This is a genomic window from Paenibacillus sp. LHD-38, assembly GCF_031157315.1.
Lineage (GTDB): Bacteria > Bacillota > Bacilli > Paenibacillales > Paenibacillaceae > Pristimantibacillus.
Genome location: NZ_JAVIFU010000055.1, coordinates 1 through 45,269, shown reverse-complemented (window position 1 = coordinate 45,269; position 45,269 = coordinate 1). Strand labels below are relative to the sequence as shown.

Sequence of the window (45,269 nt, the reverse complement as noted above, 5' to 3'; positions counted from 1 at the left end):
TTCGCATCCTCCGCACCTATCCTCACGGACTAGCACTATGCGTCAGCTATGTACTTCCGCCACCTCGCAGTGTACTGGAGACTTTCACTCCCTAGTCGATTGCGCTGCCAAGCGCACAAGAGGCTGTTCAACAGCATTCGCTTTTGAACAGCCTCTTTATTCGAGTTTATGTTATTTCATTATGATTTAATCGCATTGACATGATGCGGACGGCCAACCGGCTCGCTGTAAGATTTATTTGCCTCGTCGACTACATTCGCTTCGCCGTTCAATTTAATTTGAACCGTCGATGCGCCAGTATTTTCTGTCACGGACAAAACAAGCGCCTGCAGCATTTCAGTCGGGAGCTTCTGTCCTTCCTGGTAAGCCTCATCCTGCAAATCTACCGTGACGACATCGCCATCCTGCACGATGTTCTTCACCTGTACATCCGGAAGAATAACGCTGGTCAGCTCTTTTTTGTTAAGCGGACCTGAAATCAGTTGTTCAAGCGCTGCTTGTGCCGGAGATGACGAACGCGCCACAAGTCTTGTAACGGGTACGTAATATTGTTCATCGTTTAATGTTACTGCAGAGAAATAAAGGGTAACCGGCGTCGATTGCGCATAATTGACGCCTTCTGCCGCCTCAATATTGATGCCTACAGCCCGTGTCAGCGTTTCGTCTAACGGATAACCGTCAACTGGCATTTCCGGCAGCTTGGCGCCTTCATACCAGATTTCAACGCCTTCAATGCCTGTCATAGCCGTCAGCGTCCAAGTGATGGCTTCTACGATTGTACGCTCATCCTGCACGTTGTAATCATTAAACGGCTCGGAAAATTCAACCGTCGCAATCTTTTGCTCCTTATCGACTTTATACGATTTAATTTGTGTGCCTTGCGGGATCACCGCGCGGAAATCCTCAGGTAGTTGACTGGCATAAGCTCCGTTTTCCACCATCATTTCAAGCGCCTTCTGCCCGGCTTGCTCATTAGCGCCCAGCGTGGTTTGAAGAGAGATCGGCGCCAAGTAGCCATTGCGATCTTCCAGATACACGGTCATTTGGTTTTCTTCGCCAACGACGGCCTGTCCGGTTTCAGCACCTTCCGTGCCATCCTTTACCTCAATCTGAGGCGGATCAATATTTTGGCTTGTCTCCTGCGAGAACAATACGCAACCTGACGTTAGAATCGGCAAAACGAGAACCCCTGAAAGTACTGCACCCCTAATCCATCTTTTTTGAATCATATTGACCTTTCCTCCCTAATCGAGTTTTGCCTGGCGGCTTTGTACAACTCCTTATTTGTAGTACTATGTATACGAGCCCTTCCCTTTTTTAGACCAGTTTTGTCCATAAAATCCTAAGGGGGAACAAAAACATGTCCAATCCCGAAATTTACAGCCTCAACAGCCGCAAAGTGGCCGAGGCAACAGACGAATGGCTCATCAAACGCGGAGTAACGAAAATGGCTATCGCCGAGCTCGTGCATTTTTTGCAAAAGGATTATTTTCCTGACCTGACGCCTGAGGATTGTATTGTTCATGTGAATGCCGTCCTATCCAAGCGCGAGGTTCAAAATGCTGTTCTGACTGGGATTCAGCTCGATATTCTCGCCGAGGAAGGCAAATTGATGGCTCCTCTGCAGGATATGATCAAGTATGATGAGAGTCTTTACGGATGCGACGAAATTTTGGCCCTATCCATTGTGAATGTCTATGGAAGCATCGGCTTTACGAATTTCGGTTATGTCGACAAGCTGAAGCCGGGCATTCTGGTCAAGCTGAACGATAAAAGCGACGGGGAAATCCATACGTTTCTGGACGATATTGTCGGAGCGATCGCAGCATCGGCAGCAAGCCGAATCGCTCACCGCAGACAAGCAGAGCGGGAAGGCGTTACGCAGCCTCCCCTTGATTAATCGGGGCTTACGAAGCAGGATTTTGCATTCGCAAAACCTTAAAGCCTACCCTTACGAAGCAGGATTTTGCATTCGCAAAACCTTAGGCTCATCCTTACGAAGTAGGATTTTGCATTCGCAAAACCTTGAGGAGGTACATTCATGAATTACGATATTTTTTATAAAGGCGCTTTTGCCATGTTGAAAGTGAAGCTGAATCCGGGGGAAAGCGTTAAAGCCGAAATGGGCGCCATGGTCTCCATGTCGCCGAGCATCGACCTGAAGGGCACAGCCGACGGCGGAATTATGCGCGGACTAGGAAGAATGCTGAGCGGAGAAACGTTCTTTTTTCAAGAGATGAAAGCGGTTCGGGGTCAAGGTGAGGTTCACCTTGCTCCCCCCTCTCTCGGGGATATCGAGGCCATAGAGCTGGACGGCTCGTACAAGCTTTACGTCCAAAAGGACGGTTTCTTGGCAGGCACTAGCGGCATAGAAGTCAATACCAAAATGCAAAACCTCGGCAGGGGACTCCTGTCCGGCGAAGGCTTCTTTATTGTGGAAATCAGCGGACGGGGCACCGTATTCCTCTCCTCCTATGGCGCGATTCATGCGCTGAACCTGAGCGCCGGCGAAGAAGTCATCATCGATAACGGGCATTTGGTTGCATGGCCGGGTTATATGAATTATACAATCGAGAAAGCCTCCAAGGGCTGGCTGTCCAGCATCACGAGCGGTGAAGGCCTTGTCTGCCGCTTCCGCGGCGAAGGCGTCGTTCTAATCCAAAGCCGCAATCCCGCAAGCTTTGGAACTTGGTTGAAAAAGTTCATCCCTGGCGGTAATTAGCTAACAACAGCAGGATAGTGATTCAGCTTCTTTACTCCCAGAACTCATTACATAGGATCAGCTCGTCTAATGACGGGCTGGTCCTTTTTTCTATTCGCTACCATGGAGGTAGAACCATCCGCCCAGGCGCTTGCACAACCGGCACAAGAGCTTCAGGCGACCGCACAAATAAATTCACCGTGTAATAAAGGGGGCTGCCTCTAAACGGTCATTGTGACCTTTAGGAGCAGCCCTGATTATTATTGATTGCCGTTTAGAAACGTCTTGTTCGGCAAATAGTGCAAAGCGCGCACGAACCGCACGGTTTTGGTCTTGGCCCGCATCACGATGGAATGCGTCTCTGCCCGTTGGTCCGGGAAGTATTGCACCCCGCCCAAAAACTCGCCTGGCGTAACACCCGTTGCCGCAAAATATACATCGCCCGTCCCGATCATGTCCTCCATCGTAAGCACGCGGTAAGGATCTTCGATCCCCATTTGAACGCAGCGATTATACTCGTTGCCGTCGGCCGGCATTAAGCGCGCCTGCAGCTCGCCTCCCAAGCATTTAAGCGCTGCGGCGGCGATTACTCCTTCCGGCGCTCCGCCGGAGCCCACATACAAGTCGATTCCCGCTTCAGGGAAAGCCGGAGCCATCGCACCGGCAACGTCGCCATCCGACAAAAACTTGATGCGAACGCCTACCTTGCGAAGCACTTTAACGATGGATTCATGACGCGTACGGTCCAGAATCATTACCGTCAGATCCGATACTTTCTTGTTAAGAGCATCCGCTGCTTTACGCAGCGTCACATCCATCGGATCCGTTATGGACAGCTTGCCTACAAGAGCAGGACCGAATGCAAGCTTCTCCATGTACATATCCGGCGCATGCAGCAGCTGTCCTTTGCCAGCGACTGCAAGAACGGACATCGCATTATTTAACCCTTTCGCTACGATTTCCGTGCCTTCAAGCGGATCGACCGCGACGTCAACCTCCGGTCCGTTCAGACTGCCTACCTCCTCGCCTATGTACAGCATAGGCGCTTCATCCATTTCCCCCTCGCCTATGACGACCGTTCCGCGAATGGATACAGAATCAAACATCGAACGCATCGCGGATGTAGCCGCTCCGTCAGCGCTATTCTTATCGCCTCTCCCCATCCACGGCGCGGATGCGAGTGCTGCTAATTCCGTTACCCTTACAAGTTCTAATGCCAATTCTCTCTCCATAATCCAGTCTCCTCTGCTCTCTTATGACGGAATAGATCATTAGCACACATGTTGAAGTCATTTCCGTTATTTAATATGTATCATATATTTATATATGTCGCAATATATATTTGTCGTCTTCATTAAATCATCATAATTAAAATGTAAACTTCCTAATGCTCAAAAACTACGCGATATATAACAACAAAAGAGCATATCCTCGCAGGAAACGACCTGCTCAGAAATGCTCTCTTGTTTATTTTGAGATATCAAACAATAAAATCCGGCTATTCGTAAATCTCAATTTCAAAAAGCGAAGGGCCGTATGGCGGCAATCCCTTATCCGTAATCAAAACGCGCACATATCTTGCGTCCACGCTGTTATCGAGTGTTATGGATTCCGTAAATTGGGCCGGCTCCAAGCTTCTGTTCAGTGAATGCACGATATGCCAATCCGCGCTGCCCGAAGATAAATCACTGTCCGCTGCAGCCACTTGAATATCCAAAGCTTTTCCATAGGCAGCTTCCCATGTTAGAACGATTTTGCCAATAGATTGTTCGCTGTTCAAGTCAATGAAGAACCATTCCGACTTGTAAGGAGCCCATCGTAAAAAGCCAAAATCTATTTTACGGCTCCGTAGGTTTGCTGCTTATTATGAGTTTACACGCAGGTTATTTGCTGTACCGGAACGTACAACGGCCGATCGGCTTGCTGATCCGAAGCGTTAAGCGTCTTCAAGAGGGCAATTATTCTACCCGAATAACCGTGAATCCCAAAAATGAATTCACCTATTTGTTTCAGCGGTTTAATGACATGGCTGCTAATACCGAGCAGCTCATTCAGAAGGTTTATGTCGAGGAGCTGCGCAGGCGCGAAGCCAATGTAAAGCAGCTGCAATCCCAAATCAATCCGCATTTTTTATACAATTGCTTTGCGCTTATCCGCAGTCTAGCAAGACTTGATAAGAAGGAATCCGTCATGAAGCTGGCCATGCATCTCTCCACCTACTACCGTTATACGACGAGGGTCGAGAAGATGACGGCTTCCTTGAAGGAGGAGCTACAGCTGGTTGAAAGCTATTTGGAGATCCAGCAGTTCCATATCCAGCATCTTTCCTATCGCATCCAAGTGCGCGAGTCGATGCTGGAGACCGAACTGCCGAGGCTGCTGCTTCAGCCCATTGTAGAAAATGTGGTGCTGCATGGGATTGAAAGATTTGACGGGGACGGTGTCATTACCATTTCCGGTGAGAGCGATGACCGTTACCATACGCTTATCGTGGAGGATAACGGTATTGGGATGACCGAGGAAACGCTGCGTAAGCTGGAGAAAAAAATTATGAATCCGCCTGATGATTCGAGCGGCTGCGCACTGTGGAACATTAGGCAGCGCATGCTCTTCCAATTCGGCCAGGAGGCTTCCATTACCTTCCGGATTCGCGAAGAGGGCGGCGTAGCCGTATACCTGACTTGGCCGCACGAAAACTATTCCATCTAGATTGAACCATAGGATCTGTTGACCTTGTACCAATTATTAATCGTTGACGATCAACCTGATCTTGTTGAGGATCTAGCCAGCAATTTGCCCTGGCAAACCGTAGGTATCGATTCCGTTTATCAAGCACATTCCGGCGCTGAGGCACTTGAAATTATGAATGCTACGCCCATCGATATCGTCATCACGGATATTCATATGCCCGGCCTCTCCGGTCTCGATTTAATTGAACAGATCCGGGCATCATGGAGCAATGTGAAATGTATATTGTTATCCGGCTACAATGATTTTGAATATGCCAAAAAAGCGCTGCAGCATCAAGCAAGCGACTATTTGTTAAAGCCCGCCGAGGACGATGAGCTGCTTCATGCGGTTAAGAAGGCCGTGCTGCAGCTGGAGGAGCATTGGAAGGCGATCAGCTCGCATCAGAGCGCTCTATCCTCCCTGAAAGATAATTTACCTATATTGCGTAACCATCTGCTGCTCTCTCTTCTTCAGGGCCAAGCCTATAGTGAAGAGAAGCTGACGGAGAAGCTTGATATGCTGGACCTTTCCTTTAAGCTGCATGCCCCGCATTGCCTGATGCTGCTGCGGGTGGAAGACTATTTTTACGAACAAACCGAGCGTGACAGCTCTTTGCTTGAGTATGCGGTTTGCAATATCGCGGAAGAGATCTTTTCCGATGAATATAAGCTGTGGCATACGAAGGATGAGCACGGATATTTTGTATTTGCTATCATGAGCAAAACACATAACCGTCTGGATCAAGCCCCGCTGCTTCATTTGATCGAGCAAAAGGCGGCGCAGCTCCAGCACTATGTGAAGCTCTACTTAAAGGGCACCATATCGCTTGTGCTTACGAAACAGGATGCATTTCCGCATGAAATGCGCGAAACCTATGACTTTTCGCTCATCAATTTTAGGCAGCGCATCGGAAGTGAACGAGGTTTTTTATTGACGCTGACAGAGGAAGCGCAGCATGGAGAGGCAAACTCCCTTTCTCATTTGTATAACCCGCCGCTGCTGATCCATTTGCTGGAGGCCGGTCAATGGGAGACGATTGAGGGGAAGCTGAAGCTGGTGTTCGAGGAGCTGGTACATAAATGGGGCGAATCGCATGAGCATATCTTGGAAACGTATTTTATGGTTGTCAGCTCACTTAGCTTCTCGATTCACAAAAACAAGCTTTGGATGGCCGACATCATGGGTCCGGAGTTCAACCAGCTGCTAAGCGGCCCCAACTTTCATACCATAAAGCAGCTTCGTACGTGGACAGCTTCGGTGCTTGATGCTTATAGAAGCCATATGAGCAGCAGAGTTCAGCACTCCCGTTCCAGTACCGTACAGAAGGTACAAGAATACGTATCCAGCCATCTGGAGGAAGCATCGCTGCAGACGATTGCCTCTCACGTCTTCTTGAATCCTTCCTACTTGTCGAAAATTTACAAGCTGGAAACGGGCGAGGGCATAAGCGAATACATTTCCAGATTGAAAATGGAAACCGCAGCGCATATGCTCCGCACCACCCCTGATAAAATTTACGAAATAGCTGCTAAGCTCGGCTACTTGAAAACGAGCTATTTTATCAAAGTGTCTAAAGACCGCTACGGCATAACGCCGCAGGAATTCCGTGACCGTTAGCCTTTGACCGCAGAGAAATAACAGATGCCAGAAACGGCAGACGAAGCAATACGAGCCTTTCGCTCCAAATGAACCAAATGCGCCAGCGTCTCCGACATGGCAAATCTTAATTGATGGGCATTGCCGTTTAAACGGCTTCCGAATAGAGCCTCGCACATGCCATAGGCGGTGCGGGGCTCTTTTGCGAGCATCGCTGCCATTTTGTCGAGTCTGCGGCTATGATGCTGTTGAAGCTCCGTAATTCTGTCATTAAAACCGGCGAAGGGATCACGATGTCCAGGAAACGCCAGCGAAACCTCGAACTGCTTAAGCGCCTGCAGGCTTTGGAGAAATTCCTCAAGCGGGTCGCCGTCTTCTCCAGGTACGATACTTACATTTGGCGTAATATGGGGCAGCACCTGGTCACCGCACAGCATCCATTTCCGTTCCTGCTGATAGAAGCAGAGCTGACCGCTCGCATGGCCTGGCGCATCAATTAACAGCCAGCTTAGTCCCCCCATCATGAGTTGTTCACCCGCTTCGAAATAGGTGACCGCAGGCTGCGGAGAAACCATGCTTACAAACGTCTCCAGATTCTCCGCGATGGCCTCTCTTTCCTTAATCGGCATGCCATGTTTCTCATACAGCGATTGCAGCTGCTGGGAGAAATCGCTTCCTTCTCCCCAGAGCCTTACCGCATAAGCATGCGCCTTGCGTGTCATATAGACGGGTGCACCGCTTTTCTCCTGCACATATCCCGCCAGTCCGTAATGATCGGGATGCTGGTGCGTCAGAACGATCCGTGAAATTTTCTTCCACTGCAAGCCCTGCCGCTGCATGACTGCATCCCATACTTTTATGGCTTCGTCCGTCCGCAGTCCAGGATCAACAAGCGTAAACCCGTCGGCCTCCGGGATCAGATAGCTGTTTACCCATTTCAGCGAAAAAGGCACAGGGACCTTTACCTGCAGCCACTCCTCCTGCAAGGCAGTGGCGTATAAAGAAGCATCCGCTTCTAATTCCGGAAAATGCGTGTCATTCCTTTGCTCTGTCATCTTTATTTAGCCCTTCCTGCCATAATCATGCGTGGAGATTTTGAAGACTCATAAGGGGAACCGTCGTAATTGCCATACAGCTGCTCCAAGACCAGCCCGCAGCCTGCAAGTTGGGTTTTGAACCAGTCCAGCTTGTACAATTTTACCCGTTCCAAATACTCCCTTGGCGCTTCTTTGCTCTGCGGATGGAACACGGTAATTTCCTTTTGCACCCAGCCGTCTTCAATAGACCGAAGCTCTTGGATCACTAGCCCGGTATCTTCATCCCTTCGTTCCGATCGGGGCACTAGGGTATGTTCCACATAAACGGGATTAAGGAAATCGATAAGAAACGAACCATTCGGCCGCAGCACTTTGCGAATATTACGGAGTACCTTCACATTGTCATCTTCATACGAGAAATAGCCGAACGAAGTAAAAAAGTTTACGGTCGCATCGAAGGTGCCTGCTTCCAACGGCAGCTCGCGCATATCCCCTTGCTCCCATTTTACGGCGCCCTCTATATCATGACGGCGGGCTTCCTCCAGTAAGCTCGGTGATAAATCGATGCCGGTTACTGAATAGCCGAAGCTTGCGAGCGCTAGGGCATGCCGTCCCATTCCACAGCCGATATCAACCACCTGCGCTCCTTCGGAGAGTCCCAGCCAAGAGATCATTTGGCATACCTCTTTAGCGGCGTTTTCCCAGTTGCGATGTTTATAGACAAGCATATAGTCGGAGCCGAAGCTCTGTTCGTACCATGGTTTCATTTTCGTGCTCTCCTTCATTATGAACCTAAGCCAAGAAAATCAATTTGATTGCTTAATTGTACTTGAATTCCAACTTACTCGCAAAACAGTTTCCACCAGGCATAATTTTTGGGTTTTGACACAAACTATGGAAGCTTATCCAATAAGTCCATTGTATGATTCGCAAATGAATGAAAGGGGGAAACCGGAATGAATGAGCGTATTCGCTTGTTGTTTGCAGAAGCCGTCGATATTAAATTGGAAATTTTGCATAACAGCGAAATGACGATCGAAGTTGCCTATATCGCACCTCTATGCGAAGAAAATAAAATAAACGATTTCATTATCGTCCCGTTTACGAAAGATTTCTACCCTTTTGAAAGCCAGCTGAAAACGAATCCTGAATATCGCGTAGTCGATGATGTCGCCAAATGGCAGGAACTAATGCTAAGAGGCAATGTGCTGATTGAATCAAATGAAATCATTTATTCCTTCGATGCCTCTCGTATCATAAGCATTGAGAATCCGCAAACGCAGGTAGAGAGCGCCATTCAGGGGCCTCAGCTTGCTTTAAGCGAAGATCTAAACATCTCTCTAAACCTGATTCGCAGCATGTATCCCTCTCCGGACCTGTCTGTTGAAGAGCATACCATCGGTTCATTATCCAAAACGCCTGTATTCGCATTGTTTGATCAGCGCCGCGTTGATCCTTCCGTACTCGATAACGTACGTACGAAATTAACGACAATCAATGTAGAAATGCTGCATGCCGCAGGCGAGCTTGAGAAACTGCTCGTCGGGAAACGCAAGCATTTGTTTCCGACGGTCTTAATTACAGAGCGGCCCGATCGAATAACCAAAGCGATTTCCCAAGGTAAAATTATCGTTCTCTTGAAAGGCAATATGTTTGCTATTATTTTGCCTGCTACCTTCTTCGATTTCATGCATGCGGTGGAGGATGATTATGAAGCGTATTGGATGACCCGTTTTCTCATCTTTCTCCGGTACACATCCATCGTGCTCACGATTACCCTGCCTGCTCTCTATATTTCAGTCGTCTCCTATAACCCAGAGCTGTTCCGCGTGCAGCTGGCCTTCTCGATTGCGGGAAGCCGCTCCGCTGTTCCTTATCCGTCGTTCATCGAAGTATTTATTATGCTCTTTATGATCGAGACGCTAATTGAAGCGAGCATTCGCTTGCCCCGTTACATTGGATCTACAGCAACAACCGTAGGGGGGCTTATCCTCGGACAAGCTGCCCAGCAAGCAGGGCTTGTGAGCAGCATTATGATCATCGTTACTTCCGTTGTGGCGATATCGAATTTTGTTATTCCTGTTAACTCGCTTTCCTTTGCGGTCCGTTTTTTAAAATATCCGCTTATCGGCATTTCGATTTTCTTCGGCATCTCCGGTGTCGCGGTTGGCATGTTTATTTACATCACCTATCTTTGCAACCTTAGAAGCTTTGGTAAACCGTATATGCGGATTTTCGGAAAATTAAGGCCGTTAGAAGGCGATGTAGGGCAGGTGAAAATCAAGTGAACCGCTATGTTTTCTATAACTTCATACTCGTTAGCTTCATCAACCTCATGCTTTATGTTCCGCATATTTTAATCAATTTTCGATATACGGGTGCTGTATCTTCCATGCTTATCGGCATTGTCGTAGGCACGGTACTCGTGTACATGTATACAAGCGCAATGGCTCGTTTTCCCGGCAAAGGTCTGCCTGAAATTTTAAAGTTCTATTGTCCGAAATGGCTGGTAACGGTCAATATGATTTTTTTTGGAATTATGTGGTGGTTCGCGACGACGATTGTTGTGGTTGCCTATGCCGTGCTCATCAATCGTTTCTTTAATCCCGATGCAAACTCGATCATCATCTTATTGATGCTTGTCCTCGCCTGCGGTTATGCAGCCACACGCTCAACGCTAACGGTCATGTTCGTCGTAGAGATCGGCCTGATCGTCAATGCGCCGGTCATTTTGTTTGTATTGTTTAAAGCGACGCGAAGTACGCAGCTCAATTGGGATGCCATTCATGTCGTAGCCAATTATGTAACAGCGATGCCCACTCTAACCTGCATTGCGGCAGCATCCTTTATTTTCACAGGTTATATCAATCTCTCGTTATTCAATCGGCTGTTCCCGCCGAACTTTCGTTTCAAATTCCGTTTTATATACCCGTTTTTTGGGGCGATGATTATGCTGATTACTTTTTTTGTCCCCATCGGTTTCCATGGGACAGAAGGCGTCAATCAATACATATACATATGGAGTTTAACTGCTGATTCCTTGCTCATGCAGTACGGGTTTATTGAACGCGTATTATTTCTTTTTCTAATCGTTTATTTGAATTTAACACTCGTCTATACGATGTCCGGATGGCATCAGGCGATGGAGTTTATCAAGAGCTGTTTTCCCAGCAGCAAGCCAGAAATCGACAGCCCAAAAACACCGGTATCCAACTATGTCATTGTCGGCATTTTTGCATTGCTGACGTTGATCTACCTCGTCATGACCAATGAGAAAATGAACATGCTCTTTACTTCTTATTGGCTTGTTGTTCGGTTATTCGTTGAGTTATACGTTGTCATATGGGTTTTTGTGTTAAGCAGGAGGAGGTCGAAAGCCGCATGAGACTCATCATCCGAATCTTTCTGACGATCACGGCCATTTGCATGCTGGGCGGGTGCGGCTTCAAGGATATCGATAAGCGATTCTTTGTCGTTGCATTAGGGATAGACTTGTCGGATAACGAGAAAAAACCTTATCGGCTTACGCTCCAGCTTGCCGTTCCTTCTCCAAAGATCGAGCCGGGCGCATCCAAAGTGCAAATTGAAACGATTGATACCGCAAGCGTTGCTGAGGGTGTCCGCATGCTGAAGGCCTATGTCGACAAAGAGCTTGATTTCGGGCATTGCAAGGTTTTTATAATCGGAGAGAAGCTGGCGCGCCAAGACTATCAAAATTTACTGCAATGGATGTCAAGAAGAAGAGATATTCAAAGCGTAGCCGACATCGCAATTGGGAAGCCCGATGCCGAGACTCTGCTTCAGGTTAAGCCCGTCTCTGAGCGTTACCCAGGCAATACGCTGTTTCTAAGCTTTGGAGCAGATGGTACAGAATCTTCCTATACCTATGTGGAATCCGTGTCCGACTTTGCAAGGCGAGCTTCAGAACATGGACTTGATCCCTTGATGCCCGTTATTCAAAGGGACAGCAAGGAGAGTTACATCATCAATCGAACGGCTCTACTCAATAAAAAACGAGTGAAGCTCGTTTTATCCCCTTCGGAATCCCAGCTGTACAACCAGCTTGCCAAGGATTTCACTAAATCCTCCATGCATGGAATGTTCGAAGGAATGGATCTTGTCGTCGCGATTACTGAATTGCATTCTAAATTCCAAATTGACAAGGTCGACGGAGAAGATACGATTACAATGCATGTCATGATGAAGGTTGTTTTTGAGGAAGCGCCTAGAGGGCTGTACGAGACAAACTGGGCTACCATTGAACGAGATTTAAATCAGGAATATGCTAAAACCTGCGTTGCCCTGCTAAAGAAAATTCAGAAGGCCAAAGTTGATCCAATCGGTTTTGGGCTGCGTTATCGCGCTACCCATCCGGGAAATGGCGCTTGGAAGCAGTGGCAGTCTATTTATCCCGCAATTAAATTTAAAGTCCTTGCCGACATCAAAATTGAAGGTACCGGGCTTATCAAATAAACCGCTCAGCAAAAAGAGGTGCAGCAGCAGATTTATTGCTTCTGATACACCTCTTTTTTTTGCCTTGCCGGCTCTTATTTAAGCAGCAGCCGATTCGTTTGTCTTAGTTCGCTTACGGAGCCCGCTCCAATTCCGAACATCGCTGTGCGCAGCTCGAATTCAATCCGTTCGAATTGCTGCAGCAATTGCTCTTGCGATGCGACATTGCTGCCTTTCGCTGCCTGCGGAAGCAGAACGCGTCCGAAACCAGCCAAGTTCGCGCCGAGCGCAATGGCTTTCGCAGCATCGACGCCTGTACGCAAGCCTCCGCTCGCAATAATATTCGCTTGCGGAAGCCGCTCCCGAATCTCCACTACGCTCTCTGCAGTCGGTATTCCCCAATCTGCGAATGATTCAGCAGCCTGTCGCCGCATTTCGTCGCTGGATCGGAATTTCTCTACTTGGCTCCAAGAGGTTCCGCCTGCACCAGCCGCATCAATAAAGGACACGCCAACACCGGTAAGCGCTGCAGCTGTATCCGCATCGATACCCCAGCCCACCTCTTTTACGCCAACGGGTACGTTTAATGCCTTGCAAACTTGTTCAATCGCGGAAAGCAGGTGACGGAAATCTGTGTCCCCCTCTGGCTGGAATACCTCCTGCATACTGTTCAAATGCAGGACGAGCGCATCCGCTTCCGCAATTTCCACCGCTCTGCGGCAGGATTCTATCCCAAAGCCGTAGTTAAATTGAACCGCACCGATATTGGCAATGACAGGAACTGTCGGCGCATCGCTGCGGATGGAGAAAGAGCTGGCCAGGTCTTCGTTCTCTATTGCGGCCCGCATCGAGCCGAGCCCAATCGCCCAGCCCCGCTCCTGCGCGACAACGGCCAAGCGGCGATTGATAGCGCCCGCTTCATCCGTTCCTCCAGTCATGGAGCTCACGAGCAGCGGAGCGCCAAGATTTTTGCCAAACCATTCCGTATCCAGTCTAACTTCGCTAAAGGAAAGCTCAGGAAGCGCATTATGCTTAAAGCGATACCTCTCCAGCCCCGTTTCGATGCCCACGCTGTTCACTTGCTCCTGCAGGCAAATGCGAATATGCTCTCCCTTGCGCTTCGCGGTTGCTGCTTGCTGATCTACTGACATGCTCGTACCTCCCAAGCCAAAACGGGCAGCGTCTTCTATGGCGGCGCAGCTCACGTTTCGCTTCTCTATCAATTTATATCTTATACTGTTTGATAAGCTCCTCAACTACAAGCTGACCACAAAGCGCAACGATTGGCGTTCCGCCTGTAAACCACAGTCCCTGAATATCGTTTGAACGATTGCCAGGGCGAAAAAAAGTTAGCCTAGCTCCATTTGATGATATGCCGTAAATAGAACCGCGATCGCTGACATGTCCCGCTCCAGCTGCTCCGGCGTATATGTAATGGTTACGTCTGCTTGTTCCAAGTAATCTATACCAAATCCGGCAAGACGACTACGTACTAGCATAGCATAATTTTCTGTTTCTCGCTCCCAGCTCCATGATTTCATTGAGCTCCTTATAGAGCCTAATCAATGTTTTGCCGTGAAAACAACAGCTTCCTTACGAATAAAGAAATGATCAATCATTTATAATAGTGTAATTAAATTCTTTGTCAAACCCCTCAATCCACTGGTTTTATTAGAATTAAAATAGGAAAATATTCATTTGACAAGCGATAAGATAAAACGTATATTCTTGATATGTTATATCGTCGATTCATATTATCGACATTATAATCATAACCATACACTTGAAGGAGATAAAAAACATGGAACGTATTCTTATCATTAACGCTCATCCAAAAGTTGATTCGCCCACCTCATATAGCCTGCAAGTTTTAAAACATTTTTTGGAGGCAAATAAGGAGCAAAACCCGTCAGCTGCCATCGAACAAATCAATCTTTATGAAGACCATGTTCCGGCAATTGATCAAACTGTCCTAACTGCCTGGGAGAAGCTGGCTAAAGAAAAAGAACTAACCGAGGAGGAGAATAAGGTTACAAATCGCATGTCTGAGATCCTCCAGCAATTCAAAAAAGCGACCAAATATGTCATCGCTCTGCCCATGCATAACTTCAACGTACCGTCAAAGCTGAAGGATTACGTAGATAATGTGTTAATCGCCAAGGAAACTTTTAAATATACGGAGAACGGCTCAGTCGGATTATTAAAAGATGGGCGAAGCTTGCTAGTCATACAAGGAAGCGGCAGCGTATATACCAATAACGATTGGTATACGGAGGTCGAATATTCTCATAAGTACTTGAAATCCATATTTCATTTTATCGGCATCGAAGACTACCAGATTATAAGAGCCCAAGGGACTGCTTTCTTAAATCGGGATGACGTGCTGAGCGATGCCTACAAACAAGCGGAAAAAGCCGCTGCTCATTTTGCAAAAGGCAATGAAATAGCTGGTGCAAGCAGAGCGTAAAGCATTCTGAATAACGCATACGCATGACTAAGAGGGGGCCGAAGACCCCCTCTTAGTCATGCGTATGCTCCTTTTAGGCAAGAAATCAGCAGCTCAATTCCCGCTACCCTCAAATGGGCTAGCCTTTAGCAAGCTCCTTAAATTGAGCTTCCATATATTCTGTCATCCAATGGTTCACTTCCCATAGATCTGCAACCGGCTTCTTGGTGAATGGTTCGGTAGGCATATAGGACGGGGGTCCGAACTCAGCGGTAAAGGTCGCCCATTCTTTCCCTGTATCCGCTTGCTTGGTAAATATCCGCTTCCACCAGTTCATGAACAACGCCAGCTCGGTCCCATATTCCGGAGCAGCCGGATGTGGCACCTGAGGCCCTTCTGGGAAACCAACACGACCATGGATATGGATCGTCCGCTCGATTGCAATAGCTAACTCAGCTTCGTGATTTTCCAAATGCGATTCGCACACGTTGACCCAATGACTGAAGTCCGCAGTGATACGCAAAACCGGAAATTTCTTAAGCAGCCTAGCCGTTGTCCATGGCGTAAACATCGCACGGCTTCGATGCGTTTCATGGCCCACTGCGAGGCCAGACAGCCGTTCAATGACAAGAGCTTTCTCATAGAATCGGTCTTGCTCTGTTTCCGTCATGCTGTCCCTTGCGCTTTGCGAGACGACAAACAGCGGCTTAAAGTGAGCATGGAGACGTACCGTATTTGTAAGGGAAGGACAACTTTTTGAAATATTACGCCAAATGAAATAATTTCAACACCACTACCTGATGTGCTTACAAAGTCATGAAGCGAGCGTCCTGCCGCATGGAATAGTTCCTCCAGTAAATGAGGCATCATAAGGAAGGTCGATCCTCGATCAAATGTATAATAACCCAGTTTCAAAGCATAAGATCTTCCGCCGGACATAAGACTGCTTCTTTTTCTCCTGTCCAAAGCTTCATCTCATAATATACAAATGTTATACATACACAAATAAAAACTGTAAATAAAAAGACAAGCCTATTCATTAAATGTTCTAATCTTTTATCCTATTAACGATATGGCAGGAAGTTGTTGATCGAATAAATGATTGTAAAAATCATATATATGATTTTTACAATCATTTTATATTGATAATCTGTCGAAACTCATATAAAATAAAGCTAACAAATTCATCAAGGGGGCATACGCATGGAAATGATCATGTTTGATACGCAGCAGGAATTGGACACATATGCAGCACAACTTTTTATAAATATCGTAAATGAAAAACCAAACGCCGTGCTTGGTCTTGCAACAGGATCGACACCTATTGGGATTTATGACAAAATAGTAGAGTCGTACAAGGAAAAAAAGGTTAACTTCAAAGAGGTTACGACGTTTAATCTGGATGAGTATGTCGGCATCACGCCTGAAAATGACCAAAGCTACGCTTATTATATGAACAAGCATTTGTTTTCACATATTGATATCACGGCAAAGCAAACGCATCTGCCTAACGGAATGGCTCCCGACATGGAAGAGGAGTCCGCCCGCTATGATGCCATGCTTGAGGCTCAACCTGTCGATATCCAACTGCTTGGTCTAGGCCACAACGGCCATATCGGCTTTAATGAACCGGATGTCAACCTATCCGGCGGTACTCATGCCGTTAAGCTAAAAGAGGAAACGCGCGAAGCTAATGCACGATTCTTCGCTTCTATGGACGAGGTTCCTGAATATGCGATTACAATGGGCGTCGGGTCGATTTTGAAAGCAAACACAATCTTATTAGTCGTCCGCGGTTCAGACAAAGCGGAGATTGTAAAGGAAGCATTGACGGGTCCGATCACGACAAGCGTGCCTGCTTCATTGCTTCAAACACATGCCCGCGTTATCGTTCTCCTTGATCGCGAGGCTGGAAGGATGTTAGTTTAAATGACTTTAAGCTATGCTAATTGGATCATTCATAACGTCAATATTGTCCTTGAAGACCGGGTCGAAACCGGCAGTGTCATCGTTCAAAACGGTAAAATATCGCAAATTATTACTGGAGATGCTGCTGAATCAGCTGCTTCAGCAGCAGAGGATCTTCCTCTCATTGACGGTCAAGGTGGCTACCTGCTTCCCGGCTTTATTGATGTGCATGTGCACGGCGGCTTCGGTGCTGATTTTATGGATGCCAGCAGAGAAAGCTTTAATACCATTACTAAATTTCATGCTTCGCAAGGCACGACAGGAATGCTGGCTACAACGATGACCGCCTCTAAGGAAGCTATCGAAGCTGTACTGCAGGCCGTTTCCGAGTACCGCAGCAGCGAGATGCCTTTTGCAGCTTTGTACGGCGTACATTTGGAAGGTCCTTTCATAAGCGAGAAATGGCCCGGCGCTCAAAATCCCGCTCATATCCAAACACCGCAGCTGGAATGGATGCAGCTTTGGCATTCGAAATGGCCTGATCTCATTCGGCAGCTTACGCTAGCACCCGAGAAAAAGGGCTCTATCGAAACCATTTCTTGGCTGGCTGAGCAAGGCATCAACACGGCTTGTGGGCATACGGATGCCGTTTATAATGAAGTCATCGCCGCCGCTGATGCAGGTTTGTCGCAAGCGGTTCATACGTATAACGCGATGCGGGGACTCCATCACCGCGAGCCGGGAACGCTCGGCGCAGTGCTGACTGATGACCGTATTGCCGCAGAGCTTATTGCGGACGGCATCCATGTTCATCCTGCCGCGATCCGGCTGGTGCTTGCCGCGAAGCCATCGGACAAAGTCATTCTGATTACAGATGCGATGGCGGCTGCCGGCATGCCTGATGGTGAATACAGCCTGGGCGGCTTAGCCGTTATCGTTAAAGAAGGTGAAGCTCGTCTGCGCGAGGGAAATGCCTTGGCAGGCAGCTGCTTAACGATGATCAACGCGATTCGATTCATGCTTGAGCACACCAACCTGCCCCTGGAGCAGCTTAGCCGATTAGCAAGCGGCAATGCAGCGAAACAGCTCGGCATTAGCGACCGTACAGGGTCCATTGCAAGCGGCAAGCAAGCCGATCTGGTTTGGACCGATGCACAGCTCCGGATCAAGCAAACTTGGGTCCAAGGGCGTTCCGTTTTTGAAGCTCGCTAAGGATAATATAAGATCGAAAAAAAAGAAAGCACGGACGCTAATCATGCCTCCAGTGCTTTCTTTTTATGAACGGCTATGTAAATAGAAATACATTGTTGTCTTAGCATACCGATGAAACAAAAAATTCCAACCTAACGTCTTAAAGATATAGATTCATTATTTAGGCGGGATTTGATGTGAGAATAGGATCTTCTTTTACCCTCTTGCTGTTAGGCATGCTGCTTCTTACAGGCTGCTCAAACACGCAAGCCGAGCATCAACCTTTAAACGCTGTCCGTGAAGCGGCTTGGAACAGTCTTTCCTCGGATGAAAGAAGGTTAACTCTCGCGGATTGGCAAAAGCAGAAGTAGAAAAGATCAATTTTGATGATATGATAAATCAATTCTCTATTCCTAAGGGCGGGGAACCAAAAAGTAAAATTGAACATTTGTACAAAGTGACCTTTGATCCAAAACTTACCATCTATGTGAACGGTGATACGAATAAGGTCGTCGGAACGCTGAACAAGATTTAGTCGTCCCGCATGGGCAGCGATAGCATCCGCTTCAACACATGAAATATTCACAAAACCGCTCATGCTTTGACTTTAGCGGTACAGAAAAAAGACGTCAAATCCAGTCATCAGGATTTGACGTCTTCCCAAACAAGTGGTTAACCCGTTACATGTACAGAAATACCTTGCTGCTTCATCACTTCCGCCAGCTCCTCTGTGAGCGGGAGATCTGTAATAACACCGCGCAGTTCCGCCAGAGCAGCGATAGAGAATAACGAGGTACGATCTGTTTTGGTATGGTCGAACACGGCGTAGGCCGCTTGCGAACGTTTAATAAGTGCTTTGGCAATTTGCGCTTCTTGCTCTGAATAAGTCGTAATACCGCCAGCAGCAGAAATACCGTCGACGCCAATAAACATTTTTCCGATATGCAGATGGGCTACCATGCCCTCCCCGAGCGGACCGCACAGCTCGAAGCTGTTGTGTCGCATGATGCCGCCGGTTACGACAACTTGAATATCGCTGCCTGCAAGCTCCATGGCGATGTTAACGGCATTCGTTACGACCGTAATTCCCTTCCGGGACTTTAAGGTCTTCGCAATAAGAAAATTGGTTGTGCCTCCCGACAAACCAATCACGTCGCCTTCCATGATTAAAGAGGCAGCAAGCTCGGCTATGTGCTCCTTCTCCAGAATCGAAAGGCCTTCCTTCTCCGCAAACGGCATATCCCTTACCGAATTCATGCCATCGTACATCGCCCCGCCAATGGTGCGGATCACGGGATATTCGGCTTCCATCTGCTCCAAATCCCGGCGAGCCGTCGCTTCCGAACAGCCAAAGCGTTCAACCATTTCCGGTATCGTAACTCTTCCTTGCTGTTTTAGCAGCTGCAGAACGGCCTCACGGCGCCGCTGCCCCTTGTTGCCGTTTGCTTCAGCCATTGTCAGCGCTCCACCCAGGCTTTGGCGGACATCCGCTGCTCAACGACGCTCCACTCCGGCAAAGCTTCCCAGTCCCCGCGCATCTGCACGACTAATGAACCGTTAATGCTCGCAAGGCGTACCGCTTCTACTGGAGACAAGCCTTTCATAATGCCTGCCAAGAAGCCCGCACAGAAGCCGTCTCCCGCACCGACCGTATCAATGACTTGCTCGGCTGGATAAAATGGCAAGCTCTCCTCTTGCCCATTATTCAATACGACCGTTGTATCGCCTCTGCCCTTAATAATGGACACTGCTTTCAGCTCGGTCAGTTGACCTTTGATATGCTCATAGTCATCTGTGTCATACAATAGTTTCAGCTCGTCCCATCCAGGCAAAAAGTAATCCGCCTCTGCGGCAAGCGGCAAAAGAATCTCTCTGGCCTGCTCAATCGACCACAGCTTAAGACGCAGGTTCGGATCAAAGCTGACCAGAACGCCCGCTTCCTTCGCGATATCAACCGCACGGCGGAGGGTTCTTCGGCAATCCTCGCTCAGCGCGGCCGTGATACCGGTTACATGAAGCAGCTTAGCGCCACGAATATAATTCTCGTCCAAGTGCTCAGGCAGCATCCGACTGGCAGCCGAATGCTTTCTGAAATAGTGGACAGCCATTCTGCCGGCTACATGCTCGCGGAACATCATCCCTGTCGGTGCTTCGGTGCTGACCTGCGCGCGCGATACGTCAACGCCTTCACCTCTCAGCGTTTTTAATATTATCTTGCCGAACGGATCATCGCCCAGCGCGCCGAACCATCCGACGGAGGTACCTAGACGTGCAAGCCCGATTGCGACATTGCTTTCCGCTCCGCCGAAGCTTTGTTCAAGCGTCGCGGCACGTTCAATCGACTTATGCTCCTGCGGCATAAATAGAGCCATGGATTCGCCAAACGTTACAATTTGCGGTGATGATTCATGCACGTTAAAATCCCCCTACCACGTTTTATAATTAAGCATAAAGAATTAAACTTCCAGCATTGGAAACTTCATAAAGTAAATGATCGCGATGTACAGCACCAACACGATGATACTCATAACACGTGCTTTGCTAATATGCGCTGTTGCGCTCTTGCCTTCTTGAATGGAAGCTACGACCAGCTTAAGCGGCTTGGAAATGATACCGCCCAGCGCGGCTACTCCAAGGAAAAGCACGACTACGATTATCATCCAAGCTACCGTGTAATCAGCCTGGGACATCAAATAACCGCCAGTAAGCAGCTGCAAAATAAGAAAGTACTGAGCGATGCGATTCGCCGAAAGCAAACCCTCCGCCAGACCTCCTTGTCCAACGCCGGCTAGCTTGGACGCTCTGCCTATCATGATTGGCAGCACGATATAAAACCCCATTCCGACTGCACCTAATACATGCAAAAACAACATTGCCTTATCCATTTTTACTCCTCCTGTTTTGGTAAAGCGTAATCAACGACCCACTCCTGCCAAAATTGTGTATATCGAATAGTTTATCAGAAACGAGATTTTTTTCAAATGACTACGCTCCCAATCCGGGCCTTTATACATGCATTTAGGATACAAATCCTGAATCGTTCCCGAAATTTTCACACCTGGGCGCCAATGTCTTCAAATGAATAAATGATATCCCTCTTTATCCTTTAAAACCATATTTACTCATAACCCCATGAATTGCAAAATAAGTAACCTCCTCGGGCAATGCCTCCTTAATCGGCCGCAGCTTCTCCGTACCTTGCTCGCCTATGGCATCCACGATCAATTGCTCGTATTCTGCGGGAATTATTCGGCTCCAGTCTACTTCCTCGCCTTCATCCGCACAGCGGATAATATGGCCTTCTATCGTCACTTTGCTTAAACCGCGATCCTTCGCTATCTCGTCCGGTTCTTGTCCCGCTGAAAAAAGCGCAAGCGTCGTCAGATGGCTTGGCTGCTCATCGTCGCCCGTACTTTTACCAAACTCTCTTGGGACGGCCGAAATTTTCACAGCTGTCCTGTCTTCACCATCAAAAGCTTGAATAATGGCGAGCAAATCCTCACCGTATTTTTCCGCTTTCGCCGCGCCGATCCCTTTCACGCCTAACAGCTGGTCAACCGACTGCGGCTGCGCATTGGCAATTTCCCGGAGCGTTGCGTCGAAGAAAAGCATAAACGGCGGTACCCCTTCCACAGCGGCTTTTTCTTTGCGCCACTGCTTTAGCGCATCGAACAAAGGCGATGCATTGGCGCTATCGGCAGATGCGGCTTGCCTTACGGTGGCTCTTACTCTTTGCATGATCGATTCGCGGCCTTCCAACACCGGAAGCGCGTTCGCCGTTAAAGAGACGACCGGGTATTGCCCATCGCTGAGCTTTAAATAGCCTTCTGAAACGAGCCAATAAAGCCAATCCGCAATTTCCTTCTCGGGCAAATGACGCATCAAGCCGTAGGTGGACAAGCGATCAAGACCGAACTCAAGCAGCCGCTTATCCCTTGATCCCTTCAGTACTTTAGCGGCCATCGTCACTCCAAAGCGACCTTTCATCCGGCCAACGCAAGAGAGCGCCATCTTTGCTTCCTCTGTCCGATTGACTGGCTCGCTCTTATCCAGGCAGCTGCTGCATTTGCCGCAAGCTTCGACACCGGTCTCACCAAAATAATCGACGATAAATTGCTGTAGGCAGCGCTGAGTACGACTGAAATTCATCATCGTATTAAGCTTGGACAATTGAATAGACTTACGGTCAGAATCTCCGGTGCCCTGTTCGATCAGGAAGCGCTGTACTTGCATATCGGCAGGTTCGAATAAAAGAATACATTCACTCTCTTCGCCGTCACGTCCCGCACGGCCAGCTTCTTGGTAATAGGATTCGATGTCACTGGTCATCTGCCAATGAAGCACGTAACGTACATTGGGCTTGTCGATCCCCATGCCAAACGCATTCGTCGCGACCATTACGCGAATATCATCAAATCGGAATTTCTCCTGCGTATCGGCCCGTTCCGCATCCGATAAGCCGCCATGGTATTTACCAGCTTGAATGCCTCGGCGTGTCAGCTGCTCATAAACATTCTCGACTTCTTTGCGGGTTGCCGCATAGATGATGCCGGACTGTTCCTTGCGCCCGGACACAAAACTCTCAAGAAACTTCTTCTTATCCACTCCCGTAATGACGGATAGCGACAGATTGGGTCTGGCAAACCCGGTAACAAATACGCTCGGGTCACGAAGCTTCAGCATTTCCGAAATGTCTGCCGCAACCTCGGTCGTTGCCGTCGCAGTAAATGCAGCTACGAGCGGCCGATCCTTCATACGGGCAATCCAGCCTGCAAGCTGGCGGTAGCTTGGACGGAAATCATGTCCCCATTGCGATACGCAGTGCGCCTCGTCAATCGCGATGAGCGGAATGGACAGCTGCTCCGACAACGACTGGAACATCGGCGCGTCAAGTCGTTCAGGCGCAACGTACAGCAGCTTATATTCGCCCTGCATGGCATTCCGCATGACTTCACGATACTCAGCAGCTCCTAATGAGCTGTTAAGAAACGCCGCGGACACGCCTACCCGACGCAGTGCATCCACCTGATCCTTCATTAATGAAATAAGTGGCGATATAACAAGTGACGTACCCGGCATAAGCATCGATGGAATTTGGTAGCATATCGATTTCCCGCCTCCGGTAGGCAATATTGCCAATGTATCGCGCCCCTGCAATATTCCCGAAATAATATCCTCTTGTCCCTTTCGGAAAGAATCGTAACCGTATACCCGTTTCAGCGCTTCTCTGGCTTGTTCGATCAACCTGACCCCTCCTCCTCAACCAAAACTTTTACGCTCTAAAAAATAAACAGGGAGGACCCTGGCAGCATTCTGTCAGGGTCCTCCCAAACGCATTCATTTATTTCATCTGCGAGCAGTTCGTAAATTAGCCAGTTACGACTTGAATAACATTGCGAACGGATTGAGCAGATTTATCAAGCGCGGCTTTTTCTTCAACAGTCAAATCAAGCACAAGCACTTTCTCGATGCCGTCGCCACCAATGATTGTCGGAACGCCCATGAACAGATTATCGTAGCCGTATTCGCCTTCTAGCAAGGCGATTACCGGAATAATGCGTTTTTTATCTTTAAGAATGGCTTCTGTCATTTGCACTAGGGACGCTGCAGGTGCGTAGTACGCACTGCCGTTGCCAAGCAAGTTAACGATTTCGCCGCCGCCGACGCGAGCGCGTTGCACGATTGCTTCAATACGTTCTGCTGGAATCAATTTTTCGATTGGAATACCGCCAACGTTCGAATAACGAACAAGTGGAACCATATCATCGCCGTGTCCGCCAAGCACGAAGCCGCGAACGTCTTCAACGGATACATTCAATTCTTGGGCGATAAATGTGCAGTAACGAGCAGTATCAAGTACGCCGGATTGACCGATTACGCGGTTCTTCGGGAAACCAAGGGTTTGGAATGCCGCATAAGTCATCGCATCAACCGGGTTACTTAGGATGATCACGTAAGCGTTAGGACTAGTAGCTTTGATGTTTTCGCATACCGATTTCACAATGCCTGCGTTTGTGCTTACAAGATCATCGCGGCTCATGCCTGGTTTGCGAGCGATACCCGCAGTAATGATTACAACATCAGAATCTTTCGTGTCATCATAGCTTGCAGTACCAATGATGTTAGCGTCTACGCCTAGTACCGGAGTAGCTTCAAGCATGTCAAGCGCTTTACCCTTAGTTGGGTTTTCAAGCGGTGCGATATCGACCAGAACAATATCGCCTAGTTCTTTTTGAGCAAGCATAAGTGCTGTAGTCGCGCCTGTGAAGCCAGCTCCTACAACTGTAATTTTTTTACGTTTTATCGCCATCTTGTGTAAATCCTCCCGTAACATAGCTTATTTTGAAGGGGAGAGGGGAGACCCCTTTGACTCCCATTTTTTCATTTACGATCCTTAATGCTTTTCGAACCCACCTAAATCCTCCCTTCCAAGGGAGGACTCCGAGGCGCTGCGCCCTCTGGACACCTGCCAATTGGACGAACGCGGGAGTTTGACCTGCGCGCATTTGCAACTGTTGAGCTTGGCTCGCTTTCATCCCTGCGGGACACGCTTTACGCTTCTGGAGGAATGTGTCCCTTGCGGGACGCCATTCCTAGAGCGAAGAGCGGGAATTGTCCCTGCGGGACGCCATTCCTAGAGCGAAAAGCGGGAATGTGTCCCTAGCGGGACGTCATTCTTAGAGCGAAGAGATTAGGGATGCAATTGAAAAGATATGGGGGATTCCCCTTATTATTTAAGCTAAAGAATGGACTACATGTTTTTGATGATTTCGTCTGCGAATGCGGAACATTTTACTTCTGTTGCGCCTTCCATCAAACGTGCGAAGTCGTAAGTTACTGTTTTGTTGTTGATTGATGCTTCCATACCTTTATAGATAAGGTCAGCCGCTTCCTGCCAGCCTAGGTGCTCAAGAAGCATTACGCCGGAAAGGATTACTGAACCTGGGTTTACTACGTCAAGGTCAGCATATTTAGGTGCTGTGCCGTGAGTTGCTTCGAAGATTGCGTGTCCAGTCAAGTAGTTGATGTTCGCGCCTGGAGCAATACCGATACCGCCAACTTGAGCAGCAAGAGCATCGGACAGGTAGTCACCATTAAGGTTCAATGTTGCAATAACATCGAAATCAGTTGGACGAGTTAGAACTTGTTGCAAAGCAATGTCCGCGATAGCGTCTTTAACGATTAGCTTGCCAGCAGCTTCTGCTTCTTTTTGTGCTTTGTTAGCAGCGTCAGTGCCTTCTGCTTCTTTAATGCGGTCGTATTGACCCCATGTGAAAGTTTCGTTAGCGAATTCTTGCTCAGCCACTTCGTAGCCCCAATTTTTGAACGCGCCTTCTGTATATTTCATGATGTTGCCTTTGTGTACGAGCGTTACGGATTTTTTGCCGTGTTTGATTGCATACTCGATCGCTGCGCGAACAAGACGTTGTGAACCTTCTTTCGATACTGGCTTGATGCCGATACCGGAAGTTTCAGGGAAGCGGATTTTGTTAGCTCCCATTTCGTTTTGCAAGAACGCGATTACTTTTTTCACTTCTGCGGAACCTTCTTGGTACTCGATACCCGCGTAGATGTCCTCTGTGTTTTCACGGAAGATAACCATGTCAACGAGCTCAGGACGTTTTACTGGGGATGGTACGCCAGTGAAGTAACGAACCGGACGCAAGCAAGTGTAAAGATCAAGTTCTTGACGAAGAGCAACGTTCAAAGAACGGATACCGCCGCCGATAGGCGTTGTCAAAGGTCCTTTAATCGCTACGATATATTCGCGGATTGCAGTAAGCGTATCAGCCGGCAACCACTCGCCGTACTCGTTGAATGCTTTTTCGCCTGCAAAAACTTCGTACCAAGCGATTTTTTTCTCGCCGTTATAAGCTTTTTCTACCGCTGCATCAAGAGCGCGTTTCGAAGCCTTCCAAATGTCGCGGCCTGTGCCGTCGCCTTCGATGAAAGGAATAATCGGGTTGTTAGGAACTTGAAGAATACCGTTGTCAATTGTAATTTGCTCGCCTTCTGTTGGAAGTGCGAATTTTTCGAACTGGGCCATGAATGAAATCCTCCTTAGAATGGTACCTGCCGCTGAGGCAGGTAAAAGTTAATATTATTTCATGTAGGTATATAATCTTTTATATGTATAGCCTTATAAAGGATTATATTTTGAATGAGAGAACGAACGGCTTGTTCGCCCTCCAATTCAATTATATCCTACATTTGCGATTAGCGCTTCTCGATCGGGATGTACTTAGCATTAACAGGTCCAACGTAATCTGCACGAGGACGGATCAAACGGTTATCTTGGTATTGCTCAAGAATATGAGCGCTCCAACCGGATACGCGGCTGATCGCGAAAATTGGCGTGAACAGGTCGCGCGGAATTTCAAGCGTGGTGTAAACGGAAGCGGAGTAGAAGTCAACATTCGGCTTCAAGCCCTTTTGTCCTGTTACAAGCTCTTCAATTTTAACAGACATTTCGTAAAGCTCCATGTTGCCTGTCAGTTTGCCAAGCTCGCGCGACATTTTTTGCAAATGCTTCGCGCGCGGATCACCGTTTTTGTATACGCGGTGACCAAAGCCCATGATTTTGTGCTTATTCGCAAGCGCGTTGTTAATAAAGCTCTCAACGTTAGCTGCAGAACCGATTTCTTCAAGCATTACCATAACAGCTTCGTTCGCACCGCCGTGAAGAGGACCCTTCAAAGCGCCGATTGCGGATGTTACGCCCGAATAAATGTCAGACAAAGTAGCAACCGTAACGCGAGCCGCGAATGTCGAAGCGTTCAATTCGTGGTCAGCATGAAGAACGAGTGCTTGATCAAGTGCCTTAACAGCAACTTCAGCTGGCTCGTTTCCAGTTAGCATATATAGGAAGTTATATGCGATTGACACGCCTTGCTTTGGAGCTACCGGCTCTAGTCCTTGACGGATGCGCGCAAATGCAGCAATAATCGTTGGCAGCTGTGCCTGCAATTTAATTGCTTTCAGTTGGTTCGCTTTTGGGGACATGTCGTTAGCGGAAGCATCATACAATGCTAGACTGGATACCGCTGTCCGAAGAGCAGCCATCGAGTTTGTATCTTTTGGATATAGCTTGATTTGATCGATAACGCCTTGCGGAACTGCTGCATATTGATCCAGTTGCTTTTGCAGCCCGTCAAGTTCAGAACGGGTAGGTAATTTTCCGTACCAAAGCAAATATGCGACCTCTTCAAATGATGCATTTTCCGCGAGATCATCAATATCGATACCACGGTAAGTCAGTACGCCATCAATAATCGAGCTGATGGAGGACGCCGCGGCTACAATGCCTTCCAAACCTTTAGTTGCTGTCATCGTTCTCTCTCCTTTAACATGGGTATCGTTAACAATAAAAGGGATTCATTTTTGTACCGTCGCCTTTAATCATAAATGATTTCGGCACTGAAGTGAACAAATACGGACATAAAAATGCTTTATCAGCATCATTAATATTTTTTTCGCTTATTATTTCACCACAACGTGTCGTATGCTCCAGCAGCATTTTTCCCTATTCGCACCATTTTTAGCCGCATTATAAACTATTTTTACAGAATCGAATATAGTGGTAAAATGTCAGATAGATAACATAACGAGCAAAATTCGCTGTATTGGAGGCGCTATATGACAGGACAACGTATCGGAATTATTGACATAGGCTCCAACTCAGTCCGTCTCGTCGTATATGAGAGGACAGCAAATGGTGCTCATCGTGTGGCGGATAGCAGCAAACGGCCTGCCAGATTAAGCGAACGTATTGATGATGACGGCTGTCTTCCAGGTACAGCGATCGACGAGCTTGTCGACACGCTGACTCATTTTACCATGATTTGCACACATAATCATACAAGCAATATTCGAGCTGTCGCTACGGCGGCCATTCGTAATGCCAATAATCGATCTGAAATCCTTGGGCGGATAAAAGCCGAAACCGGCTTGACGATTGAATTGCTTTCCGGCGAGGATGAAGCCTCCTACGGTTTTCTAGGGATGATCAACTCGCTGAATATCCGGGATGGCCTTCTGATTGATATCGGAGGCGGAAGCACCGAGCTTTCTTTGTTTCGTAACCGCTCCCTCGTTCGCTCCGTTTCTTTTCCGTTTGGCTGCGTCAGCCTCAATAAACGTTTCGGAACGAAAGGCATGTTGGGCGACGACGAGCTCAAGGCGCTTGAAGCACTTGTCCAAGAAGCAGTACGTAACGAGAGTTGGATCGGTGAGACACCGGGATTGCCGCTTGTAGGAGTAGGAGGCACCGTTCGTGCATTAGGTAAAATGCATCAAGCCGCATATAAATATCCCTTCCCGCAAACGCATAACTATCCGGTTACCAGCGAGCAGGTCGATGTGCTGTTCCATCAAATGCGCAAGCTCCCTCTCGACAAAAGACGCAAGCTGCCGGGCTTGTCCAAAGATCGCACCGATGTCGTCGTGCCAGGCGTCGCCATTCTGAGGGCTTTGTTCCGGGCAACCAAAACTTCCTATTACCGTATATGCGGAGCTGGGCTTCGTGATGGCTTGTTCCATGCGACACGGTTTCCCAATCGTCCCAAGCTGGACGACGTGCTGAAATACAGCCTAACGAATTTGAGCGCCTTGCATCCGGAAGCGCCGAAGCAGCATGTGCTTCAGGTCAATCGCATCTCGCTTGAGATTTATGATGTGCTCAATTATAACCATCCGCTGCCGATGCAAACTCGAGTACTGCTTGATACAGCATCGCAACTGTTTCGAATAGGCGCATCTATCGATTATTACGAATATGCGAGACATTCCTTCTACCTCATCATCAACTCTCAGTTAAATGGGATTACCCATCGGGAGATGATCATGACAGCAGCAATCGCCTCGTACAAAAGCAAGGGCCGGGCCCGCCAGCACATTTCCGAATATAAAGAACTGCTGAACGAATCCGACCTTGATGTGATTTATAAGCTTGGCACGCTGCTGCAGCTGTCAGCTGCTCTTGACCGCGGGGAAACGCAGGCCATCGCGCAGCTCAATGTCCACTTGTCAGGCAATCAACTGCTGCTGCGACCGATTCAGCCGCGCGGGACGCTGGCCGTTGAGCGACGCGAGGTTGAAGAGTTGGGAACCGAATTCAAAAAGCTGTGGGGGGTAACGCCGAGCCTCGACTATTCGGCTACGCACGTCCCTTCCACGACGATATAATCTTCGCTTCGAACTGACTGCGGAACGGCTGCTTATCAGCATTAACTATGTGTTCATAAGTACCGTTCGACTGCAGCTCGCGAGCCTTCACATTGTCATTGATATTAAGATGAAGCATTTTGATCAAAATTTGTCTGAGCGTGGAGTCGAACACCGGACACATAAGCTCGATCCGTCTAGTCAGGTTTCGCGTCATCCAATCCGCGCTCGACAAATAAACCTCTTCTTCCCCGCCATTATAGAAATACATTATTCTTGCATGCTCCAGGAAACGGTCAACGATGCTGATGACCTGAATGTTCTCGCTTCGTCCTGGCACGCCCGGCCGCAAGCAGCAAACCCCGCGGACAATAAGCACTATTTTCACACCGGCTTGAGAAGCCTCGTAAAGTTTATCGATCATTTCCTGATTGGACAGCGAGTTCATCTTCGCGATAATACGCGCCGGTTTCCCAGCAATTGCGTTCAATCTTTCCCGATCTATTAGCCGGTATAGCTTTTCCTTCAAATCCGACGGCGCAACACCGAAGGCTTTCCACTCATATGGAGAAGAGTAGCCGGTTACCTCATTAAATAAAGCCGATGCGTCTCCGCCGATAATCGGGTGCGAAGTAAACAGCCCGATGTCCGTATACAAGGTAGCCGTACTATCATTGTAGTTGCCGGTGCCTACATGGACATAACGGCGCAGAGTGCCATGCTCCCGTCTAACGACAAGCAATATTTTTGCATGCGTCTTTAACCCAACTAGACCATATACGACGTGGCAGCCCGCCTTCTCCAGCTGACGCGCCCAGGCAATGTTCCGTTCCTCGTCAAACCTCGCCTTTAGCTCTACAACAACCGTCACCTGCTTCCCAGCTTCACCAGCCTTCGCAAGCGCTTGAACGAGCGCAGACTGGCCGCTGACGCGGTATAAGGTCATTTTGATCGCCAATACGTTCGGATCATAAGCGGCTTGCATAACAAAATCATTTACGGCTTCAAACGACTCGTAAGGATGGTACATGAGCACATCACGTTGACGAATGACTTCAAACATGTCGTCGGTATCATCGAATTCCCGCGGGTAGACCGGCTCCAGCTTCTCATAACGTAAATTATCATTGCCCGGAACAGCACTAGCGAACTTCATTAAGAAGCTTAAATCAAGCGGTCCGTCGATTTCGAATAAATTATCTTCGATTTCCAGCTCTTCCGTAAGCATTTCGAGTGCATAGGGATGCATGCCCTTAGCAACCTCAAGCCTTACCGGAATTCCCCAGCGGCGACGGCGAAGCTCCTTCTCGATTTCCTCGAGCAGATCCTCCGCATCTTCTTCGTTCAGCGTAATGTCAGCATCCCTTGTGAGGCGGAACGGATTTACGGAGAAAGGAATGTAACCGTTGAATAACGTATCAATGAATTGTTCGATTAAATCCTCTAGCAGCACAAATTCAGTCTTCTTGCTGTTGATTCTTCCGGGAACGGGAACGAACCTTGGCAGGATAGACGGTACCTGTACAATCGCAAACAAAGGCTCCTCCTCAGAAGCATCTCCCTCTTGTCTTAAAAGCACTGCCAAATATAACTCTTTGGTATGAACGAGCGGAAACGGTCTGCTCTGATCGACAGCCATAGGCGTGAGTACAGGAAATACAATTTCATGAAAATAGTCCGAGACCGCCTTCGTCTGCGAAATGTTGAGCTCCTCGAGCGAACGAATAAATATTCCTTCACGGCTGAGGCCCCGAAATACTTCTCTATATGTACGGTATTGATCGTTAACCATTTGCGTTGCGCGTTTAATGAGCCTTTTCCAGAGACCGGACGGCGTATATCCGGTAAAATCCATTTTCGACAATCCGGCTCTCATCTGCATTTGTATGCCTGCGACTCTTACGCTCATGAATTCATCCAAGTTGCTTGTCACTATGGCCAAAAACTTAGCTCTCTCCAGCAGCGGATTGCTGGGATCCTGAGCCTCTTGGAGAACTCTTCGGTTGAATTCAATCCAACTTAGGTCACGATTTACATAGTTGGACAAAAGCTTGGTCATTTCTCACGCCTCCTGAGTAATTTTGCGAAATTAACCTGCTTCTTAAGCATACGCTTCAAAATGCATTTCAAGAATGCTGCAGGAAACGACTTCTACCCCTATCATTATGAAGGATAACTTTTATTCCCATGTTAACCTTTTGTAAATGTGACGTAAACATTAGAACCTTCCGATCTTAAAATTACCGTTTCTCATCCTATTCTCGATCCACTGCAACATCAGCTGCCTATAGAAAGTTCGCGTCACAGGGAAAAGAAGTGTTATTCCCAAGATATCGGACAAAAATCCTGGCATCAACAGAAAAATGCCTCCTACAAGCACGCAAAGCCCATCCAGCATGGTTTGTCCGGGAATTTGCCCAGCTTGCATTTGACGCTGCGCCTCTCCCCAAACTTTGCGCCCCTCTGCCCGCGCTAAATAGGCTCCGGCCAATCCCATTACGATTAGAATAAAAAATGTATTCCAACCGCCGATCCAACTGCCCATTTGTAAAATACCCCACAGCTCGATTACGGGTACTATTATAAAAACTCCCAACAGCCATTTGTACATGGTTGGACCTCCTCAAAAGTTTGCGAAGCAAACTTACTTCGTAAGCATAAGCTTGGTTTGCGAAGCAAACTTACTTCGTAAGCATAATCTTGGTTTGCGAAGCAAACTTACTTCGTAAGCATAAGCTTGGTTTGCGAAGCAAACTTACTTCGTAAGCATAATCTTGGTTTGCGAAGCAAACTTACTTCGTAAGCAGAAGATTGTATAAATTGGGCATTACTTTGTTTAAGCGTGCCGGCTGCCATTCGGTATTTACCCACACATGCTTAGTACCGCCCTCGACTAGCAGCTCACCAGGCAACTGCTCGTCAGCCGCGATTTCTGATGCATGAAAATCTGAAGCATCAACCCTTCTGACCTGCGATTCAAAGGTAACACGTACGGGCGTGCACGCCGCTATACGCGTGCAAACAAGAATCGTATCATCATATCGTGCAGGAAGAACGTAGCTGCACTGCAAATCTACAACAGGAAGCAGCAGGCCTTGCTCCTCGATTGCTTTATAGGTATAGCCCGCATTTCTTATCCATTCTGTACGTCCAATTTCGAACCAAGTTACATAATTTCCATGAAAGACAACACCCATTTGATCGGTTTCTTGATATCGGACACGAATCGGATGCGTAAACCACCTGGCAGCTGTCTGCATAAATGATCCTCCCCCAAGAGCTTTTTTATAGAAAACTTATTTACCATATGACTGATTAACAAAAAGCGACGGTGAGATCACCATCGCTTTCGTTTTGTGCTTATATGGTTGTTATATAAGTACCTCTGTAATTAAAGTACTTTCGATTGGCCGTGATAGATAACGCCTGTTTCGCCGTAAATGGTTACTTCCATACCATCTTGAAGCACTTCGGTTGCATTTGCAATGCCGAGAATAACAGGGATTCCAAGGTTAAGACCGACTACTGCGGCATGGCTCGTAATTCCGCCTTGCTCTGTAATAACCGCTCCAGCTTTCTCAAACGCAGGCATATATTCTTTGTCCGTCGAGATCGTAACCAAGATAGAGCCTTGAGTCGTTTTGGCGATCGCTTCCTCCGGTGTACGGGCTACAACGATTTTACCGATTGCCGTTTGGCTTCCGATACCTTGTCCTTGTGCCAAAAGCTCACCAATGTGGTGAATTTTGATAAGGTTTGTAGTACCAGCGCGGCCAACAGGAACGCCAGCTGTAATTACAACAGTATCGCCAAGGTTAAGGAAACCTGTGCTCATGCCGCCTTTTACTGCATTTTCAAACATTTCGTCTGTTGTATCAGCATCTGGACCAAGTACTGCGAATACGCCCCAAATGAGAGATAGACGACGCAATACCTTCTCATCTGTTGTTACTGCAATGATCGGAGCCTTAGGCTTGTACTTCGACACCATGCGGGCAGTAAAGCCGCTTTTCGTCGATGTAATGATCGCTTTTGCTCTTAGGTCAAGAGCAGAGTTAGCAACAGCCTGCGAAATAGCCTCAGTAACCGATGTTTGTTGTGCATTGGCTTGTTTTGTAAACATTTCACGGTATTCCAAAGCTGCTTCAGCGCGCTCGGCAATACGTGCCATTGTTTGTACGGATTCTGTCGGGTAACGTCCAGCAGCTGTTTCGCCGGACAACATAATCGCATCTGTACCGTCAAAAATCGCATTTGCAACGTCACTCGCTTCAGCGCGAGTAGGACGAGGGTTACGCTGCATGGAATCCAGCATTTGTGTAGCTGTGATAACCGGTTTACCTACGCGGTTACCTTTTTTGATCATGTTTTTTTGCACGAGCGGCACTTCTTCTGCCGGTATTTCAACGCCGAGGTCGCCACGCGCTACCATCAAGCCGTCAGAAACCTCAAGAATCTCATCAAGATTGTCTACGCCTTCTTGGTTTTCGATTTTGGAGATAATTTGAATATGTCCTGCATTATGACGCTCAAGAAGCTCGCGGATTTCAAGCACGTCGCTTGCTTTACGCACGAAAGAAGCTGCAATGAAATCTACGCCTTGCTCGATTCCGAATACGATATCATTCGCATCCTTCTCGGTAATACCAGGCAAAGAGATCTTCACTCCAGGTACGTTAACGCCTTTTTTACTTTTAATTGGACCGCTGTTAACGATACGGCATACGATTTCAGTTCCTTGAACCTCTTCTACCGTCAAGCCGATCAAGCCGTCGTCAATCAAAATAGTAGAGCCGATGGTTACATCGTTAGGCAGGTTGTTGTAAGTAATAGGCACACGATTGCGATCACCCAGAATTTCTTCTGTAGTAAGCGTAACGGTTTCACCTTGGTTCAATTCAATAGGCTCTTCCTTTAGTTTGCCGAGACGGATCTCAGGACCTTTAGTATCAAGCAAAACCGCTACCGAAGTACCAAGCTCAGCGTTTGCAATGCGGATATTTTTGATACGGTTGCCGTGCTCTTCGAAATCTCCGTGGGAGAAGTTAAGACGGGCAACGTTCATGCCTGCTTTGATTAGTTTCTTTGTGTTTTCCAGTGATTCGCTGGATGGACCGATTGTACAAACGATTTTCGTTTTGCGCATGTTATGTTTCCTCCGTAAATTGCCTGATATTCTTTTTTTATACTGACATGACATCCCGCTGCTTGTACAGTGAAATAATCAATTTTACATATAATTTACTGAACGGACGGTGTTGCTTCTTCCGTCTGTTCGGATGGTCGTACCGTCCCGTTAGCTTCTTGAACGCTATTCGCGTCAGCCGCATGCGTGCTTGGCACTTCAATCGGCTTCTCCACAATTTTGAATTGGCCGACCTTCCGGAACTTCTTATAACGGTCCTCGATCAACTGCTCCGCACTCATAGGAAGAAGCTCCTGCAAATGCTTCCACAGCATGTCTTTTATTTGCTCCGCTTGAAAATCTAAATCCTTATGTGCTCCGCCCTGCGGCTCCATAACGATATCTTCTATAATGCCAAATTCAAGCAAATCCTTGGCCGTAATTTTCATCGCTTCAGCTGCTTGATCCGCTTTGGAAGCATCCTTCCACAAAATAGATGCGGCTCCATTCGGGGAGATCGCGCTGTAGATCGCATTTTCCAGCATTAACACACGATTTCCTACGCCTAAAGCAAGCGCTCCGCCGCTGCCGCCTTCACCGATAACGATACAAATGATAGGCACGCCGAAGCCGGCCATTTCTCTCAGGTTGCGCGCAATCGCTTCTGATTGTCCGCGTTCCTCAGCAGTTTTGCCCGGATAAGCACCCTTCGTATCGATAAAGGTAATGATTGGTCGATTGAACTTATTCGCTTGCTCCATAAGCCTAAGCGCTTTACGGAAGCCCTCGGGATGAGGACTTCCGAAAAAGCGCGCAATATTCTCGCGGGTATCCTTGCCGCGCTGATGTCCGATTACCGTAACCGGTACTCCGTTCAGCTTGGCAAGGCCGCCGACGATCGCAAGATCGTCGGCGAATAAACGATCCCCGTGCAGCTCCATATAATCCGTGAACACCGTTTGAATATAGTCAAGCGACGTAGGACGCTGATGATGGCGCGCCATATGCATTTTTTGAGCCGGAGACAGCTCGTTGTACAATTCTTCTTCCAGCTGTTTGCACTTTTGCTCAAGACCCAAAATTTCCTCCGTGAAGTCGATTCCCTTCTCCACGCTTAGGGTCTTCAGCTCCGTAACCTTCTGCCGCAAATCCATTAACGGTTTTTCAAAAGGCAGCTCACCCGCCATAGGATGTTTCCCCCCTTACGCAATGCATATCAAGCAGCTTAGCTAACGTCGGCTTCATATCTTTGCGGTGTACGACTTTATCCAATTGGCCGTGCTGCAAATTAAACTCGGCCGTCTGAAAGTCGTCAGGCAGCTTTTGGCGAATCGTTTGTTCGATAACGATTCGTCCGGCAAAACCGATCAATGCGCCAGGCTCGGCCAAATTGTAATCGCCCAAGCTCGCAAAGCTTGCCGAAACCCCGCCCGTAGTAGGATCGGTAAAAATTGAAATAAACAAACCGCCTGCGCCTTGAAATTTCGAAAGCGCTGCGCTTGTTTTGGCCATTTGCATCAAGCTAAGTATACTTTCCTGCATCCGAGCGCCGCCCGAGGTCGAGAAAATAAGAAGCGGCAGCTGTTTGGCATGAGCCGCTTCAATCGCTCTCGTTATCTTCTCACCAACGACCGATCCCATACTGCCGGTAAAGAAATCAAAGCTCATAACGGCTACGACAACCGGAAAACCGCCGATCGTACCTTCTCCTGTAATGACAGCATCGCGAAGATTAGACTTATTCTTCTGCTGTTCAAGCTTACTTGCGTACCCAGGGAAGTTTAGAGGATCGACGGATTCCATATCCGCATCGTATTCTAGCAAATGTCCTTCATCGAGCGTTAATGCTATACGCTCCCAAGCGCTAAGGCGATAATGATGGCCGCAAGAGGAGCATACCTTCAAGTTTTTTTCTAATTCTTTGCTATACTGAATGGTGCCGCATTTCGAGCACTTATTCATCAAGCCCTCAGGAACCTCACGTTTGCGTGGCTCCGATGGTATTGTCGCATATTTCTTCTTCGTAAATAGATCCTTTATTTGCACGTGTGACACCTCTCAAGGGCGCAATAGTATAGAGCTATCCATCATAGTGGACGCATAATGGAGTTAAATACTTCTTGTACTTCCTCCAACTCGCCAGATGGGACTAGTATCTCGTATTGCTGTTTGGACAGATTGACAGAGCGGATTTTCACCAAAAATCCTTCCTCCGTTAGCCGCTTCTTGATGTTATCTGCGATTTTTGCTGTTGGTGCGATATAAATGACCGTCCACATCATGGTACCTCCTGAAAACTTTGCTTCCGCAAAGCTCACTTACTAAGCATAGCTATCCCGGTAACAGGCCATATGATCTCATAATGATACCATAGTCATGGCGAATCCGGCAAATCATATCGGATCGCTTTCGGGTCTTGATGCGCAATTCTTGCCGATGCAGCGGCGGCCAATCCAGCAACCAAGTCGTCCAGAAACACATGAATGCGTTCGCCTTTCACATTCAATTGACGAATAATACCGGGTTTTACTTTATCTAAATATCCGAAGCTCGTCAATCCAATCATGCCATAAACATTCGTTATGCCGAGCGCAAGCGTCTCATCGACACCAAAAAGCGATTCATCGGTTTCCATGATCGATTGCAAGGGCTCAGGCAGTAATTTACGCTCCGCTAATTCATCTAAAGCAATGCCTGTGTACATGACATATTGAACCTCGCGCTTATCGAGTACCGCCCTTACGCTTTCCTCGCAATCTTCCATCGTCAAATCACCATTGTAGGGACGCTGCAGCGTATATACGATTTCGGTTACGTCGTCGATCGATACCCCTCGTTTTAAGAGCCATTTCTCGATTCCTGTCATCGGACTCATCCCTCCCGTAACTGCTTGTACGTCTATCTTGGAAACAATAGCGTGGGCAGATGACATTGTCCTTAACATGATGCTCCCCGATCGGAAGCAACATTGCCATCGTCGCTTGTATCTCTAAACATATGCGCGTACAAGCCCTGACGTGCATACGAAATACTTTTGTTTACAGGATATTTAGGAAGGGTACGAATGTCCTTGCTTATTTGACCACGATCGCGCCTTCGCCGAGCAGCTGCTCGACTGCGGCAAGCAGCTGCGCGGACGGTTTAACGCGATAACTATCGCTAAGCGCGATCGACTTTTGTCCTTGTACATAAAACAAAACGGTAGCAAGCTGACCGGAATGTTCCGAGAGGATGGCTTTAAGCTGCTCAAGTATAACGGGTTGTTCATTTTCTGAAATAATTTTGATATACACCCGCTGTGGCTTACGCTCAGCCGAAGGTAATCGCCCTTGCTCATTGCCGCTTTTTCTATCTGCCTGTGAGTTGTTTTTGAAGGCTCCTTGATTCCCAGCAGCAGGCCGATCAGCTTGAGTGGCTAGTGCGGCAGGTCCCGGAGTGGCAGCTCTACTTGGAGCGGAAGTGCCGCCGACCGTGCGTGCCGCACGCGATTTTGCCTGTTTTTGGAGCCGTCCTACATGAACAGTAAGATCCATATTCTCATGCTCAATCGGGACGCAATCCTCAACGATCAGCTTATAATCATCATCCTGCTGTTGAACCGTAGCTTGGATGATTGCGAGTCCGCCCTTCTCAAGCTTGCTGCCTATCCGCTTCCAGATTGTTGGGAAAACGACCGCTTCTACTCTCATAATGCGATCCTCCAGCTCGATGAAGCCCATGGAGAGACCTTTTTTATTCGTGTAAGGCTTAACCGACACAACCATAACACCCACGATGGCGATCGCGCCGTCCTTTGCATCACTTAGTTCGAGCAGCCGGTCAAGGCCTAACGGCGCAAGCTGCTGCTCGGCTGCATCCAGCGGATGCCCCGATAAGTAAAGACCTAGCAGCTCTCGCTCAAAATCCAACTGCTGCCCCGTCGTATAGGGACGAATATCCGGAAGCTCGACATCCCAATTCTGAATTTCGTCGAGACCGAACATTTCGATTTGCAGCTCTTCGCGCTCCTTACGCCATTTCACTGCGGTTTCTACCGTTTCCTCTAGAGCGGCAAGCAGCTGGGCGCGATGCCCCGGCAGCGAATCGAACGCTCCCGCTTGAATGAGAGACTCCAGCACCCGTTTGTTCACAACCCGCAAATCCACTCGCTTGCAAAGATCTAGAAGGCTTTCAAAAGGCCGCTCGCCGCGCTCCTTCAAGAGCGCTTCGATAGCCTGCGTTCCAACGTTTTTGATTGCCGCAAGACCGAAGCGCACGGCTTGATTCGTCGGTGTAAAGGAAACGCTGCTTTCGTTTACATCCGGCGGCAAAACTGCAATGCCCATCCGACGGCATTCATCCACGTATTCTGCCGTCTTCCGCTGATTCCCGGTTACAGAGGCCAGCATCGAAGCCATAAAGGGAACGGGATAATTGGCTTTGAGCCAAGCCGTCTGGAAGGCAAGCACGCCGTAAGCCGCAGCATGCGCGCGCGGAAAGCCATAATCGGCAAACCGTACGATCATATCGTAGACATGATTGGCATCGGAATCGGAATAACCCTCGGCCAAGCTGCCTTTTACAAAATGCGCCCGCTCCTCATCAAGCACTTCGCGCTTCTTCTTGGAGACGGCGCGTCGCAGTAAATCCGCTTCACCCAGCGAGAAACCTGCCATTAAGGAAGCAATTTGCATAATTTGCTCCTGGTATACGATGATACCGTAGGTATCCGCAAGAATTGGTTCAAGTGAAGGATGCGGATATTCAACATTGACAAGCCCGTGTTTGCCTTGAATGTATTTCGGAATAAACTCCATCGGTCCTGGACGATACAAAGCGAGAACAGAGACGATATCCTCGAACTCCGTCGGTTTCATTTCCTTCAGAACACGCCGGACACCTGCGGACTCGAGCTGGAAAATACCTGTTGTATCCCCGCGGCTGAGCATCGCATACGTTGCCGGATCATCGTCGCTGATCGTATGGAAATCGATCACTTTGCCGTGCTGCTCCTTTACGGCCTGAAGCGCGCGCTCAAGGATCGAGAGCGTGCGCAAGCCGAGAAAGTCCATTTTGAGAAGGCCGATTGCTTCTAAATGCTCCATCGAATATTGCGTAAGAGGAATCTGCTCGCTACCTGCCTGCACAGGGGTATAGTGCGTCAGAGGTTCTTGAGAGATGACGACGCCCGCAGCATGCGTAGAGGCATGGCGCGGCATCCCCTCAACCTTCAATGCCATCTTCAGCATGCTTGCCGTCTTCGGCTGACGCTCGCTCGCTTCGCGAAGCTCGGTGCTCATTCTCAGCGCCTCATCCAGCGTGATGCCAAGCTGATTTGGAATGAGCTTAGCCGCGCGGTCCACCTCTTGAAACGGCACGTTCATCGCCCGCCCTACATCCCGAACAGCAGCCTTTGCGGCCATCGTTCCGAACGTTATAATCTGCGCAACATGCTCATCCCCGTATTTGGCTGCCACGTAAGCAATAACCTCATCACGGCGCTCATCATTGAAATCAATATCGATGTCGGGCATGGAGATCCGTTCCGGATTCAAAAACCGTTCGAACAACAGCTTATATTTCAGCGGATCCACGTCGGTTATCCGCAGCGTATATGCAACCAGGCTTCCCGCGGACGAGCCGCGTCCCGGACCGGTTCTTATGCCTCTTTCATGGGCGAACCGAACGAAATCCCATACGATAAGAAAATAGTCGCTGAATCCCATTTTATCGATGACGGAAAGCTCATACTCCAACCGCTGCTCTGCCTTTTGCCTAAAATCAACGTCAGCCGCCCACTCGGGCATTCCCGCATATCGGGCCATCAAGCCGTCACGGCATAACGTAATTAAATATTCAGAGGAGCTCATCCCTGCCGGTACTGGCCGAAATATAGGAAGTGCAGCCCGGCCAAGCGTCAGTTCCAGCTCGCATTTATTCGCAATTTCTATCGTATTCGCAAGCGCTTCCGGCACATGCCGGTACATAAGCGCCATTTCTTCCGCGGTTTTCAAATACATCTGATCGGTCAGCATGCGCAAGCGATCGGCGTCCTCAATCGTTTTACCCGTTCCGATACAAATCAGTACATCCTGCATAGCAGCATCCTCTGCGCGCAGATAATGCACATCATTTGTTGCCGCAAGTTTAATGCCCGTATCGGCAGCGAGCTTGATCATTTCGGCGACTACCTTTTTCTGCTCCAAGAGGCCGTGATCCTGAAGCTCCAAATAAAAATCTTCCCCAAAAATATCTTTGTAACGCATTGCGCTGCTGCGCGCTTCTTCAAACCGATCATGCAGCAAATGCTGCGATACTTCTCCTCCGAGACATGCGCTCAGGCAAATGAGTCCATCCGAATGCTTTCGCAGCATCTCTAGATCCACGCGTGGCTTGTAGTGGAAGCCTTCCAAATGCCCGATCGAGCTAAGCTTCATCAGATTCCGGTAACCTGCTTCGTTTTTGGCAAGCACGATCAAATGATAAGTCGGATTATCCTTGCGCGAACCTTTCTCAAATCGAGATCCGGTCGTCATATAAAGCTCGCAGCCGATAATCGGTTTAATTCCTTGAGCCCGGCATGCCCGGTAAAATGGAATCGCTCCGTACATCACCCCGTGATCGGTCAGCGCCAGCGCCTTCATTCCAAGCTCTGCTGCTCTTGCAGTAAGGTCACGGATTCTGGCTGCGCCGTCAAGCAGGCTGTATTCGCTGTGAACGTGCAAATGCACGAAAGATTGTTCGTTCTGGCCGCTCATCGCATCCGATCCTTTCTGCTTCGTCCAAATAAGTTAACTCTATTTTATCATAATCGCAGTGGACACGCCCATAGAATGGTAGAAGAGCATACGGCATGGAGCGTTGTGATGCATCACTATTTTTTTGGAGGGATATCGATGAGCTACTTTTTGTCCAAAGCGGGACTTGATTTCTTTATTGCGTTCGGCGTTGTCTTAGGGGGCTCTACACTTGCGGGGATCGGGTCGGTGTTTATGCTGCTGCCGCCTGCGACGACTATGCTTGACACAGCCGCAAGGCTAAAAATATGGGCGATCGTAGCAGCGATTGGAGGCTCCATCGATCCTGTTCGCGTCATTGAAAGCAATATCATGCAGGGGCAATTATCGCCTGCCGCGCAGCAGATTTGTTTTATTATCATCGCGTTTCTTGGCGCACATTTAGGTACGGAACTGGTACGTCTCATCTGCAAGGGAGCCGCATAAGCGATGCGTCTGCCGCCGTTTGACCGTTTCGTGAGAGGACTACAAATGGTAGGGGTATTAACGCTCGGGATGATCATTGGGGCAATTGTGTACAATTCTATTTTTTTGGCGCGTTTCGAGGCTTTAATTACATTGAAGAGCGAGCTTGAGGTACAACTCGAGCAGTACGAGCAGGATATAAAGAACTTAAATCAATTCAAAAATCAGCATACGGTTATAAAAAGCGTGCTCCCTCGCATCGAGAAGGAAGCCGGGCAAGATACCAAACGGCCTCGATTAGATCAAGTCACCGAAGCCGAGCTGATCAAGCGTATCAAAGAGGATCTCAAGAGCTTCCTAGGAAGGAGCATTTACGAAATCGATTCCGACGCCCGTTTCGCAAGGAAGCTGCTTGAAAGAAAAGTTTATATGGATGTGCACAACAAAGACTATACGATTGAAGTGAACACGATTCTAGTCGTCGATAATATCCTTCAAGTATGGGTGGAGGTCCGGGACTACGTGAAGCCTCCCTCCTAAGCACGCGCCTGTGATTCGTGATACAATAGAGCCTGTCTATTCGCGGGTTGCTGCTGTACCTACATAACTTAAAGGAGCTGCTTATTCTTGGATCAACTTCTGCAATGGCTGCTCGTTCCGGGCATCCTTATTTCACTCGTATTATCTGCCGTATTCAGCTTTAAATCGCGCCGTTCCGCCGATGCGAGAACCAAAGCCGTATTCGCAGCCAGAATGAACATTAGCATGGGCGTCATGATGCTGTTTATTGCTCTGGTACAGCTGTTTTTGTCTGGGGAATCTACCCTTCGCATCGTCATTGGCGCAATTTTTTTAGTCATCGGCGTATTCAACCTTTTTGCCGGACTTCGTAACCTCAGCCTATACAGCACGCCTAAAAATTAACCTGCGATTAGTAGGGATCAATCATTTGGGCCGTCATCATCGCTTTGGCGGCCAAGCCCTGCGCATCCTTAACCTCGATTTCAAGCTTCGTAAACTTCCGGCTGAGCTCCAGTGCCCTTGGTATAATCGTCACTTCGCTATCGATCTGAACGGGTCGTACAAAATAAGTCGTCATGCTCTCCAGCAGATAATCACGCTTGGCGGTCTCTCGAATCATTCTGCGCGCAGCTTGCGTCATTAACGTAGCCAGCAAACCCTCCGACACCATCCCAAGCGCTCCGGACATTTGTGGTGTAATCGTCCCTTTATAAGCTAAGCCGAGCTCGTCCTGCCCGACGGCACTGACATTTGCCGTTGCCATAAAACCTGCCCACATCAGATCCTCAAAAGTCTCTCCAGATTCCGGCTGCTTGCCTGCAAATCGCATGGCATCAAGAACCTCTTGCCTTGTTACAACCCCAAGCAGCTTGCGGTGCCTGTCTACGATCGGCAGCAAATCAATGCCTTCTGCGGCCATGGTATGGGCAGCAGACGTAACGGTAATGTTCGGTGCAGCCGTAATCGGATGTTTTGTCATCACCCGATCGACCGTCCCCTCTTCCTGCGAACCAACCGCATCCTTGGCCGTCATCATTCCAACAACCTTGCTTCTCTCGTCTACCACGGGAAAACGGGAATAGCCGGTTTCGCGGGAAAGCTTATGGAAGTCTTGAACAGACTGTCCGATTCGAAGCACATCCGCAGGTTTGCTGAAGGTTACGATATCTTCAATCAACATGATTTTACGTTTAATCAGACGATCGTACATCGCTCTATTGATCATAGAGGCAACCGTGAAGGTGTCATGCCTGGACGAGAGAATCGGCAGTGCCCGCTCGTCAGCCAGCTTGATCACTTCCGCGCTTGGCTCGAAGCCGCCGGTAATCAGTACGCCTGCTCCTTCCTCCAGCGCGCAGCGATGCGCACCGGTCCGGTTACCGACGATTAAAAGACTGCCTTCGTCAATGTACCGCAGCATCGCATCCAGCTCCATTGCTCCGATAACGAACTTATGCAGCGTTTTATCGAGTCCGGCCGCGCTGCCGAACAGTCTTCCTTCCACGATTTCAGCCACTTCTCCAAAGGTCAACTGATCGAGTGCCTCACGGCGCTTACGGTCGATTCGTACCGTTCCGATCCGTTCCTTCGTACTGACGAGCCCTGAGCTCTCCGCTTCTTTAAATGCCTTATAAGCCGTGCCTTCGCTAACACTAAGCGCCTTGGCTATTGCCCGAACTGAAATTTTCGTTCCGATCTTGAGGCTTTGGATATAATTCAAAATCTGTTCATGCTTCGTGCTGGTCTCGTTACCCGGTCCGATTGGTGCCACTTCGTGTCCTCCGTCCAACTTGCAAACCTATTCATTTATTATAAGTGAAAGAGAAGGACAAGTCATGCCCGCCCCGTTTATGTCCTGTCTAAAGCTGCCACTGCAGCAGCACCTGCTCGACCTTTAGTTTTCCGTCTACCAGCTGTTCATCCGTACTCTTGAATCTCCATTTTTTGAATAGCTGCTGAATCGATTGCATATGGATTGCATCCTCCGCGCCGGACATCACAAAGGCCTGCCAGTCGTATTCAATCGGAAGCGGGTAACGCAGCGATTGAATGGGATATTGATTCATTTCAATAAATTGCGCCGGAATTTCTTCATATATACTCGAGAACAAAAAAGAGCTATGTTCGCTATATGGTCTGGAAATAGAATCTGATTTCAGATCAAGCACATATTTAACGATTTGGGTATGCGGATTAACGCGACAGCTAAACGTACCTCTTGCCGTAACAGCCTTATCAACACGATGAGACAAGCGGTAGGTGAACTGTACAAGGAAGGGAACATTGTTATAATATGCACGAACTTTTCTGAAGAAATCGAATTCGTCAACCACTTTGCCATCCTCCTCGCGTCAATATTTTTGACCTCTATTATCCTACCATCAATCGTTCAATTGGTAAATTGATCCTTTATAGGTAATCATAATATTAGAATGATACTTTTTTACACAATTATAGTAAAAAGCCCAGCTCTTAGTCAATGACTATAGTCATTTTTTTTAATATGCTCTATAGGACGTTGTTGACGGAATGCTAAAGTTTTATCGTTAGGCTGAGGTGACAAAATGAGTGAAATTGCGGGGCTTGTTGGTGAAAACATCCGTCAGCTGCGAAAAAAAAGAGGGCTAAGCCAGGAGCAGCTTGCTTTGCGCGCTGACATAAACGCATCCTATATGGGACAGGTTGAGCGCGGGGAAAAAAATCCCACAATTGATGTGCTCAGCAAAATCGCGCATGCGCTTCAAACGCCGCTGGAGAAAATCGTGAACGTCATATCCATAGCAGATGCCGCAGATTCACCTGAGGAAGAAGGCTACGCGACCAAGGTTGTTCATCAAATGAACGGCTTAAGCTTGAAGGAGCAGGAAGCCGTTTATCGATTCGTCAAACAGCTCGTTCAATTTAAAGAAATTCAATAAACGAACCTCAGATCGATAAGTTCATATACATGCGTAAACGACTGACGCCGTCCTTGGCGGCGAAAGCTCGTTTCGCGGTAAAATCTAAGCATTGTATAAGGTTAAAATTCCAAAAAAAAGAAGACCCGCTGTTTAAACTGGTACCCATACACTGGACACTTAGAAAAAAGTGTTTAGCGTATGAGAGCCCTGCAAAAGCCTTGCTTTTGAGTAAAAGTAAGCTTCAAATTGGAAATGTTATCGCGGAAACTAAAAAAGCAGCTCGTCCCTCATCCGAGGGCGGGCTGCTTTTGCTCTAT

At 48.2% G+C, this 45,269-nt stretch carries 44 protein-coding genes; 18 read left to right on the top strand and 26 right to left on the bottom strand.

The features are described 5' to 3' along the window. Nucleotides 1–179 precede the first annotated feature (179 nt). Nucleotides 180–1,229, bottom strand: a complete 1,050-nt coding sequence (locus tag RCO25_RS29450) for a GerMN domain-containing protein (protein ID WP_308999646.1) — start codon at nt 1,227–1,229, stop codon at nt 180–182. Nucleotides 1,230–1,360: 131 nt separating this feature from the next. Between RCO25_RS29450 and RCO25_RS29445 the strand changes: the two genes are divergently transcribed. Both RCO25_RS29445 and RCO25_RS29440 read left to right on the top strand, forming a co-directional pair. Further along, complete coding sequence (locus RCO25_RS29445) at nt 1,361–1,900, top strand: phosphatidylglycerophosphatase A family protein (protein WP_308999645.1); 540 nt, start codon at nt 1,361–1,363, stop codon at nt 1,898–1,900. Nucleotides 1,901–2,041: 141 nt separating this feature from the next. Continuing rightward, complete coding sequence (locus RCO25_RS29440; RefSeq protein ID WP_308999644.1) at nt 2,042–2,722, top strand: TIGR00266 family protein; 681 nt, start codon at nt 2,042–2,044, stop codon at nt 2,720–2,722. Nucleotides 2,723–2,961: 239 nt separating this feature from the next. Here the strand turns inward: RCO25_RS29440 and glpX are convergent, their stop codons facing one another. After that, nucleotides 2,962–3,933 carry a class II fructose-bisphosphatase gene (glpX, locus tag RCO25_RS29435; RefSeq protein ID WP_308999643.1) on the bottom strand — a complete coding sequence of 324 codons (972 nt, stop codon included), beginning with the start codon at nt 3,931–3,933 and terminating at the stop codon, nt 2,962–2,964. 266 nt (nt 3,934–4,199) lie between these two features. Then, nucleotides 4,200–4,538, bottom strand: coding sequence for a discoidin domain-containing protein (locus RCO25_RS29430; protein WP_308999647.1), 339 nt, complete (start codon nt 4,536–4,538; stop codon nt 4,200–4,202). Between the two features lie 29 nt (nt 4,539–4,567). Between RCO25_RS29430 and RCO25_RS29425 the strand changes: the two genes are divergently transcribed. Then, nucleotides 4,568–5,410 (top strand): sensor histidine kinase, encoded by an 843-nt coding sequence (locus tag RCO25_RS29425; protein ID WP_308999642.1) that lies wholly within the window; start codon nt 4,568–4,570, stop codon nt 5,408–5,410. Between the two features lie 24 nt (nt 5,411–5,434). Further along, nucleotides 5,435–7,048 (top strand): response regulator, encoded by a 1,614-nt coding sequence (locus RCO25_RS29420; RefSeq protein WP_308999641.1) that lies wholly within the window; start codon nt 5,435–5,437, stop codon nt 7,046–7,048. Here the strand turns inward: RCO25_RS29420 and RCO25_RS29415 are convergent. Further along, the gene (locus tag RCO25_RS29415) at nt 7,045–8,082 is read right to left on the bottom strand and encodes an MBL fold metallo-hydrolase (protein ID WP_308999640.1); all 1,038 of its coding nucleotides are present in this window, start codon (nt 8,080–8,082) and stop codon (nt 7,045–7,047) included. The genes RCO25_RS29420 and RCO25_RS29415 overlap by 4 nt on opposite strands. A gap of 2 nt (nt 8,083–8,084) precedes the next feature. Then, on the bottom strand, nt 8,085–8,831 hold the full coding sequence (locus tag RCO25_RS29410; protein ID WP_308999639.1) for a class I SAM-dependent methyltransferase: 747 nt from the start codon (nt 8,829–8,831) through the stop codon (nt 8,085–8,087). A gap of 189 nt (nt 8,832–9,020) precedes the next feature. On the opposite strand from RCO25_RS29410, the gene RCO25_RS29405 reads away from it, so the two are divergent. Genes RCO25_RS29405 through RCO25_RS29395 form a run of 3 tightly spaced genes read left to right on the top strand, consistent with a single transcriptional unit; the run spans nt 9,021 to nt 12,537 of the window. Further along, nucleotides 9,021–10,352, top strand: a complete 1,332-nt coding sequence (locus RCO25_RS29405; RefSeq protein ID WP_308999638.1) for a spore germination protein — start codon at nt 9,021–9,023, stop codon at nt 10,350–10,352. After that, nucleotides 10,349–11,449, top strand: a complete 1,101-nt coding sequence (locus tag RCO25_RS29400; protein WP_308999637.1) for a GerAB/ArcD/ProY family transporter — start codon at nt 10,349–10,351, stop codon at nt 11,447–11,449. Before RCO25_RS29405 ends, RCO25_RS29400 begins: the two co-directional genes overlap by 4 nt. Continuing rightward, nucleotides 11,446–12,537: a Ger(x)C family spore germination protein gene (locus RCO25_RS29395; RefSeq protein ID WP_308999636.1), complete on the top strand. Its 1,092-nt coding sequence runs from the start codon at nt 11,446–11,448 to the stop codon at nt 12,535–12,537. The genes RCO25_RS29400 and RCO25_RS29395 overlap by 4 nt, the downstream gene beginning before the upstream one ends. A gap of 74 nt (nt 12,538–12,611) precedes the next feature. On the opposite strand, the gene fni is transcribed toward RCO25_RS29395, so the two are convergent. Both fni and RCO25_RS29385 read right to left on the bottom strand, forming a co-directional pair. Then, a complete protein-coding gene (gene fni, locus RCO25_RS29390; RefSeq protein WP_308999635.1) occupies nt 12,612–13,667 on the bottom strand; it encodes a type 2 isopentenyl-diphosphate Delta-isomerase in 1,056 nt (351 codons plus the stop codon). 198 nt (nt 13,668–13,865) lie between these two features. After that, on the bottom strand, nt 13,866–14,057 hold the full coding sequence (locus RCO25_RS29385; protein WP_308999634.1) for a hypothetical protein: 192 nt from the start codon (nt 14,055–14,057) through the stop codon (nt 13,866–13,868). A gap of 260 nt (nt 14,058–14,317) precedes the next feature. Between RCO25_RS29385 and RCO25_RS29380 the strand changes: the two genes are divergently transcribed. Continuing rightward, entirely contained in the window at nt 14,318–14,983 is a 666-nt protein-coding gene (locus RCO25_RS29380; protein ID WP_308999633.1) for an FMN-dependent NADH-azoreductase, read from the top strand. A 118-nt stretch (nt 14,984–15,101) separates the two neighbouring features. On the opposite strand, the gene RCO25_RS29375 is transcribed toward RCO25_RS29380, so the two are convergent. After that, nucleotides 15,102–15,632 (bottom strand): hypothetical protein, encoded by a 531-nt coding sequence (locus tag RCO25_RS29375; protein ID WP_308999632.1) that lies wholly within the window; start codon nt 15,630–15,632, stop codon nt 15,102–15,104. 533 nt (nt 15,633–16,165) lie between these two features. On the opposite strand from RCO25_RS29375, the gene nagB reads away from it, so the two are divergent. The 4 genes from nagB to RCO25_RS29355 all read left to right on the top strand — a co-directional run bounded on the left by nagB (nt 16,166) and on the right by RCO25_RS29355 (nt 18,596). After that, the gene (gene nagB / locus RCO25_RS29370; protein WP_308999631.1) at nt 16,166–16,891 is read left to right on the top strand and encodes a glucosamine-6-phosphate deaminase; all 726 of its coding nucleotides are present in this window, start codon (nt 16,166–16,168) and stop codon (nt 16,889–16,891) included. Continuing rightward, nucleotides 16,892–18,082, top strand: coding sequence for an N-acetylglucosamine-6-phosphate deacetylase (nagA, locus tag RCO25_RS29365; protein WP_308999630.1), 1,191 nt, complete (start codon nt 16,892–16,894; stop codon nt 18,080–18,082). Nucleotides 18,083–18,258: 176 nt separating this feature from the next. Continuing rightward, entirely contained in the window at nt 18,259–18,432 is a 174-nt protein-coding gene (locus RCO25_RS29360) for a hypothetical protein (protein ID WP_308999629.1), read from the top strand. Further along, the gene (locus tag RCO25_RS29355) at nt 18,414–18,596 is read left to right on the top strand and encodes a hypothetical protein (RefSeq protein ID WP_308999628.1); all 183 of its coding nucleotides are present in this window, start codon (nt 18,414–18,416) and stop codon (nt 18,594–18,596) included. The genes RCO25_RS29360 and RCO25_RS29355 overlap by 19 nt, the downstream gene beginning before the upstream one ends. Before the next feature lie 137 nt (nt 18,597–18,733). On the opposite strand, the gene RCO25_RS29350 is transcribed toward RCO25_RS29355, so the two are convergent. The 7 genes from RCO25_RS29350 to citZ all read right to left on the bottom strand — a co-directional run bounded on the left by RCO25_RS29350 (nt 18,734) and on the right by citZ (nt 27,391). After that, on the bottom strand, nt 18,734–19,516 hold the full coding sequence (locus tag RCO25_RS29350; RefSeq protein ID WP_308999627.1) for a DeoR/GlpR family DNA-binding transcription regulator: 783 nt from the start codon (nt 19,514–19,516) through the stop codon (nt 18,734–18,736). 2 nt (nt 19,517–19,518) lie between these two features. Next, nucleotides 19,519–20,475, bottom strand: coding sequence for a sugar kinase (locus RCO25_RS29345; RefSeq protein WP_308999626.1), 957 nt, complete (start codon nt 20,473–20,475; stop codon nt 19,519–19,521). 42 nt (nt 20,476–20,517) lie between these two features. Next, entirely contained in the window at nt 20,518–20,946 is a 429-nt protein-coding gene (locus RCO25_RS29340; protein WP_308999625.1) for a hypothetical protein, read from the bottom strand. Nucleotides 20,947–21,160: 214 nt separating this feature from the next. Further along, on the bottom strand, nt 21,161–23,305 hold the full coding sequence (recQ, locus tag RCO25_RS29335; protein ID WP_308999624.1) for a DNA helicase RecQ: 2,145 nt from the start codon (nt 23,303–23,305) through the stop codon (nt 21,161–21,163). A 124-nt stretch (nt 23,306–23,429) separates the two neighbouring features. After that, a complete protein-coding gene (gene mdh, locus RCO25_RS29330) occupies nt 23,430–24,371 on the bottom strand; it encodes a malate dehydrogenase (RefSeq protein ID WP_308999623.1) in 942 nt (313 codons plus the stop codon). A gap of 441 nt (nt 24,372–24,812) precedes the next feature. Beyond that, nucleotides 24,813–26,108, bottom strand: a complete 1,296-nt coding sequence (gene icd / locus RCO25_RS29325; RefSeq protein ID WP_308999622.1) for an NADP-dependent isocitrate dehydrogenase — start codon at nt 26,106–26,108, stop codon at nt 24,813–24,815. Between the two features lie 170 nt (nt 26,109–26,278). Further along, nucleotides 26,279–27,391 (bottom strand): citrate synthase, encoded by a 1,113-nt coding sequence (gene citZ / locus RCO25_RS29320; protein WP_308999621.1) that lies wholly within the window; start codon nt 27,389–27,391, stop codon nt 26,279–26,281. 306 nt (nt 27,392–27,697) lie between these two features. Between citZ and RCO25_RS29315 the strand changes: the two genes are divergently transcribed. Further along, the gene (locus tag RCO25_RS29315) at nt 27,698–29,245 is read left to right on the top strand and encodes a Ppx/GppA phosphatase family protein (RefSeq protein WP_308999620.1); all 1,548 of its coding nucleotides are present in this window, start codon (nt 27,698–27,700) and stop codon (nt 29,243–29,245) included. Here the strand turns inward: RCO25_RS29315 and ppk1 are convergent. From ppk1 to RCO25_RS29270, 9 genes are all read right to left on the bottom strand, one after another. After that, nucleotides 29,217–31,283, bottom strand: coding sequence for a polyphosphate kinase 1 (ppk1, locus tag RCO25_RS29310; protein WP_308999619.1), 2,067 nt, complete (start codon nt 31,281–31,283; stop codon nt 29,217–29,219). The two genes, RCO25_RS29315 and ppk1, sit on opposite strands and share 29 nt — an antisense overlap. Nucleotides 31,284–31,442: 159 nt before the next feature. Then, entirely contained in the window at nt 31,443–31,835 is a 393-nt protein-coding gene (locus RCO25_RS29305; RefSeq protein ID WP_308999618.1) for an FxsA family protein, read from the bottom strand. Nucleotides 31,836–32,016: 181 nt separating this feature from the next. Next, nucleotides 32,017–32,484: an acyl-CoA thioesterase gene (locus RCO25_RS29300; RefSeq protein WP_308999617.1), complete on the bottom strand. Its 468-nt coding sequence runs from the start codon at nt 32,482–32,484 to the stop codon at nt 32,017–32,019. Nucleotides 32,485–32,615: 131 nt separating this feature from the next. After that, nucleotides 32,616–34,370 carry a pyruvate kinase gene (pyk, locus tag RCO25_RS29295; protein WP_308999616.1) on the bottom strand — a complete coding sequence of 585 codons (1,755 nt, stop codon included), beginning with the start codon at nt 34,368–34,370 and terminating at the stop codon, nt 32,616–32,618. Nucleotides 34,371–34,465: 95 nt separating this feature from the next. Then, the gene (locus RCO25_RS29290) at nt 34,466–35,536 is read right to left on the bottom strand and encodes an acetyl-CoA carboxylase carboxyltransferase subunit alpha (RefSeq protein ID WP_308999615.1); all 1,071 of its coding nucleotides are present in this window, start codon (nt 35,534–35,536) and stop codon (nt 34,466–34,468) included. Further along, nucleotides 35,526–36,395: an acetyl-CoA carboxylase, carboxyltransferase subunit beta gene (accD, locus tag RCO25_RS29285; RefSeq protein WP_308999614.1), complete on the bottom strand. Its 870-nt coding sequence runs from the start codon at nt 36,393–36,395 to the stop codon at nt 35,526–35,528. The genes RCO25_RS29290 and accD overlap by 11 nt, the downstream gene beginning before the upstream one ends. Before the next feature lie 41 nt (nt 36,396–36,436). Then, on the bottom strand, nt 36,437–36,628 hold the full coding sequence (locus RCO25_RS29280; protein WP_053374720.1) for a hypothetical protein: 192 nt from the start codon (nt 36,626–36,628) through the stop codon (nt 36,437–36,439). Between the two features lie 95 nt (nt 36,629–36,723). Further along, on the bottom strand, nt 36,724–37,215 hold the full coding sequence (locus tag RCO25_RS29275) for a phosphatidylglycerophosphatase A family protein (RefSeq protein WP_308999613.1): 492 nt from the start codon (nt 37,213–37,215) through the stop codon (nt 36,724–36,726). 208 nt (nt 37,216–37,423) lie between these two features. Further along, nucleotides 37,424–41,086, bottom strand: a complete 3,663-nt coding sequence (locus RCO25_RS29270) for a DNA polymerase III subunit alpha (RefSeq protein ID WP_308999612.1) — start codon at nt 41,084–41,086, stop codon at nt 37,424–37,426. A 138-nt stretch (nt 41,087–41,224) separates the two neighbouring features. Between RCO25_RS29270 and RCO25_RS29265 the strand changes: the two genes are divergently transcribed. The 3 genes from RCO25_RS29265 (at nt 41,225) to RCO25_RS29255 (ending at nt 42,454) form a co-directional block, all read left to right on the top strand. Further along, nucleotides 41,225–41,551 carry a YtrH family sporulation protein gene (locus tag RCO25_RS29265; RefSeq protein WP_308999611.1) on the top strand — a complete coding sequence of 109 codons (327 nt, stop codon included), beginning with the start codon at nt 41,225–41,227 and terminating at the stop codon, nt 41,549–41,551. Nucleotides 41,552–41,554: 3 nt separating this feature from the next. Next, nucleotides 41,555–42,070, top strand: a complete 516-nt coding sequence (locus tag RCO25_RS29260) for a sporulation membrane protein YtrI (protein ID WP_308999610.1) — start codon at nt 41,555–41,557, stop codon at nt 42,068–42,070. A gap of 87 nt (nt 42,071–42,157) precedes the next feature. Beyond that, nucleotides 42,158–42,454 carry a YtpI family protein gene (locus RCO25_RS29255; RefSeq protein WP_308999609.1) on the top strand — a complete coding sequence of 99 codons (297 nt, stop codon included), beginning with the start codon at nt 42,158–42,160 and terminating at the stop codon, nt 42,452–42,454. 7 nt (nt 42,455–42,461) lie between these two features. Here RCO25_RS29255 and RCO25_RS29250 read toward each other — a convergent pair whose 3' ends face one another. Beyond that, complete coding sequence (locus tag RCO25_RS29250) at nt 42,462–43,823, bottom strand: DRTGG domain-containing protein (RefSeq protein WP_308999608.1); 1,362 nt, start codon at nt 43,821–43,823, stop codon at nt 42,462–42,464. A gap of 88 nt (nt 43,824–43,911) precedes the next feature. Next, a complete protein-coding gene (locus RCO25_RS29245; protein WP_308999607.1) occupies nt 43,912–44,385 on the bottom strand; it encodes a hypothetical protein in 474 nt (157 codons plus the stop codon). 231 nt (nt 44,386–44,616) lie between these two features. Here RCO25_RS29245 and RCO25_RS29240 point away from each other — a divergent pair, with 231 nt between their 5' ends. Together RCO25_RS29240 and RCO25_RS29235 are read left to right on the top strand one after the other, a co-directional pair. Further along, nucleotides 44,617–44,970 (top strand): helix-turn-helix domain-containing protein, encoded by a 354-nt coding sequence (locus RCO25_RS29240; protein ID WP_308999606.1) that lies wholly within the window; start codon nt 44,617–44,619, stop codon nt 44,968–44,970. Between the two features lie 29 nt (nt 44,971–44,999). Next, on the top strand, nt 45,000–45,269 hold a 270-nt coding region (locus RCO25_RS29235), incomplete at its 3' end, for a hypothetical protein (protein ID WP_308999605.1).

What these genes read in the sequence shown, in the direction of transcription:
- RCO25_RS29450 (WP_308999646.1), bottom strand. Translation starts at nt 1,229, where the DNA reads ATGATTCAAAAAAGATGGATTAGGGGTGCAGTACTTTCAGGGGTTCTC.
- RCO25_RS29445 (WP_308999645.1), top strand. Translation starts at nt 1,361, where the DNA reads ATGTCCAATCCCGAAATTTACAGCCTCAACAGCCGCAAAGTGGCCGAG.
- RCO25_RS29440 (WP_308999644.1), top strand. Translation starts at nt 2,042, where the DNA reads ATGAATTACGATATTTTTTATAAAGGCGCTTTTGCCATGTTGAAAGTG.
- glpX (WP_308999643.1), bottom strand. Translation starts at nt 3,933, where the DNA reads ATGGAGAGAGAATTGGCATTAGAACTTGTAAGGGTAACGGAATTAGCA.
- RCO25_RS29425 (WP_308999642.1), top strand. Translation starts at nt 4,568, where the DNA reads ATGAGTTTACACGCAGGTTATTTGCTGTACCGGAACGTACAACGGCCG.
- RCO25_RS29415 (WP_308999640.1), bottom strand. Translation starts at nt 8,082, where the DNA reads ATGACAGAGCAAAGGAATGACACGCATTTTCCGGAATTAGAAGCGGAT.
- RCO25_RS29410 (WP_308999639.1), bottom strand. Translation starts at nt 8,831, where the DNA reads ATGAAACCATGGTACGAACAGAGCTTCGGCTCCGACTATATGCTTGTC.
- RCO25_RS29405 (WP_308999638.1), top strand. Translation starts at nt 9,021, where the DNA reads ATGAATGAGCGTATTCGCTTGTTGTTTGCAGAAGCCGTCGATATTAAA.
- RCO25_RS29395 (WP_308999636.1), top strand. Translation starts at nt 11,446, where the DNA reads ATGAGACTCATCATCCGAATCTTTCTGACGATCACGGCCATTTGCATG.
- fni (WP_308999635.1), bottom strand. Translation starts at nt 13,667, where the DNA reads ATGTCAGTAGATCAGCAAGCAGCAACCGCGAAGCGCAAGGGAGAGCAT.
- RCO25_RS29385 (WP_308999634.1), bottom strand. Translation starts at nt 14,057, where the DNA reads ATGAAATCATGGAGCTGGGAGCGAGAAACAGAAAATTATGCTATGCTA.
- RCO25_RS29380 (WP_308999633.1), top strand. Translation starts at nt 14,318, where the DNA reads ATGGAACGTATTCTTATCATTAACGCTCATCCAAAAGTTGATTCGCCC.
- RCO25_RS29375 (WP_308999632.1), bottom strand. Translation starts at nt 15,632, where the DNA reads ATGACGGAAACAGAGCAAGACCGATTCTATGAGAAAGCTCTTGTCATT.
- nagB (WP_308999631.1), top strand. Translation starts at nt 16,166, where the DNA reads ATGGAAATGATCATGTTTGATACGCAGCAGGAATTGGACACATATGCA.
- nagA (WP_308999630.1), top strand. Translation starts at nt 16,892, where the DNA reads ATGACTTTAAGCTATGCTAATTGGATCATTCATAACGTCAATATTGTC.
- RCO25_RS29350 (WP_308999627.1), bottom strand. Translation starts at nt 19,516, where the DNA reads ATGGCTGAAGCAAACGGCAACAAGGGGCAGCGGCGCCGTGAGGCCGTT.
- RCO25_RS29340 (WP_308999625.1), bottom strand. Translation starts at nt 20,946, where the DNA reads ATGGATAAGGCAATGTTGTTTTTGCATGTATTAGGTGCAGTCGGAATG.
- mdh (WP_308999623.1), bottom strand. Translation starts at nt 24,371, where the DNA reads ATGGCGATAAAACGTAAAAAAATTACAGTTGTAGGAGCTGGCTTCACA.
- icd (WP_308999622.1), bottom strand. Translation starts at nt 26,108, where the DNA reads ATGGCCCAGTTCGAAAAATTCGCACTTCCAACAGAAGGCGAGCAAATT.
- citZ (WP_308999621.1), bottom strand. Translation starts at nt 27,391, where the DNA reads ATGACAGCAACTAAAGGTTTGGAAGGCATTGTAGCCGCGGCGTCCTCC.
- RCO25_RS29315 (WP_308999620.1), top strand. Translation starts at nt 27,698, where the DNA reads ATGACAGGACAACGTATCGGAATTATTGACATAGGCTCCAACTCAGTC.
- ppk1 (WP_308999619.1), bottom strand. Translation starts at nt 31,283, where the DNA reads ATGACCAAGCTTTTGTCCAACTATGTAAATCGTGACCTAAGTTGGATT.
- RCO25_RS29305 (WP_308999618.1), bottom strand. Translation starts at nt 31,835, where the DNA reads ATGTACAAATGGCTGTTGGGAGTTTTTATAATAGTACCCGTAATCGAG.
- RCO25_RS29300 (WP_308999617.1), bottom strand. Translation starts at nt 32,484, where the DNA reads ATGCAGACAGCTGCCAGGTGGTTTACGCATCCGATTCGTGTCCGATAT.
- pyk (WP_308999616.1), bottom strand. Translation starts at nt 34,370, where the DNA reads ATGCGCAAAACGAAAATCGTTTGTACAATCGGTCCATCCAGCGAATCA.
- RCO25_RS29290 (WP_308999615.1), bottom strand. Translation starts at nt 35,536, where the DNA reads ATGGCGGGTGAGCTGCCTTTTGAAAAACCGTTAATGGATTTGCGGCAG.
- RCO25_RS29280 (WP_053374720.1), bottom strand. Translation starts at nt 36,628, where the DNA reads ATGTGGACGGTCATTTATATCGCACCAACAGCAAAAATCGCAGATAAC.
- RCO25_RS29275 (WP_308999613.1), bottom strand. Translation starts at nt 37,215, where the DNA reads ATGACAGGAATCGAGAAATGGCTCTTAAAACGAGGGGTATCGATCGAC.
- RCO25_RS29270 (WP_308999612.1), bottom strand. Translation starts at nt 41,086, where the DNA reads ATGAGCGGCCAGAACGAACAATCTTTCGTGCATTTGCACGTTCACAGC.
- RCO25_RS29265 (WP_308999611.1), top strand. Translation starts at nt 41,225, where the DNA reads ATGAGCTACTTTTTGTCCAAAGCGGGACTTGATTTCTTTATTGCGTTC.
- RCO25_RS29260 (WP_308999610.1), top strand. Translation starts at nt 41,555, where the DNA reads ATGCGTCTGCCGCCGTTTGACCGTTTCGTGAGAGGACTACAAATGGTA.
- RCO25_RS29240 (WP_308999606.1), top strand. Translation starts at nt 44,617, where the DNA reads ATGAGTGAAATTGCGGGGCTTGTTGGTGAAAACATCCGTCAGCTGCGA.